The organism is Pseudomonas boreofloridensis (assembly GCF_030580795.1).
Lineage (GTDB): Bacteria > Pseudomonadota > Gammaproteobacteria > Pseudomonadales > Pseudomonadaceae > Aquipseudomonas > Aquipseudomonas boreofloridensis.
Genome location: NZ_JAUQOQ010000014.1, coordinates 57,672 through 111,143, shown reverse-complemented (window position 1 = coordinate 111,143; position 53,472 = coordinate 57,672). Strand labels below are relative to the sequence as shown.

The 53,472-nt window shown below is 65.1% G+C and carries 55 protein-coding genes, 1 other RNA gene and 1 pseudogene (1 of these 57 cut by a window edge); 24 read left to right on the top strand and 33 right to left on the bottom strand.

What is annotated here, in order from left to right; translation table 11 throughout:
* From Q6A47_RS17060 to Q6A47_RS17045, 4 genes are all read right to left on the bottom strand, one after another.
* Positions 1 to 590 carry the 5' portion of a 5-formyltetrahydrofolate cyclo-ligase gene (locus Q6A47_RS17060; RefSeq protein ID WP_116887339.1) on the bottom strand. The gene continues 19 nt to the left of window position 1, outside the view, so the window shows 590 of its 609 coding nt (coding positions 1–590); the start codon lies at positions 588 to 590; the stop codon falls past the left edge of the window.
* Between the two features lie 80 nt (positions 591 to 670).
* Positions 671 to 849: non-coding RNA, 6S RNA (ssrS, locus tag Q6A47_RS17055), on the bottom strand.
* A gap of 17 nt (positions 850 to 866) precedes the next feature.
* On the bottom strand, positions 867 to 1,184 hold the full coding sequence (locus Q6A47_RS17050; protein WP_029614654.1) for a cell division protein ZapA: 318 nt from the start codon (positions 1,182 to 1,184) through the stop codon (positions 867 to 869).
* Complete coding sequence (locus Q6A47_RS17045; protein WP_037028563.1) at positions 1,181 to 1,363, bottom strand: TIGR02449 family protein; 183 nt, start codon at positions 1,361 to 1,363, stop codon at positions 1,181 to 1,183. The genes Q6A47_RS17050 and Q6A47_RS17045 overlap by 4 nt, the downstream gene beginning before the upstream one ends.
* Before the next feature lie 181 nt (positions 1,364 to 1,544).
* Between Q6A47_RS17045 and Q6A47_RS17040 the strand changes: the two genes are divergently transcribed.
* From Q6A47_RS17040 to gcvH, 9 genes are all read left to right on the top strand, one after another.
* Positions 1,545 to 2,099: a YecA/YgfB family protein gene (locus Q6A47_RS17040; RefSeq protein ID WP_304484877.1), complete on the top strand. Its 555-nt coding sequence runs from the start codon at positions 1,545 to 1,547 to the stop codon at positions 2,097 to 2,099.
* Positions 2,100 to 2,121: 22 nt separating this feature from the next.
* The gene (pepP, locus tag Q6A47_RS17035) at positions 2,122 to 3,456 is read left to right on the top strand and encodes a Xaa-Pro aminopeptidase (protein WP_039582507.1); all 1,335 of its coding nucleotides are present in this window, start codon (positions 2,122 to 2,124) and stop codon (positions 3,454 to 3,456) included.
* Entirely contained in the window at positions 3,453 to 4,652 is a 1,200-nt protein-coding gene (gene ubiH / locus Q6A47_RS17030; protein ID WP_304484876.1) for a 2-octaprenyl-6-methoxyphenyl hydroxylase, read from the top strand. The genes pepP and ubiH overlap by 4 nt, the downstream gene beginning before the upstream one ends.
* Positions 4,649 to 5,131 (top strand): DUF4442 domain-containing protein, encoded by a 483-nt coding sequence (locus Q6A47_RS17025; protein ID WP_039582510.1) that lies wholly within the window; start codon positions 4,649 to 4,651, stop codon positions 5,129 to 5,131. The genes ubiH and Q6A47_RS17025 overlap by 4 nt, the downstream gene beginning before the upstream one ends.
* A gap of 9 nt (positions 5,132 to 5,140) precedes the next feature.
* Positions 5,141 to 6,358: a 2-octaprenyl-3-methyl-6-methoxy-1,4-benzoquinol hydroxylase gene (locus Q6A47_RS17020; protein ID WP_304484888.1), complete on the top strand. Its 1,218-nt coding sequence runs from the start codon at positions 5,141 to 5,143 to the stop codon at positions 6,356 to 6,358.
* 102 nt (positions 6,359 to 6,460) lie between these two features.
* Complete coding sequence (locus Q6A47_RS17015; RefSeq protein WP_039582514.1) at positions 6,461 to 7,465, top strand: extracellular solute-binding protein; 1,005 nt, start codon at positions 6,461 to 6,463, stop codon at positions 7,463 to 7,465.
* 73 nt (positions 7,466 to 7,538) lie between these two features.
* Entirely contained in the window at positions 7,539 to 9,161 is a 1,623-nt protein-coding gene (locus Q6A47_RS17010; RefSeq protein WP_304484875.1) for an ABC transporter permease, read from the top strand.
* A 124-nt stretch (positions 9,162 to 9,285) separates the two neighbouring features.
* Entirely contained in the window at positions 9,286 to 10,368 is a 1,083-nt protein-coding gene (gene gcvT / locus Q6A47_RS17005; protein WP_304484874.1) for a glycine cleavage system aminomethyltransferase GcvT, read from the top strand.
* Positions 10,369 to 10,414: 46 nt separating this feature from the next.
* Positions 10,415 to 10,798 (top strand): glycine cleavage system protein GcvH, encoded by a 384-nt coding sequence (gcvH, locus tag Q6A47_RS17000; protein WP_304484873.1) that lies wholly within the window; start codon positions 10,415 to 10,417, stop codon positions 10,796 to 10,798.
* A 46-nt stretch (positions 10,799 to 10,844) separates the two neighbouring features.
* On the opposite strand, the gene Q6A47_RS16995 is transcribed toward gcvH, so the two are convergent.
* The 3 genes from Q6A47_RS16995 to Q6A47_RS16985 form a co-directional block, all read right to left on the bottom strand.
* Positions 10,845 to 11,153, bottom strand: coding sequence for a DUF2388 domain-containing protein (locus Q6A47_RS16995; protein ID WP_304484872.1), 309 nt, complete (start codon positions 11,151 to 11,153; stop codon positions 10,845 to 10,847).
* A gap of 92 nt (positions 11,154 to 11,245) precedes the next feature.
* On the bottom strand, positions 11,246 to 12,922 hold the full coding sequence (locus Q6A47_RS16990) for a GspE/PulE family protein (protein WP_304484871.1): 1,677 nt from the start codon (positions 12,920 to 12,922) through the stop codon (positions 11,246 to 11,248).
* Between the two features lie 114 nt (positions 12,923 to 13,036).
* Positions 13,037 to 13,363, bottom strand: coding sequence for an ACT-like domain-containing protein (locus Q6A47_RS16985; protein ID WP_304484870.1), 327 nt, complete (start codon positions 13,361 to 13,363; stop codon positions 13,037 to 13,039).
* A 126-nt stretch (positions 13,364 to 13,489) separates the two neighbouring features.
* Between Q6A47_RS16985 and Q6A47_RS16980 the strand changes: the two genes are divergently transcribed.
* Complete coding sequence (locus tag Q6A47_RS16980) at positions 13,490 to 13,954, top strand: Lrp/AsnC family transcriptional regulator (RefSeq protein ID WP_039582527.1); 465 nt, start codon at positions 13,490 to 13,492, stop codon at positions 13,952 to 13,954.
* A gap of 63 nt (positions 13,955 to 14,017) precedes the next feature.
* Here Q6A47_RS16980 and ilvD read toward each other — a convergent pair whose 3' ends face one another.
* Positions 14,018 to 15,859 (bottom strand): dihydroxy-acid dehydratase, encoded by a 1,842-nt coding sequence (gene ilvD / locus Q6A47_RS16975; protein WP_029612398.1) that lies wholly within the window; start codon positions 15,857 to 15,859, stop codon positions 14,018 to 14,020.
* Positions 15,860 to 16,339: 480 nt separating this feature from the next.
* Between ilvD and mgtE the strand changes: the two genes are divergently transcribed.
* On the top strand, positions 16,340 to 17,386 hold the full coding sequence (gene mgtE, locus Q6A47_RS16970; RefSeq protein ID WP_304484869.1) for a magnesium transporter: 1,047 nt from the start codon (positions 16,340 to 16,342) through the stop codon (positions 17,384 to 17,386).
* A gap of 110 nt (positions 17,387 to 17,496) precedes the next feature.
* On the opposite strand, the gene Q6A47_RS16965 is transcribed toward mgtE, so the two are convergent.
* The 3 genes from Q6A47_RS16965 to Q6A47_RS16955 all read right to left on the bottom strand — a co-directional run bounded on the left by Q6A47_RS16965 (position 17,497) and on the right by Q6A47_RS16955 (position 20,157).
* On the bottom strand, positions 17,497 to 18,102 hold the full coding sequence (locus tag Q6A47_RS16965) for an MFS transporter (protein ID WP_304484868.1): 606 nt from the start codon (positions 18,100 to 18,102) through the stop codon (positions 17,497 to 17,499).
* Between the two features lie 206 nt (positions 18,103 to 18,308).
* Positions 18,309 to 19,505, bottom strand: a complete 1,197-nt coding sequence (locus Q6A47_RS16960) for a class I SAM-dependent rRNA methyltransferase (protein WP_039582530.1) — start codon at positions 19,503 to 19,505, stop codon at positions 18,309 to 18,311.
* Between the two features lie 115 nt (positions 19,506 to 19,620).
* Positions 19,621 to 20,157 (bottom strand): type 1 glutamine amidotransferase domain-containing protein, encoded by a 537-nt coding sequence (locus tag Q6A47_RS16955; RefSeq protein ID WP_029612394.1) that lies wholly within the window; start codon positions 20,155 to 20,157, stop codon positions 19,621 to 19,623.
* 194 nt (positions 20,158 to 20,351) lie between these two features.
* Here Q6A47_RS16955 and Q6A47_RS16950 point away from each other — a divergent pair, with 194 nt between their 5' ends.
* Together Q6A47_RS16950 and mutM are read left to right on the top strand one after the other, a co-directional pair.
* The gene (locus Q6A47_RS16950; RefSeq protein ID WP_205419315.1) at positions 20,352 to 21,170 is read left to right on the top strand and encodes an HDOD domain-containing protein; all 819 of its coding nucleotides are present in this window, start codon (positions 20,352 to 20,354) and stop codon (positions 21,168 to 21,170) included.
* A gap of 3 nt (positions 21,171 to 21,173) precedes the next feature.
* Positions 21,174 to 21,986, top strand: a complete 813-nt coding sequence (gene mutM / locus Q6A47_RS16945; RefSeq protein WP_304484867.1) for a bifunctional DNA-formamidopyrimidine glycosylase/DNA-(apurinic or apyrimidinic site) lyase — start codon at positions 21,174 to 21,176, stop codon at positions 21,984 to 21,986.
* Positions 21,987 to 21,993: 7 nt separating this feature from the next.
* Here the strand turns inward: mutM and ggt are convergent, their stop codons facing one another.
* The 4 genes from ggt to Q6A47_RS16925 all read right to left on the bottom strand — a co-directional run bounded on the left by ggt (position 21,994) and on the right by Q6A47_RS16925 (position 26,128).
* Positions 21,994 to 23,688, bottom strand: coding sequence for a gamma-glutamyltransferase (gene ggt / locus Q6A47_RS16940; RefSeq protein WP_304484866.1), 1,695 nt, complete (start codon positions 23,686 to 23,688; stop codon positions 21,994 to 21,996).
* The gene (locus Q6A47_RS16935) at positions 23,688 to 23,939 is read right to left on the bottom strand and encodes a YfhL family 4Fe-4S dicluster ferredoxin (protein ID WP_039582535.1); all 252 of its coding nucleotides are present in this window, start codon (positions 23,937 to 23,939) and stop codon (positions 23,688 to 23,690) included. Before Q6A47_RS16935 ends, ggt begins: the two co-directional genes overlap by 1 nt.
* Before the next feature lie 125 nt (positions 23,940 to 24,064).
* Positions 24,065 to 24,544, bottom strand: coding sequence for a pantetheine-phosphate adenylyltransferase (gene coaD / locus Q6A47_RS16930; protein WP_029612389.1), 480 nt, complete (start codon positions 24,542 to 24,544; stop codon positions 24,065 to 24,067).
* A 129-nt stretch (positions 24,545 to 24,673) separates the two neighbouring features.
* The gene (locus tag Q6A47_RS16925; protein WP_369811534.1) at positions 24,674 to 26,128 is read right to left on the bottom strand and encodes a coniferyl aldehyde dehydrogenase; all 1,455 of its coding nucleotides are present in this window, start codon (positions 26,126 to 26,128) and stop codon (positions 24,674 to 24,676) included.
* A gap of 134 nt (positions 26,129 to 26,262) precedes the next feature.
* Here Q6A47_RS16925 and Q6A47_RS16920 point away from each other — a divergent pair, with 134 nt between their 5' ends.
* Positions 26,263 to 27,117 carry a sulfurtransferase gene (locus Q6A47_RS16920; protein WP_304484864.1) on the top strand — a complete coding sequence of 285 codons (855 nt, stop codon included), beginning with the start codon at positions 26,263 to 26,265 and terminating at the stop codon, positions 27,115 to 27,117.
* 12 nt (positions 27,118 to 27,129) lie between these two features.
* Here the strand turns inward: Q6A47_RS16920 and Q6A47_RS16915 are convergent, their stop codons facing one another.
* From Q6A47_RS16915 to Q6A47_RS16895, 5 genes and pseudogenes are all read right to left on the bottom strand, one after another.
* The gene (locus tag Q6A47_RS16915) at positions 27,130 to 28,122 is read right to left on the bottom strand and encodes a hydrolase (RefSeq protein WP_304484863.1); all 993 of its coding nucleotides are present in this window, start codon (positions 28,120 to 28,122) and stop codon (positions 27,130 to 27,132) included.
* A gap of 60 nt (positions 28,123 to 28,182) precedes the next feature.
* Entirely contained in the window at positions 28,183 to 30,903 is a 2,721-nt protein-coding gene (locus Q6A47_RS16910; RefSeq protein ID WP_304484862.1) for a M16 family metallopeptidase, read from the bottom strand.
* A gap of 69 nt (positions 30,904 to 30,972) precedes the next feature.
* Positions 30,973 to 31,590, bottom strand: a complete 618-nt coding sequence (gene rsmD, locus Q6A47_RS16905; RefSeq protein ID WP_304484861.1) for a 16S rRNA (guanine(966)-N(2))-methyltransferase RsmD — start codon at positions 31,588 to 31,590, stop codon at positions 30,973 to 30,975.
* Positions 31,590 to 32,942 (bottom strand): annotated as a pseudogene (locus Q6A47_RS16900) (M16 family metallopeptidase); the annotation flags it as partial. The gene rsmD and the pseudogene Q6A47_RS16900, both read right to left, overlap by 1 nt.
* 139 nt (positions 32,943 to 33,081) lie before the next feature.
* Positions 33,082 to 34,437 carry a M16 family metallopeptidase gene (locus Q6A47_RS16895; protein ID WP_304484859.1) on the bottom strand — a complete coding sequence of 452 codons (1,356 nt, stop codon included), beginning with the start codon at positions 34,435 to 34,437 and terminating at the stop codon, positions 33,082 to 33,084.
* Between the two features lie 230 nt (positions 34,438 to 34,667).
* Between Q6A47_RS16895 and ftsY the strand changes: the two genes are divergently transcribed.
* From ftsY to rpoH, 4 genes are all read left to right on the top strand, one after another.
* On the top strand, positions 34,668 to 36,164 hold the full coding sequence (gene ftsY / locus Q6A47_RS16890) for a signal recognition particle-docking protein FtsY (protein WP_304484858.1): 1,497 nt from the start codon (positions 34,668 to 34,670) through the stop codon (positions 36,162 to 36,164).
* Positions 36,161 to 36,832, top strand: coding sequence for a cell division ATP-binding protein FtsE (ftsE, locus tag Q6A47_RS16885; protein WP_029612380.1), 672 nt, complete (start codon positions 36,161 to 36,163; stop codon positions 36,830 to 36,832). The genes ftsY and ftsE overlap by 4 nt, the downstream gene beginning before the upstream one ends.
* The gene (ftsX, locus tag Q6A47_RS16880) at positions 36,829 to 37,854 is read left to right on the top strand and encodes a permease-like cell division protein FtsX (RefSeq protein WP_029612379.1); all 1,026 of its coding nucleotides are present in this window, start codon (positions 36,829 to 36,831) and stop codon (positions 37,852 to 37,854) included. Before ftsE ends, ftsX begins: the two co-directional genes overlap by 4 nt.
* A 109-nt stretch (positions 37,855 to 37,963) precedes the next feature.
* Positions 37,964 to 38,818 carry an RNA polymerase sigma factor RpoH gene (rpoH, locus tag Q6A47_RS16875; RefSeq protein ID WP_295486213.1) on the top strand — a complete coding sequence of 285 codons (855 nt, stop codon included), beginning with the start codon at positions 37,964 to 37,966 and terminating at the stop codon, positions 38,816 to 38,818.
* A 99-nt stretch (positions 38,819 to 38,917) separates the two neighbouring features.
* Here rpoH and mtgA read toward each other — a convergent pair whose 3' ends face one another.
* Positions 38,918 to 39,628 (bottom strand): monofunctional biosynthetic peptidoglycan transglycosylase, encoded by a 711-nt coding sequence (mtgA, locus tag Q6A47_RS16870; protein ID WP_304484857.1) that lies wholly within the window; start codon positions 39,626 to 39,628, stop codon positions 38,918 to 38,920.
* Between the two features lie 64 nt (positions 39,629 to 39,692).
* Here mtgA and Q6A47_RS16865 point away from each other — a divergent pair, with 64 nt between their 5' ends.
* The 4 genes from Q6A47_RS16865 (at position 39,693) to trmB (ending at position 41,946) form a co-directional block, all read left to right on the top strand.
* A complete protein-coding gene (locus tag Q6A47_RS16865; protein WP_304484856.1) occupies positions 39,693 to 40,064 on the top strand; it encodes a DUF423 domain-containing protein in 372 nt (123 codons plus the stop codon).
* A gap of 102 nt (positions 40,065 to 40,166) precedes the next feature.
* Entirely contained in the window at positions 40,167 to 40,367 is a 201-nt protein-coding gene (gene thiS, locus Q6A47_RS16860; RefSeq protein WP_029612374.1) for a sulfur carrier protein ThiS, read from the top strand.
* A gap of 52 nt (positions 40,368 to 40,419) precedes the next feature.
* Positions 40,420 to 41,214 (top strand): thiazole synthase, encoded by a 795-nt coding sequence (locus Q6A47_RS16855; protein ID WP_304484855.1) that lies wholly within the window; start codon positions 40,420 to 40,422, stop codon positions 41,212 to 41,214.
* Positions 41,215 to 41,223: 9 nt separating this feature from the next.
* A complete protein-coding gene (gene trmB, locus Q6A47_RS16850; protein ID WP_039582554.1) occupies positions 41,224 to 41,946 on the top strand; it encodes a tRNA (guanosine(46)-N7)-methyltransferase TrmB in 723 nt (240 codons plus the stop codon).
* Between the two features lie 53 nt (positions 41,947 to 41,999).
* Here trmB and Q6A47_RS16845 read toward each other — a convergent pair whose 3' ends face one another.
* The 9 genes from Q6A47_RS16845 to Q6A47_RS16805 form a co-directional block, all read right to left on the bottom strand.
* On the bottom strand, positions 42,000 to 42,326 hold the full coding sequence (locus tag Q6A47_RS16845; RefSeq protein WP_029612373.1) for a DUF3392 family protein: 327 nt from the start codon (positions 42,324 to 42,326) through the stop codon (positions 42,000 to 42,002).
* Between the two features lie 9 nt (positions 42,327 to 42,335).
* Positions 42,336 to 43,514, bottom strand: a complete 1,179-nt coding sequence (hemW, locus tag Q6A47_RS16840; RefSeq protein ID WP_304484854.1) for a radical SAM family heme chaperone HemW — start codon at positions 43,512 to 43,514, stop codon at positions 42,336 to 42,338.
* Entirely contained in the window at positions 43,511 to 44,107 is a 597-nt protein-coding gene (gene rdgB, locus Q6A47_RS16835) for an RdgB/HAM1 family non-canonical purine NTP pyrophosphatase (RefSeq protein WP_167335976.1), read from the bottom strand. The genes hemW and rdgB overlap by 4 nt, the downstream gene beginning before the upstream one ends.
* Entirely contained in the window at positions 44,104 to 44,538 is a 435-nt protein-coding gene (locus Q6A47_RS16830) for a DUF4426 domain-containing protein (RefSeq protein ID WP_039582558.1), read from the bottom strand. Before Q6A47_RS16830 ends, rdgB begins: the two co-directional genes overlap by 4 nt.
* Positions 44,539 to 44,561: 23 nt before the next feature.
* Positions 44,562 to 45,182, bottom strand: coding sequence for a methionine biosynthesis protein MetW (gene metW, locus Q6A47_RS16825; RefSeq protein ID WP_029612369.1), 621 nt, complete (start codon positions 45,180 to 45,182; stop codon positions 44,562 to 44,564).
* Positions 45,183 to 45,189: 7 nt separating this feature from the next.
* A complete protein-coding gene (metX, locus tag Q6A47_RS16820; protein WP_039582559.1) occupies positions 45,190 to 46,329 on the bottom strand; it encodes a homoserine O-succinyltransferase MetX in 1,140 nt (379 codons plus the stop codon).
* An 88-nt stretch (positions 46,330 to 46,417) separates the two neighbouring features.
* A complete protein-coding gene (locus Q6A47_RS16815) occupies positions 46,418 to 47,008 on the bottom strand; it encodes a YggT family protein (protein ID WP_039582561.1) in 591 nt (196 codons plus the stop codon).
* 10 nt (positions 47,009 to 47,018) lie between these two features.
* Positions 47,019 to 47,837: a pyrroline-5-carboxylate reductase gene (proC, locus tag Q6A47_RS16810; protein ID WP_304484853.1), complete on the bottom strand. Its 819-nt coding sequence runs from the start codon at positions 47,835 to 47,837 to the stop codon at positions 47,019 to 47,021.
* A 38-nt stretch (positions 47,838 to 47,875) separates the two neighbouring features.
* Positions 47,876 to 48,562, bottom strand: coding sequence for a YggS family pyridoxal phosphate-dependent enzyme (locus Q6A47_RS16805; protein WP_304484852.1), 687 nt, complete (start codon positions 48,560 to 48,562; stop codon positions 47,876 to 47,878).
* A 65-nt stretch (positions 48,563 to 48,627) separates the two neighbouring features.
* On the opposite strand from Q6A47_RS16805, the gene Q6A47_RS16800 reads away from it, so the two are divergent.
* Positions 48,628 to 49,629 (top strand): type IV pilus twitching motility protein PilT, encoded by a 1,002-nt coding sequence (locus tag Q6A47_RS16800; protein WP_304484851.1) that lies wholly within the window; start codon positions 48,628 to 48,630, stop codon positions 49,627 to 49,629.
* A gap of 46 nt (positions 49,630 to 49,675) precedes the next feature.
* Here the strand turns inward: Q6A47_RS16800 and Q6A47_RS16795 are convergent, their stop codons facing one another.
* On the bottom strand, positions 49,676 to 50,308 hold the full coding sequence (locus Q6A47_RS16795) for a C40 family peptidase (RefSeq protein WP_304484850.1): 633 nt from the start codon (positions 50,306 to 50,308) through the stop codon (positions 49,676 to 49,678).
* 167 nt (positions 50,309 to 50,475) lie between these two features.
* Here Q6A47_RS16795 and Q6A47_RS16790 point away from each other — a divergent pair, with 167 nt between their 5' ends.
* Positions 50,476 to 50,895 (top strand): NINE protein, encoded by a 420-nt coding sequence (locus tag Q6A47_RS16790; RefSeq protein ID WP_039582570.1) that lies wholly within the window; start codon positions 50,476 to 50,478, stop codon positions 50,893 to 50,895.
* A 52-nt stretch (positions 50,896 to 50,947) separates the two neighbouring features.
* Here the strand turns inward: Q6A47_RS16790 and Q6A47_RS16785 are convergent, their stop codons facing one another.
* Positions 50,948 to 51,646 (bottom strand): SPOR domain-containing protein, encoded by a 699-nt coding sequence (locus Q6A47_RS16785; protein WP_039582571.1) that lies wholly within the window; start codon positions 51,644 to 51,646, stop codon positions 50,948 to 50,950.
* A gap of 1 nt (position 51,647) precedes the next feature.
* On the bottom strand, positions 51,648 to 53,384 hold the full coding sequence (argS, locus tag Q6A47_RS16780) for an arginine--tRNA ligase (RefSeq protein WP_039582572.1): 1,737 nt from the start codon (positions 53,382 to 53,384) through the stop codon (positions 51,648 to 51,650).
* Positions 53,385 to 53,472: the final 88 nt, after the last annotated feature.

The window sequence follows — 53,472 nt, the reverse complement described above, 5'->3', positions numbered from 1 at the left end:
CAGTTGCGGTCCGAGACGGTTCCGCGCAACGGTACATCCCAACTGGCCTGAGCCAGGCGCTCCACCTTCTGGCATTCATGGGCCAGACCCAGCAGCAGCGGTTTCTTCCAGTGTTGGCGCCGGCCTTGATAGGCCAGGCTGCGATCATAGAAGCCTCCGCCCATCCCCAGGCGTCCGCCTGCCTCGTCGAAGCCCACCAGTGGCAGCAGAATCAGGTCCAGTGCCCACACCGGCCGCTGACGCTTGCGCTCGATCACCGGCTCGGCAATACGGAAACGGTTGCGCCGCAGTGGCTCGCCGCGTTCGAAGCGCTGGAACACCATGCGCGTGCGCGGCCAGGCGTGCAGGACCGGCAAGTAAGTGCGCTTGCCACGGCGCTGCGCTTCACGCAGCAACAGGCGCGGGTCGATCTCACCGTCGTTGGGCAAATACAGGGCGATGTGCCGGGCACGTCGAAACAGCGGATGCTGCGCCAACTGGCGGTACAGGCCCAGGGCGGCCTGGCGCTGCTGAGCTGGGGTGAGTGCACGGCGGGCGTTGCGCAACACGCGACGCAGTTGTGGGCGGGTGAGCGGCGCGGTGTCGGTCATGGCACAGGCGATCCCGGAAGCGGGCCGTGGCAGGCGGCCTAAGCGAAAATGCCCGCCGAAGGGGCGGGCATCGAATATTCAGGCTCCCCGATAAGACCGCTATCGGTGTAGCCCTTGAACCCGAAAGTTCAAGGTGGAGATTGCAGGAGGCTTTAAGGCTTTCCGTCGAGCGGACATGCACACCGGCCCCACGTGCAAGCCCCGTGGTTGTGCGTATCGGCTCAGGGACATAACCGACTGGCGCATCCACCAGGGAGTGGCGCCAGTATACCTATCTTAATCCTTTTTGCTAACCGGGTCGTCGGACAGCGCCTGATCGACCCGCTCGAGCAGGTCACGCACCTGCTCGCGGGTGGTGCCCGCGCTGGCGCCCTCGGGACGCTCCTGGCGGTGCAGCAATTCGTGGGTGATGTTCAGGGCGGCCATGACCGCGATGCGATCGGCGCCGATCACCTTGCCGCTGCTGCGGATCTCGCGCATCTTGCCGTCCAGGTAGCGCGCCGCGCCGACCAGATTGCTGCGCTCTTCCGGCGGGCAGATGATCGAGTACTCCTTGTCCAGGATGTGCACGGTGACGCTATTGCTTGAACTCATGAGTCTTGCTCCAGGGCCTTCAGACGCAAGATCATCGACTCGATCTTGTGCCGGGCGATCTCGTTCTTTTCGATGAGGTGGGCGCGCTCTTCGCGCCAGGACCGTTCCTGCGCTACTAGGAGTGCATTTTGCCGTTTTAGTTGCTCGACGCGTGCAATCAGCAGCTCGAAACGGCTCATCAGCGCCTGCAGGTCATTGTCTTGCGTGGGTTGCACTCGATCCGCTCCTTCGTCGATCGCCTGGCGATCTTGCGTCTGCCCGAGCCGGGGCGGGCGGCGCAGATGGTCTTGGCGCGCCTGCCGGTGCTAGGATACAAGGCCTTCATTCTAGTCATATGCGCCGTCTGGCGCCTAGCCGCCCATGCCCAATACCCAATCGCCTTACACCGCCTTCGCCTCGTTGCTGTCGAGCAACGGTCATCCTGTCTCTCCGGCTGAGTTGCATGGTCTGCTGATCGGCCGCAGCTGCGCCGGTGCCGGCTTCGATGCCGAGTCCTGGCTGGCCGACGCCGCCGCTGCGCTGGAGAGCGAGCCGCAAGACAACGTCCGCGCGGCCCTGATCGGCCTGCAGGAGATGGTCAAGGCCGAACTCACCGGCGAAGACGTCGCCATCGTCCTGCTGCTGCCGGGCGATGAAACCTCGCTGACCGAACGGGCCACTGCCCTGGGCCAGTGGTGCCAGGGCTTCATTGCTGGCTTCGGCCTGAACGCCGGCGGCAAGGACCTGTCCACCGATGCCAAGGACGTGCTGCAGGACCTGGTGGCCATTTCCCAGGTCCAGGAAGCACTGGAAGAATCCGAGGACGGCGAGAACGACTACATGGAAGTCATGGAGTACCTGCGCGTCGCCCCGCTGCTGCTGTACACGGAGCTGGCCGCACCCGTCGCGCCAGCGCCCAAGCCATCGCTGCATTGATCGTTCCGGGGGTCGTTTGCCCATGAGCCACATACCCAAGGCGGAGTACGCCCGTCGGCGCAAGGCGCTGATGGCGCAGATGGTCCCCAACAGCATCGCCATCCTGCCAGCGGCAGCGGTGGCGATTCGCAACCGCGACGTCGAGCACGTCTATCGCCAGGACAGCGATTTCCAGTACCTGAGCGGCTTCCCCGAGCCCGAGGCGGTGATCGCCCTGATTCCCGGGCGCGAGCACGGCGAGTACGTGCTGTTCTGTCGCGAGCGCAACCCCGAGCGCGAGCTCTGGGACGGCCTGCGCGCAGGTCAGGAAGGGGCGATTCGCGACTACGGCGCCGACGATGCCTTCCCCATCACCGACATCGACGAGATCCTGCCGGGACTGATCGAGGGGCGCGAGCGGGTCTACAGCGCCATGGGCAGCAACCCCGAATTCGACCGACGGCTGATGGACTGGATCAACGTGATTCGCTCCAAGGCCCGTCTCGGCGCCCAGCCACCGAATGAATTCGTTGCCCTGGATCATCTGCTGCACGACATGCGCCTGTATAAATCGGCGGCGGAAGTGAAGGTGATGCGCGAGGCCGCGGCGATTTCCGCGCGTGCCCATGTGCGGGCCATGCAGGCTTGCCGCGCCGGACTGCATGAATTCAGCCTGGAGGCCGAACTGGACTACGTGTTCCGTCAGGGTGGCGCGAAGATGCCGGCCTACGGCTCGATCGTCGCCGCTGGGCGCAACGCTTGCATCCTGCATTACCAGCAGAACGATGCACCGCTCAAGGACGGCGACCTGGTGCTGATCGACGCGGGCTGCGAAATCGACTGCTATGCCAGCGACATCACCCGCACCTTCCCGGTCAGCGGGCGCTTCTCGCCTGAGCAGAAGGCGATCTACGAGCTGGTGCTGGAGTCCCAACACGCCGCCTTCGCCGAGATCGCGCCCGGCAAGCACTGGAATCACGCCCACGAGGCGACGGTGCGGGTCATCACCGAAGGGCTGGTCAGGCTGGGGCTGCTGCAGGGCGAGGTCCAGGCGCTGATCGACAGCGAGGCCTACCGCGCCTTCTACATGCATCGCGCCGGACACTGGCTGGGCATGGACGTGCACGACGTGGGCGAATACAAGGTCGGTGGTCAGTGGCGCGTGCTCGAACCGGGCATGGCGCTGACCGTCGAGCCGGGCATCTACATCGCCCCGGACAACACGCGCGTGGCGAAGAAATGGCGTGGTATCGGGGTTCGAATCGAGGACGACGTGGTGGTCACCAGAAAAGGCTGTGAAATCCTCACCTCAGGCGTGCCGAAGACGGTCGCCGAGATCGAGGCCTTGATGGCCGACGCGCGCAAGGACGTGGCATGAATCGGGTCAATCTGGCGATCATCGGCGGTGGTCTGGTCGGTGCCAGCCTGGCGCTGGCCTTGCAGGCCGGGGCCAAGGCGCGTGGTTGGCGCATTCTGCTGATCGAGCCGTTCGCCCCCGGTGACAGCTTCCAGCCCAGCTACGATGCGCGCTCTTCAGCGCTGTCCTTCGGCACGCGGCAGATCTACGACCAACTGGGCCTGTGGCACGGTATCGAGCGTCGTGCCGAGCCGATCCGCCAGATCCAGGTGTCCGATCGCGGCCGCTTCGGCGCAACGCGCCTGGATGCCCAGGAGGAGGGCGTGCCGGCGTTGGGCTACGTGGTGGAGAACGCCTGGCTCGGCCAATGCCTGTGGCAGGGCCTGGACAGCGAAGTGGTGAGCTGGCGCTGCCCGGCCGAGGTCAAGGCCTTGCAGCCGATCGCCGGCGGCTACCGCCTGCAACTGGACGACGACACCCACGTGGAGTGCGACCTGGCGATTCTGGCCGACGGCGGCCGCTCCGGCCTGCGCGAGCAGTTGGGTATCCATGTGCGGCGCATCCCCTATGAGCAGAGTGCGCTGATCGCCAACATCACCCCTGGCCAGGCCCATCGTGGCCAGGCCTTCGAACGCTTCACCGAACAAGGCCCCATGGCCTTGCTGCCGCTGCCGGAGAATCGCTGCGCGCTGGTCTGGACCCGACAGGGCATGGACGCGCGGCGCCTGGCCGACCTCGACGAGCGCGCATTCCTCGGCGAGTTGCAAGAGGCCTTCGGTTATCGCCTGGGAGCCTTGCGCCAGGTCGGCGCACGGCATCTGTATCCGCTGGCGCTGGTCGAGGCCCAAGAGCAGGTGCGTCCGCACCTGGTGGTGCTGGGCAATGCCGCGCACAGCCTGCACCCGATTGCCGGCCAAGGCTTCAACCTGTCGCTGCGCGATGTGCAAGCCCTGGCCGAGGCCTTGCTCGCCGGTCCGCAACAGCCGGGCGACCTCGCCACGTTGCAGGCCTACCGTGAACGTCAGCGCCTCGATCAAGCCTTGACCATTGGCTTTTCCGACCAGGTCACACGCCTGTTCGGCACGGCTCAGCCGCTGTTGGCCGGCGGTCGCAACCTCGGCCTGCTGGGCCTGGACCTGCTGCCCCCGGCGAAACGTTGGTTCGCCCGCCAGGCCATGGGCCTGGGCACTCGCGCCGATCTGCGAGGCCAGGCATGAGCGATGCGCGCAAGCTCGCCCGTCGCGCCCGCCTGCTGCGCTGGCTGCTGAATCTCTACCCGCCCTACCTGGGCGCCGGCATCCGCGTGCAACGCATCAGCCCGGACATGCGCAGCGTCAAGGTGCGCATGAGCCTGACGCGCTGGAACCGCAACTACGTCGGCACCCAGTTCGGCGGCAGCCTGTATTCGATGGTCGACCCCTTCTACATGCTGTTGCTGATCGAGCAGCTGGGCAGCGAGTACATCGTCTGGGACAAGGCTGCCAGCATCGACTTCATCGCACCGGGCAAAGGTCCGGTGTTCGCCGAACTGCACATCGACGATGCCCTGCTGGACGACATCCGTCAGCAGACGGCCAGTGGCAAGAAATGCCTGCCGCGTCTGCAGGTGGACATCCGTGACGGCGCTGGCGAGCTGGTGGCCCGCGTCGACAAAACCCTATATGTGCGGCTCAAGCCGCAAGCGAGGCAGGCGTAAGGCATGGACATGCGCGCGGATCTGTTGATTGTCGGAGCCGGTATGGTCGGCAGCGCCCTGGCGCTCGCCTTGCGCCACAGCGGGCTGCAGGTGCTGCTGGTCGATGGCGGGCCTCTGTCGGTCAAGCCGTTCGAGGCGGCGGCGCCCTTCGAGCCGCGGGTCAGTGCCCTGTCGGCCGCTAGCCAGCGCATCCTTGAGCGCCTCGGCGCCTGGGAAGGCATCGCCGGGCGACGCGTGTGTCCATATTCGGACATGCAGGTGTGGGACGGCAGCGGCACCGGGCAGATCCACTTCTCGGCGGCCAGCGTGCATGCCCAGGTGCTGGGCCACATCGTCGAGAACCGCGTGGTCCAGGACGGCCTGCTCGAGCGCCTGCACGACAGCGATGTCGGCCTCGTGCCCAATGCCCGTCTGGAACAGCTGCGTCGCTCCGGTGACGAGTGGCTGGTCACCCTGGCCGACGGTCGACGCGTGCGCGCACCGTTGGTGGTGGCGGCCGACGGCGCCCACTCGGCGGTGCGTCGCCTGGCCGGTTGCGCCACCCGCGAATGGGATTACCTGCATCACGCCATCGTCACCAGCGTGCGTTGCAGTGCGCCGCACCAGGCCACGGCCTGGCAGCGCTTCACAGACGAGGGGCCGCTGGCGTTCCTGCCGCTGGCGCGCGATGGCGGGCAACACTGGTGCTCGATCGTCTGGTCCACCACGCCGGAGCAGGCCGAGCAGGCCATGGCGCTGGACGACGCGGCATTCTGCCGGGCGCTGGAGCGCGCCTTCGAGGGGCGCCTGGGCGAGGTCGAGCATGCCGATCCGCGCCTGTGCGTGCCGCTGCGTCAGCGCCATGCCAAGCGCTATGTGGACGAAGGCCTGGTGCTGATTGGCGATGCCGCCCATACCATCCACCCACTGGCGGGTCAGGGGGTCAACCTGGGGTTGCTCGACGCTGCCGTGCTGGCCGAGGAACTGATGCGTGCCAGCGAGCGTGGCGAGTGCCTGGCGGACGTCAAGGTGTTGAGCCGCTACGAGCGCCGACGCATGCCGCACAACCTGGCGTTGATGGCGGCCATGGAGGGCTTCGAGCGCCTGTTCCAGGCCAATCCGCTGCCGCTGCGCTGGCTGCGCAACACGGGGCTGAAAGTGGTGCAGGACTTGCCCGAGGCCAAGGCGCTGTTCGTGCGTCAGGCGCTGGGCTTGAGCGGCGATCTGCCGGCGCTGGCAAAAGCCTGAGGGTCAGCCGTTCCTTTGCAACATCTGGTAACGGCTCAGTGGGTGAGTAGGCAAATGAGATTCACTACCCTTTGCGCCTCACTTACCCCTGGAGCCCTCGCCATGTCGCCCCGCAAGCCTCTGTTCGCCGCCCTGGCGCTGACCCTGTTCGCTGGCACTGCCCAGGCGGCGGACGACGAAGTGGTGGTGTATTCCTCGCGCATCGACGAGTTGATCAAGCCAGTGTTCGACGCCTACACCGCCGAAACAGGGGTGAAGATCAAGTTCATCACCGACAAGGAAGCGCCGTTGATGCAGCGCATCAAGGCCGAGGGCCAGAACGGCGTGGCCGACCTGCTGCTCACCGTCGATGCCGGCAACTTGTGGCAGGCCGAGCAGATGGGCATCCTGCAGCCGATCAAGTCGGACATCATCGACCGCAACATTCCGCCCCAGTACCGCGCCGCTTCCCATGACTGGACGGGCCTGAGCCTGCGGGCGCGGACTATCGTCTACGCCAGTGACCGGGTCAAGCCCGCTGAACTGAGCACCTACGAAGCCCTGGCCGACAAGCAGTGGGAAGGCCGTCTGTGCCTGCGCACGGCGAAGAAGGTCTACAACCAGTCGCTCACCGCCACGCTGATCGAGGCGCATGGCGAGGCCGAGACCGAGAAGCTGGTCAAAGGCTGGGTCAACAACTTGTCCACCGATGTGTTCTCCGACGACAACGCCGTGATTCAAGCCGTGGCGGCCGGTCAGTGCGATGTCGGCGTGGTCAATACGTACTATTACGGCCGCCTGCACAAGATCGATCCGAACCTGCCGGTGAAGATCTTCTGGCCTAACCAGGGCGACCGTGGCGTGCACGTTAACCTGTCGGGCATCGGCCTGACCCAGCACGCGCCTCACCCCGAGGCGGCGAAGAAGCTGGTGGAGTGGATGACCGGTGAGCAGGCGCAGAAGCTGTTCGCCGACATCAACCAGGAGTTTCCGGCCAATCCCAAGGTCAAGCCGTCGGACGAGGTCGCGGCCTGGGGCAGCTTCAAGGCTGACAGCCTGCCGGTGGAGGTGGCTGGCAAGCGTCAGGCCCAAGCCATTCGCTTGATGGACCGGGCTGGCTGGAACTGAGTCATGAACCTGATCGCGGGTTCACCCCGCGATCGCCGCAACGCAACCACCCCAGCCACTGGACTCATCCACTTTGCCCCACACTCCCCAACGCCGCTGGTATGTTCCGGTCTCGCTCATCGCTGCCCTGGTGCTGCTGCCCCTGAGCGTGCTGGTGCTGTCCTGGCAGTCGATCGATGTTCAGATCTGGTCGCACCTGCTCGACACCCAGATGAGTCGTCTGCTGGGCAATACCTTGACGCTGGTGGTGGGCGTCGGCCTGGGCGTCACCCTGCTCGGCGTCAGCCTGGCGTGGCTCACCAGCCTCTGCGAATTCCCCGGCAGGCGCTGGCTGGACTGGGCGCTGATGCTGCCCTTCGCCATTCCGGCCTACGTGCTGGCGTTCGTCTTCGTCGGCCTGCTGGATTTCGCCGGTCCCGTGCAAAGCGCGTTGCGTGAACTGTTCGGTCCTCTGCGCCTGCCCCGTGTGCGCTCCACCGGCGGTGTGATCGTGGTGCTGGTGCTGGTGTTCTATCCCTACGTCTACCTGCTGGCTCGCAGTGCGTTTCTGGCCCAGGGCCGGGGGCTGATGGAGGCGGCGCGGATACTGGGCCTCTCACCGCTGCAGGCCTTCTGGCGGGTGGCGTTGCCCATGGCGCGGCCAGCCATCGGCGCCGGGGTCGCCCTGGCACTGATGGAAACCCTGGCCGATTTCGGCGCGGTGGCGGTGTTCAACTTCGATACCTTCACCACGGCCATCTACAAGACTTGGTACGGCTTCTTCAGCCTGTCCAGCGCCGCGCAGTTGGCCAGCCTGCTGCTGTTGGCGGTCATGCTGGTGCTGTACGGCGAGCGCCGCGTCCGTGGCGCGACGCGCAGCGCCAACGAGCGTGCGCGTGGCCAGGCCCTGTATCACCTGCGTGGACTCAAGGCCCTGGCCGCCAGTGGCTGGTGCCTGCTGGTCTTCGCCTGCGCGTTCGTGATTCCGCTGCTGCAACTGCTGGCGTGGTTCTGGCAGCGTGGCCGCCATGACCTGGATGAGCGCTATGCCGGGTTGATCCTGCATACCCTCTCTCTCGGTGGCATGGCGGCGCTGATCACCGTGTGCGTGGCGCTGGTGCTGGCCTTCGCCCGACGCCAGGCGCCCAGTGCCTCGATCCGCGCCGGCGTCGGGCTGGCCAATCTGGGCTATGCCTTGCCGGGATCGGTGCTGGCGGTGTCGATCATGTTGGCCTTCAGCTACTTGGATAACCACGTGGTGATCCCGCTGTCCAGTTGGCTCGGTGGCGCGGCCAAGCCATTGCTATTGGGGAGCGTATCCGCCCTATTGCTGGCGTATCTGGTGCGGTTCATCGCCGTAGCCTATGGGCCGCTGGAGAGCAGCCTGGCGCGGGTCAGGCCCTCGCTGCCGGAGGCTTCGCGCAGCCTGGGCGTGGCCGGGCCGCGATTGTTTTTCAGGGTGTATCTGCCGTTGCTGGTGCCGGGCGTGTTGAGCGCTGCATTGCTGGTCTTCGTCGATGTGCTGAAGGAAATGCCGGCGACCTTGCTCATGCGTCCGTTCGGCTGGGACACCCTGGCCGTGCGCGTCTTCGAGATGACCAGCGAAGGGGAGTGGGCGCGCGCCTCGCTGCCGGCCCTGACCCTGGTGCTGGTCGGGCTGCTGCCGGTCATCCTGCTGATTCGCCGCTCGGCGCGCGGCCCTGGGCAAGCGTGCTGAGGGTGTCAGCCCTGGCCCTTGCCGCTACAATGCGCGGCATTCGCCGAGGCCGGTCCTGCAATAGCCCGCGCTGATCGAACAGCGCCGACCGCCTCTGCCTCGCCACGCCCGGAAGGAGAAACCCATGGGACAGCGCACGCCCCTGTACGACCTGCACCTGGCGCTTGGCGCCAAGACGGTCGACTTCGGTGGTTGGGACATGCCCCTGCATTACGGCTCGCAGGTCGAAGAACATCATCAGGTGCGCCGCGATTGCGGCGTTTTCGATGTTTCCCACATGAGTGTGATCGACCTTGACGGTGCAGATGCCATGCCCTGGCTGCGCCGTCTGCTGGCCAACGATGTGATCCGCCTCGACCGCACCGGCAAGGCGCTCTACAGCCCGTTGCTCAACGAGCAGGGCGGGGTCATCGATGACCTCATCGCCTACCGAACCGAGGCGGGCTACCGACTGGTGGCCAATGCCGCCACCCGCGAAAAGGTGCTGGCCTGGTTGAATGCCTGCTGCGCAGGCCATGCCGTAAACCTGGTCCCGCGCACGGATCTGGCCATTCTGGCCATCCAGGGCCCGCAGGCGCGCGAGAAGGTCGCAGCGCTGCTGAGTGCCGCGCGGGCGGTGCTGATCCGCACGCTACAGCCGTTCGAGGGGGTGACCGACGGGGACTGGTTCATCGCCCGCACTGGCTATACCGGGGAGGACGGTCTGGAAATCATCCTGCCGGCCGATCAGGCGGCCACCTTTTTCTACGATCTGGTCGGCGCCGGCATCGCGCCCAGCGGCCTCGGCGCGCGCGATACCTTGCGTCTGGAAGCCGGTATGAACCTGTACGGCCAGGATATCGACGAACGCCATACGCCGCTCACGTCCAACCTGGGCTGGAGCATCGCCTGGGAGCCGGCGGAGCGCGATTTCATCGGGCGCGGCGGTCTGCTCGCGGAAATCGAGCGTGGGGTTGAAGAGAAATTGGTCGGCCTGGTATTGGAAGAACGCGGTGTCCTGCGCGCTCATCAGACCGTTCGCGTCGCCGGGATTGGCGAAGGAGAGATTACCAGTGGTAGTTTCTCCCCTACGCTGATCAAGTCCATCGCCTTGGCGCGTGTACCCATGGCCACGGGTGAGCGTGCCGAGGTGGAGATTCGCGGCAAGTGGTATCCGGTGCGCGTGGTCAAACCCACCTTCGTGCGCCACGGCAAGATTCTGATCTGAACCATTACCGGCGGTACGCCGCTGAGCCAATCGAGGAAAACGACACATGAGCAATATCCCCGCCGACCTGCGTTTCGCTGAAAGTCACGAGTGGGCTCGCCTGGAGGCTGACGGTAGCGTCACCGTGGGCATCAGCGACCATGCCCAGGAAGCTCTGGGCGATGTGGTCTTCGTCGAACTGGCCGAAGTCGGCAAGGTGTTCGCGGCGGGTGATGCCGCAGGTGTGGTCGAATCGGTCAAGGCCGCGTCGGATATCTATGCACCGGTCGGCGGTGAAGTCATCGCCGTCAACGAAGCACTGGCCGACAGCCCGGAGCAGCTCAACGAAGCACCTTACGAGGCTTGGATCTTCAAGCTCAAGCCGAACAATGCGGCCGAACTGGACAAGCTGCTGGATGCTGCAGGTTACCAGGCGGCAATCGGGGAATGAGTGACCGGGGCGGCCATCAGGCTGCCCCGCACTGCACGCGAGGTGACTACTTCGCGTCGAGGTTGCTGGCCAGGATGGCGTTGGCCAAGTCCATGTCGGTGGCTTGTACATCGGGGTTCTCAGCCCGTACCTGACGCATCGCGGCTTCCAGGTAAGGACCGCGGATCGCGCCGTCGCTGGCGACGAAGCTGCCAGCGTCATCCTGTGCCGCCGCGACCAGCTTGTGGTCCTTGAAGGTCAGGTACGTGGAGGCGGTGGTCGCGCCGGAAGAGATGATGTCGCGCCAGGATGCCAGGGCGGAGCCCACGGGCAGAGACAGCATGACAGCGGCCGCAATGGCGGATTTGAGACGCATGTTGAATACCTCGGAAGGTTAGGGCGCACAGGTGCCGGATTCGATCGCTTTGCCTGAGGCAAGTTCCTTTGCGCGCAAGATAGGGGCGGTGCTCAGGGGCATACCCGCAGAACCTCCTGCAGGCTGGTCAGCCCCTGTGCAACCTTGTCTTCGCCGCATCGGCGCAAGTCCCGCATACCCCTGGCAAAAGCTTGCTGTCGCAGGCTCGCCAGGTCCATCCGGGCGCCGATTCGCGCTCGCAGAGCTTCGCAGAGCACCAGCAGTTCGAACAGCCCAGTGCGCCCCTTGTAGCCAGTTCCGCGACAGGTCCTACACGACGCATCGTTCTCCCCTGACCTGCCGTGGCAAGCCACGCAAAAGGTCCGGACCAGACGCTGGGCCATGACCGCGATCAGCGTGGCTTTGATCAGGTAGTCGGCAACGCCCAGTTCCTGCAAGCGGGTGATAGCGCTGCAGGCGTCGTTGGTGTGCAGGGTGGAAAGTACCAGGTGACCGGTCAAGGCGGCTTGCACCGCGACCTGCGCCGTTTCCCGGTCACGGATTTCGCCGATCATGATGATGTCAGGGTCCTGGCGCAGCAACGCTCGCACTCCATTGGCGAAGCTCAAGTCGAGCGCCGGCTGGACCTGCAATTGGTTCAGGCCGGGCTCCAGCCGTTCGATGGGATCTTCGATGGTGCACAGGTTGATCTCGGGTGTAGCGAGGTACTTGAGGCTGGCATAGAGCGTGCTGGTCTTGCCGGAGCCGGTGGGGCCGGTCAGCAGGACAATGCCCTGGCGCCGGGCCAGCAGCGTTTGCCACTGCTCGAGCAAGCTGCCTTCCAGCCCCAGGCGCTCGAAGTCTTCATGCAACTGTTCCGGATCGAAAATGCGCAACACCAGCTTTTCGCCGAAGGGAGTCGGCAGGGTGGACAGGCGCAATTCGATTTCGCTGGCGTCGGGCAGACGGCTTTTCAAACGACCATCCTGAGGGCGGCGTTTCTCGGCCACGTCCATTCGCCCCAGATGCTTCAGGCGGCTGACCAGTGCCAAGGTCACGCTGGCTGGAAACACGTACACCGTGTGCAGCAAACCGTCGATGCGATAGCGCAGTTGGCCCTGATCGCCACGTGGCTCCAGGTGGATATCGCTGGCGCGCTGCTCGACGGCGTACTGCAGGAGCCAGTCGGCGATGTGCACGATGTGCGCGTCGTCGGCGTTGTTGGCCGTCGTTCTGCCACTCTGTTCCAGCAGGTGTTCCAGTGCGCCCAGGCTGGCGCGCTGCTGTTGGGCGCCTTGTACCGAGTGCGCCAGGTGCTGGTAGGTGTCCGTGAGTTGGCGCAGTTGCGCCGGATTGGCCAGTACGCGACGGATCGGCTGGCCAAGGCTGCGTCCCAGGTCGGCCTCCCATTCGCGCTGATAGGGCTGGGTACTGGCCACGGTGACCGCGGTGTCGTCCCTGTCCACGGCGAGGATGCCATGACGGCGAGCGAAGGCCGGGGAGATCAGGTCCGCCACCCCGGCCAGGTCGATGGTCAGCGGGTCAAGGCGTACATAGGGCAGGCCGGTCTTGTCTGCCAGCCATTGGCAGAGGGTATCCAGATCCAGTGTATGGCCGGGCCGCAGGCGGTCTTTCAGGGACAGGCTGGCGAGAATCTCCAGGGGATGGCTCGGCGGGTGACTGGTGTGCTCGAGCACGCGAAGCGTATCGGCAGGGTCCAAGCGCTGCTCGGCCAGCAGCGCTTCGAGTAGGCGATTGAGGTCGAGGCTGTGATCGTGTGAGCTGTGCATGGCGGCATCCTTGCCGGGCTGCTGAAGGCCTGGGCAAGCTTAGCCGGGGTTGAAATACGGTCCGGTAAAAATGGGTTTCCGGATCTTGCGCGGTCGCAGCGGCATCGACGCGCCTCAGCCAACGACGACTTCCGACAGCCTGGGTACGTTTTCCAGCAGTACTTCGCCCACGCACACCAGGTTGCGCATTTTCTGTGCGATCACACCGGCACGGTGCCAGCTCAGTCCGGCGATACCGATTTCCACGTGCAGCACGTCATCGTGCTGACAGACCTGCACACTGTGTGGCGTGAGAAATTGCAGAGCGAACAGGTTCAGCACTCGACACAAACTGTCGGGTTCGGCCTCGATATCCAGGCGATAACGCACCTCGGTAAGGTGGACACTGGCCGCCCAGGCATCGCTGCGCGCGGGGGTCTCTTGGCGTTCGAGTGCATTCATGAAGGTCTCCCATTGGATGCAGAGCATTCTCCCAGGTCGAAACAGGCATTTCTTCGTTATTATTCCTCGGTTGAACTGAGCCTGAGACTAGATCAAGTCTCATAACCGTAAATAAAAGGATCAATCATGCACGGCGAACTGGATGCCTATGACCGGCGCATTCTCGAATTGCTCCAAGAAGATGCGTCCTTGTCCAGCGCGCAGATTGCCGAGCGCGTGGGGCTTTCCCAGTCCCCCTGCTGGCGACGGATACAGCGGTTGAAAGACGAAGGGGTCATTCGCGCTCAGGTCACCCTGCTCGATCGCCGTAAAGTGGGTCTGAACACGCAGATTTTCGCGGAGGTCAAGCTCAACGCCCATGGACGCTCCAACTTCACCGAGTTCACCGAGGCGATCCGTGGATTTCCCGAAGTGCTGGAGTGCTACGTGCTGATGGGCTCGGTGGACTTCCTGCTGCGGATCGTCACGGCCGATATCGAGGCTTACGAGCGCTTCTTCTTCGAGAAGCTGTCGAACGTGCCGGGGATCCAGGAAGTGAATTCGATCGTGGCGCTGTCCGAGATCAAGTCGACCACCAGCCTGCCGCTGTAATGCAAACTGCGGGCGCAAAAAAAACCGGCGCTGTGGGCGCCGGTTCGGTCAGGCTCGCAACCTTCAGAGGCCGTCGAGCATGGCTTTGTTGCGTACCGCGCCTTTGTCAGCGCTGGTCGCCAGCAGGGCGTAAGCCTTCAGGGCGGTGGTCACCTTGCGTGGTCGCGCTTCGGCGGGCTTCCAGCCTTTCTTGTCCTGATCGGCACGGCGCGCCGCCAGCTCCTCGTCGCTGACCAACAGGTTGATCGAGCGGTTGGGAATGTCGATCAGCACCTTGTCGCCATCCTTCACCAGACCAATCGCGCCGCCCGACGCCGCTTCCGGCGAGGCATGGCCGATGGACAGACCCGAGGTGCCGCCGGAGAAACGGCCGTCGGTGAGCAAGGCGCAGGCTTTGCCCAGGCCCTTGGACTTCAGGTACGAGGTGGGGTAGAGCATTTCCTGCATGCCCGGACCGCCTTTCGGACCTTCGTAACGGATGATCACGATGTCGCCGGCCTTCACTTCGTCGGCGAGGATGCCGCGCACGGCGCTGTCCTGGCTTTCGAAGATCTTGGCGGTGCCCTCGAACACGTGGATCGACTCGTCCACACCGGCGGTTTTCACGACGCAGCCGTCCAGGGCGATATTGCCGTACAGCACGGCCAGGCCGCCTTCCTGCGAGTAGGCGTGCTCGACGCTGCGGATGCAACCGTTCTCGCGGTCGTCATCGAGCGTGTCCCAGCGAGTCGACTGGCTGAAGGCGGTCTGGGTCGGGATGCCGGCTGGGCCTGCCTTGAAGAAGGTGTGCACGGCGGCGTCATCGGTCTGGGTGATGTCCCACTTGGCGATGGCTTCTTCCATGCTGCGGCTGTGCACGGTCGGCAGGTCCGTGTGCAACAGCCCGCCACGGGCCAGCGAGCCGAGGATGCTGAAGATGCCACCGGCGCGGTGCACGTCTTCCATGTGGTACTTCTGGATGTTCGGCGCCACCTTGCACAGCTGCGGTACCGTGCGTGACAGGCGATCGATGTCGCGCAGGTCGAAGGCCACCTCGGCTTCCTGGGCTGCGGCCAGCAGGTGCAGGATGGTGTTGGTCGAGCCGCCCATGGCGATGTCGAGCATCATGGCGTTCTCGAACGCCTTGAAGTTGGCGATGTTGCGCGGCAGCACCGACTCGTCGTTCTCGCCGTAGTAGCGCTTGCACAGCTCGACGATGGTGCGTCCGGCAGTGAGGAACAACTGCTCGCGGTCGGCGTGAGTGGCGAGGGTCGAACCGTTGCCCGGCAAGGCCAGGCCCAAGGCTTCGGTCAGGCAGTTCATCGAGTTGGCGGTGAACATGCCGGAGCACGAACCACAGGTCGGGCAGGCGCTGCGCTCGTACTCGGCGACTTTTTCGTCGGAGGCCGAGGAATCGGCGGCGATGACCATGGCATCGACCAGGTCCAGGCCGTGGCTGGCCAGCTTGGTCTTGCCGGCTTCCATCGGCCCACCGGAGACGAAGATCACCGGGATGTTCAGGCGCAGGGCGGCCATCAGCATGCCGGGGGTGATCTTGTCGCAGTTGGAGATGCAGACGATGGCGTCGGCGCAGTGGGCGTTGACCATGTACTCGACGGCGTCGGCGATGATCTCGCGGCTGGGCAGCGAGTACAGCATGCCGTCATGGCCCATGGCGATGCCGTCGTCCACGGCGATGGTGTTGAATTCCTTGGCGACGCCACCGGCGCGTTCGATTTCTCGAGCGACCAACTGGCCCAGGTCCTTCAGGTGCACATGACCCGGGACGAACTGGGTGAAGGAGTTGGCGATGGCGATGATCGGCTTCTTGAAGTCATCGTCCTTCATGCCGGTGGCACGCCACAGCGCGCGGGCACCGGCCATGTTGCGGCCGTGGGTGGAGGTCTTGGAACGGTAATCAGGCATGACGCACTCCTGGCGGCTTGATCAGGTCACTGGTAAGGGGAGTGAGCTTCGCTTGTCCTTGGCGCCGCAGACCGGTTGCCGCTGCACGGATGGGGCCGGGACTGCGCGGGATCGCCGCGTGCCTGGCCAGAGCTCATAAACCCGCCTGGGGATGTCTGGCGATGAATAGGCCGATTCTACACCGCTGGGGCGGTGAGGAAATGGCGATGTGTCTGGACGGTGGCTTTCACGACTCGCTGCGGTAGTTGTAGGACTTGTCCCAAACGCGAGTTGGGCGGTGTTCTTCCCTCGCTACGCTCCCTATCATCCCCGCGCCGCATGTGCGGCTTCACGAGCTATTACCTCAATGGACCTTCCCAGTTTCAGTTCATCGCGAACTTGCATTCTGGCACTGAGCGCGCCGTCGCCAGGGCTTGCGAAGGCTTGAGCCCGCGTGGCTGAGGTCAGCAGGCGCCTGTCACGGCGCCTGGAGAATCTCCCATGCACTACACCCCATCCAATCCGCTCGAATTGCGCCAGGCCGCCCAGGCGCAGCGGGACCGGTTTCTGCAGGCCGACACCTATGAGACCGGTACAGCGGGCGCGCTGATGATCAGCCAGTACACGCACCTCGATAGCGGGCTTACGGCCAGTCAGGCCATCGACATGTTGCGCCGCGAGGCAGCAGATGCTGAAACCATCTATCAGTCCTACGTGGTGGATGCCGCGCGGAACCTGCTTGGCACCCTGTCGCTGCGCGAGCTGATCCTGGCGGCGCCCGACCAGCCGATAGACGCCATCATGGTGCGCAAGGTGCTCTGCGTCAGCACCGCCACACGCCAGGAGGAAGTCGCGCGGCTGATCCGCGAGCACGACCTGCTGGCCGTGCCGGTGCTCGACGAACTCGGGCGCCTGGTGGGCATCGTCACCTGCGACGAGGCACTGGACGTGATGGTGGAAGAGGCCACCGAGGACTTTCATAAAGGCGCGTCGATCACCAACCACATCGGCAACCTCAAGGACGCCACCATCGGCCTGATGTACCGCAAGCGCGTGCTCTGGCTGGTGGTGCTGGTGTTCGGCAATCTGTTTTCCGGGGCCGGTATCGCAGCGTTCGAAGACACCATCGCCGCGCACATCGCTTTGGTGTTCTTCCTGCCCCTGCTGGTGGACAGCGGCGGTAATGCCGGTGCCCAGTCCGCGACCTTGATGGTGCGCGGCCTGGCCACGGGCGAAGTGGTGATGCGCGACTGGATGCGAATGCTGGCCCGCGAGTGCGGCGTGGCACTGGCCTTGGGCGGCACCATGGCCGTGGCCGTGGCATCGCTCGGCATATTGCGCGGTGGGCCGGAGATTGCCGTGATCGTGGCCAGCAGCATGCTGGTGATCGTGCTGATCGGCAGCCTCATCGGCATGAGCCTGCCGTTCCTGCTCAGCCGCTTCAAGCTGGACCCGGCCACCGCCAGCGGCCCGTTGGTGACATCGATCGCCGACGCAGTGGGCGTGTTGATCTACTTCGGTATCGCTTCGGTGGTGCTGGAGTTGTGAGGCTGGCGCAGACGTAGTGACAGGGGGTATGCAGACCTGGGCGCTCGTCCTCAGCCGGGCGCGTGCGTCGGGTCGGACGTTGGTCTTCTCGGGCTCGCTGCTCCTGCTGCTCAAGGGCGTGTTGCAGTGGGCTCGGCTGCAACGGACGACAGCCTTTCGAGCACCACCGCGCCGCACAGGCTCACGCCGATGAAACCCAAGCCCAGGCTCATCGGTAGGCTGGCTTGCATCATCGCGATCAGCCCGCTCGCCGCGCCCCCAATCGCGAACAGCAGCGTATTACCGAGCGCCGCTGCGGCGCCTGCGCGTTCAGGATGACGTTCCAGTGCTGCGCAGGTGGCCGCGGGCCTTACGATCGTGGTGCCTGCCGTGCAGACGATCATGGGCACCAAGAGCGCCGTGATGGACAACGCGGTCCATGTGAGCCAGACGACCAGCACCCCACCTGCCAGACCGATGAGCCCAAGGCCGACGCGAATCTGAGTGTGTGTGGATATCCGCCCATTGATCGCACTGGCGATGATGCCGCCGGCCAGGTAGGCACATCCATAGCCAAGAAAAACCATCGAAAAGGCGTACTCGGAAAGTCCCAAGCGGTTCATGAGCAGTAACGGTGATACGACGATGAAGGAAAAATGGCAGGCGAATGCAAAAGCAGAAAGGATCGAGTAGGCCAAGAAGCGAGGGTCGCGAATCAAGATGCTGTAGCTTTTCATCGCACCGGGTATGGGAGGTTTACGGCATCATTGCGACATTTCTTAGGGTAGAAAAAATATCTAGAGAGGCAAGCTTCTATATCGGCTGAAAATTCTCAACAACTCGTAGGAGCTTTCCGCTGTTGCTTCGTAGGTTATCTAACGCGTAAAAAAGCCCGGCATTGGCTATCCAATACCGGGCTTTTTCAAACCGCGCCGAACCGTGGTCAGCTATTAGGCAGCAACCGGCAGGTGATGCTCTTGATGTAGCGCGTTTCGGCGATGGCCGGGTGCACCGGATGGTCCGGGCCCTGACCGCCACGCTCGAGCAGTTGCAGGTTGCGGTCCAGGTGGCGGGCGCTGGTCAGCAGGATGTTGTGCAGATCGTCCTCGGGCAGGTGCATCGAGCACGAGGCGCTGACCAGGATGCCGTCCTTGTTCAGCATGCGCATGGCCTGTTCGTTGAGGCGACGGTAGGCCGCTTCGCCGTTCTTCAGGTCCTTCTTGCGTTTGATGAAGGCGGGTGGGTCGGCGATGATCACGTCGAAGCGCTCTTCGGCGGCCTTGAGTTCGCGCAGCGCTTCGAACACATCGCCTTCGATGCAGGTCAGCTTGTCGGCGATGCCGTTCAGCGCGGCGTTGCGCTCGACGCCATCCAGGGCGAAGCCCGAGGCATCGACGCAGAACACTTCACTGGCGCCGAAAGCACCGGCCTGCACGCCCCAGCCACCGATGTAGCTGAACAGGTCGAGCACGCGCTTGCCTTTGACGTAGGGCGCCAGGCGCGCACGGTTCATGCGGTGGTCGTAGAACCAGCCGGTCTTCTGGCCTTCACGCACCGGGGCTTCGAACTTCACACCGTTCTCTTCCAGGGCGACCCAATCCGGCACGTCGCCGTAGACCGTCTCGACATAGCGCGCGAGGCCTTCGGCGTCGCGCGCGGCGGAGTCGTTCTTGAACAGGATGCCGCTGGGCTTGAGCACCTGCACCAGCGCGGCGATCACTTCGTCCTTGTGCGCTTCCATGGTGGCCGAGGCCAGTTGCACCACCAGAATGTCGTAGAAGCGATCGACCACCAGCCCAGGCAGCAAGTCGGAATCGCCGTAGACCAGGCGATAGCAGGGCTGCTCGAAGAGCCGTTCGCGCAGCGACAAGGCCACGTTCAAACGGTGCACCAGCAGCGACTTGTCCAGCGCCAGCTTGCTGTCGCGCGACAGAAGGCGCGCGCAGATGAGGTTGTTCGGGCTGACGGCGACCACGCCCAGCGGCTTGCCGTTGGCCGCTTCGAGGATCGCCTGCTGCCCGGCCTTCAGGCCCTGCAGCGGGGTCGCAGCCACGTCGATCTCGTTGCTGTAGACCCACAGGTGACCGGCGCGCAAACGGCGGTCGGCATTGGCTTTGAGACGAAGGCTGGGCAGGGACATGACGTCGCTCCGGAAAAAAGAGCGGGAGTATAGCGTGTCGCTGGCTGGATTCGCAGCGCAGCGCGACGAGGCGCAAAGCGACCTCGCCGTGGCTGCGGTTCAGGCCGCGAGAGGCTCAGCTCAGCGCTTTGATCAATTGCGCGTTGAATGCCGGGATATCGTCAGGCTGGCGGCTGCTGATCAGGTTGCCGTCCACCACCACCTCTTCATCCACCCACTGACCGCCTGCATTGCGAATGTCGTCCTGCAAGGTCTTGAAGCTGGTCATGCGCTTGCCTTTGACCAAGTCGCAGGAAATCAGCAACCAGCCGCCGTGGCAGATCACCGCCAGGGGTTTGCCCGCTGCGGCGTGGCTTTTCACCAGTTTCTGCGCGCCCGAAATCAGACGGATGGTGTCGGAGTTCTGCACGCCGCCTGGCAGTACGATGGCGTCGTAGGTCGTGTCCTGGGCGTCATCGAACGTGGCATCGACCTGGAAGGCATCGGCCGGCTTGTCGTGGTTCCAGCCGCGCACGCTGCCGGTCTCCTCGCCGAGCACATCCACTTGGGCGCCGGCCTGGAGCAGCGCATCGCGCGGGCCGGTCAGCTCGACTTGCTCGAAGCCGTCGGTCACCAGAAAGGCCACGCGCTTGCCGTTGAGTTGTGCGGTCATGAGTTGTTACTCCATTTCTTCGATAGGTGTGAGAAAGGAGGCCGCCGGCCCTAAAGTAAAGTTCCCGGCGAACGATTCAGTGGTTGGTGCCCTGCCGGCGTACAGGGTTAGAATTCCCCCTTATCCCCGAGTGCGCAGCCATGTCCCAGGAACTTACCGCCGAACAGATCCAGCAAGCCTTGCAGGGCATCACCATTCCGCCCCAGCCGCAGATCATGGTGGACCTGCAGTTCGAGCAGTACATGCCCGACCCGGACCTGGAAACCATCGCCAAGCTCATCGCCCAAGACCCCGGTCTGTCCGGCGCGTTGCTCAAGTTGGTGAACTCGCCGCATTTCGGCCTGGCCAACAAGATCGGTTCGATCCAGCGCGCGGTGAACCTGCTGGGCAGCCGCTCGATCATCAACTTGATCAACGCCCAGTCGATCAAGGGTGAGATGAGCGACGAGACCATCGTCACCCTCAACCGGTTCTGGGATACCGCCCAGGACGTGGCCATGACCTGCCTGACCCTGGCCAAGCGCACCGGCATCCAGGCGGTGGACGAGGCCTACACGCTCGGCCTGTTCCATGACTGCGGCGTGCCGCTGATGCTCAAGCGTTTCCCCAACTACATGGACGTGCTGGAAGACGCCTACGCCAATGCCAGCGCGGACAACCGCGTGGTCGACACCGAAAACCGCGCCCTCAACACCAACCACTCGGTGGTGGGCTACTTCACGGCCAAGTCGTGGCGCCTGCCCGAGCACATCAGCGGCGCCATCGCCAATCATCACAACGCGCTGTCGATCTTCCGCGACGACACGTCGCGCAATGGCCAGACTCAATTGAAGAACCTGCTGGCGGTGCTGAAGATGGCCGAGCACATCTGCGCGTCCTACCGGGTGCTGGGCAACCAGAGCGAAGATCACGAATGGAACGCGGTCGGCCCGCTGGTACTCGATTACATCGGGCTGTCGGAATACGACTTCGACAGCCTCAAGCAGAACATTCGCGAACTGAGTGGCCGTTGATCCATGCCTGAGTTGCCGGAAGTCGAAACAACCCGACGCGGTATCGCGCCGTACCTTGAAGGACAGCGGGTCAGCCGGGTGGTGGTGCGTGATCGCCGCTTGCGCTGGCCGATCCCTGAAGACCTGGATGTGCGCCTCTCGGGCCAACGCATTCTCAGCGTCGAGCGGCGGGCCAAGTACCTGCTGATCAACGCCGAGGTCGGTACGCTGATCAGTCACTTGGGCATGTCTGGCAACCTGCGCCTGGTCGAGCAGGGCTTGCCGGCGGCCAAGCACGAACACGTGGACATCGAGCTGGAATCCGGGCTGATGCTGCGCTACACGGACCCGCGTCGCTTCGGCGCCATGCTCTGGAGCCATGACCCGCTCGGCCACGAACTGCTGGCGCGCCTGGGGCCGGAGCCGCTGACCGAGCTGTTCGACGGTGAGCGGCTGTTCCAGCTGTCGCGCGGGCGGTCGATGGCGGTCAAGCCGTTCATCATGGACAACGCCGTAGTGGTCGGCGTGGGCAACATCTACGCCACCGAAGCGCTGTTCGCTGCGGGTATCGACCCGCGCCGCTCTGCTGGCGGCATCAGCCGGGCGCGTTATCTGAAGCTGGCGATCGAGATCAAGCGGGTGCTCGCCGCCGCCATCGAGCGCGGCGGCACCACGTTGCGTGATTTCATCGGCGGCGACGGCCAGCCCGGCTATTTCCAGCAGGAGCTGTATGCCTACGGGCGGGGTGGCGAGGCTTGCAAGGTGTGCGGCAGCGAACTGCGCGAGGTCAAGCTCGGCCAGCGCGCCAGCGTGTTCTGCCCACGCTGCCAGCGCTGAGCGCCGCTCACTCCCGGGCAGCCTCCAGCACCGTGGCCTGACCTTCCCCGCGTGGATCGCTGGCCGCTTCCAGCGTGCCCGCGCGCTTGTTCCAATACACCACCTGCTGGTTGCCGTAGCTGCGCTGCAGATCCTTGAGCGTGTAACCACGCGCCCGCAGCGCGGCTTTTTGCGCGTCGTCGAAGGTATCGGGCTCGTGCTCGATCACATCCGGCAGGTACTGATGGTGGTAGCGGGGCGTGGCGGGCCAGTCGCTCACCGGTCGTCCTTCCAGGAAACTCAGCATCGACAGCAGCACCATGCTCGGAATCCGGCTGCCGCCCGGTGTGCCGAAACTGGCGAGCTGTGACGGACTTTCCAGGAAGCTGGGGGTCATGCTCGACAATGGACGCTTGCCCGCGGCCACGGCATTGGCCTGGCTGCCGGCCAGCCCGTAGCTGTTGCTGCCGCTGGGGTCGGCGGCGAAATCGTCCATCTCGTTGTTCAGCACCACGCCGCTGCCGGGCACGGTGAAGGCGGCGCCGAACGGCAGGTTGACCGACAGCGTGGCCGACACGGCATTGCCAGCGGCATCGATCACGGTGAAGTGAGTGGTGTGGTCGCCTTCGCGCCAGGCCGGTGCCGGCGGCAGCGCACTGCTGGGGGTCGCTTGGTGCACATCGATGCTGTCGGCCAGCGAGGTCAGGTACGAACGCGCCAGCAGGCGGTCGATGGGGTTGGCGACGTAGTCTGGATCGCCCAGCAGACCCCGGTCGCGATAGGCGCGGCGCAGCACCTCGACCACGTAGTGGCTGCGTTGCACCGGCCCGGCGCTCTGCCAGGGCAGGCGCTGGAGCATCGCCAGGCTTTGCGCCAGCGCCACGCCACCCGCCGACGGCGGCGGGCTGCTGATCAGTTCGCGCTGATCGGCCAAGGCATAGCGCAGCGGCTGGCGCCAGGCCGTGCGGTAATCAGCGAGGTCGTCGAGCGTCCACAGCCCTCCGGCCTGGCGAACGCCTGCCACCAGTCGCCGCGCGACCGCTCCGCCATAGAAGCCATCGCGGCCGTGGTCGGCCAGCGCCTGCAGGGTGGCAGCGAGTTCGGGCTGGCGGATACGGGTGCCGAGAGCGGGCACCTGCTGGTCGCGCAAGAACAGGCGGGTGCTTTCGGCGTCGGCGCGCAGCGCGTCAAGGCGCATGCTGGCGCGGTCGCGGTAGATGCGGTCGACGGTAAAGCCTTGGTTGGCCAGGCGGATGGCCGGGGCCAGGCTGTCTTTGAGCGGGAGTTTGCCGTGGGTGGCGGCGAGGTCGGCGAGGGCTTGGGGCAAGCCGGGAATGGCGGCGGCCAAGGGGCCATTGACGGACAGCCCCGCACGGACCTTGCCATTTTCCAGGTACATGTCCGGCGACGCCGCCCCTGGCGCGCGTTCGCGGGCATCGAGGAAGGCGTAGCGCGTTGGCTCGCCCTGTTGGCGCAGCAGGAAGAACCCGCCGCCGCCCAGCCCCGAACCGTATGGCTCGACCACGGCCAGTGCGGCGCTGATGGCGATGGCGGCGTCGAAGGCGTTGCCGCCCTGCGCCAGCACCTGTCGCGCGGCGGCCGTGGCGTCGGCGTGTGGGCTGGCGATGGCGGCCCGACCTGGGCCGTCGGCGAGCGCGGCGCTGGCCAGCAGCGCCAGGGCGGCGCCGAGCAGCGCCTGGCGAATCGCGCCGAGCACGGTCATCAGGCCTTGCCGGTGATCCGGCGGTACTTGGCCATCAGCTCGTCTTCGGTTTCCGGGTGCGCGTCATCCAGGGGGATGCAGTCGACCGGGCAGACCTGCTGGCACTGCGGCTCGTCGTAATGGCCCACGCACTGGGTGCACAGGTTCGGATCGATCACGTAGATCTCCTCGCCCTGGGAGATGGCGGCGTTCGGGCACTCGGGTTCGCAGACGTCGCAATTGATGCAATCGTCGGTGATGATCAGGGACATTGGGACTCCGGCCAGGGCTTGCCGCCCAGGCATGTATCAAGGCAATGCGCGCAATTGTGCCGCATTACTGCGCGCAGTGCACGCAGGCGCGGTGGCGCGCCCACGTCAGGTTCAGGCGGGCATGACTACTTCTTGAAGCGTTCGGTCAGTGCGTCGGCCACGCAGGGGTGGACGAACTTGCTGATATCGCCGCCCAGCGCGGCGATCTCCCGCACCAGGGTCGAGGAAATGAACGAATAGCGCTCCGACGGTGTGAGGAACAGGCTCTCCACGTCCGGCGCCAATTGGCGATTCATGTTCGCCAACTGGAATTCGTATTCGAAATCGGACACCGCACGCAGCCCGCGCAGAAACACATTGGCGCCCTGCTCCTTGGCGAATTGCGCCAGCAGGGTGGAGAAGCCGATGACCTCGACATTGGGCAGGTGCTTGGTGACCTCACGAGCCAGCGCCACCCGTTGTTCCAGCGGGAACAGCGGATTCTTCTTGGGGCTGGCGGCCACCGCGATGACCACTTGGTCGAACAGGCGGGACGCGCGCTCGACCAGGTCGCCATGGCCTTTGGTGATGGGGTCGAAAGTACCCGGGTACAACACTCGGTTCATCGCGTCATCCTGGCTGGAGTGCGTTGGGGAGTCGGATGGTAGCGCAGCGACTGCTGCCGGGCCAAGTCATGTGACCGGCTGATGGCACTATAGACAGTGCGTCTATTGGCTGTCATGCCCGCGCTGCCATCAGCGGATGAACAGGCGCTGCACCAAGCGCTGCAGCGCCGTGCCGTAGGGCGGGTAGATCAGCCTGGCCAGGTTCACGCGCTGCTTGACCAGCACGGCCTTGGCCTTGCTGAAGGTCTGGAAACCCGCCTGACCATGGTAATGGCCCATCCCGGAGGGGCCGATCCCGCCGAACGGCAAGTCATCCTGGGCGACATGGAGCAGGGTGTCGTTCAGGCAGACGCCACCGGAGTGGCTGTGCGCCAGCACGCGAGCCTGTTGGCGGCGATCGTAGCCGAAATAGTACAGGGCCAGTGGGCGAGGGCGCTGGGCGATATAGGCCAGGGCGTCGTCCAGATCGTCGTAGGGCACCAGCGGCAGCAGCGGACCGAAGATCTCCTGTTGCATCACCTGCATGTCATCGCTCACCTGCAGCAGCAGGTGCGGTGGCAGTCGCCGGCCCTGGCGCCCTTCCTGCGGATACAGGTCGAGCACCTGGGCGCCTTTGTCGCGGGCGTCCTGCAGCAGGTGTTCGAGGCGCTGCAACTGGCGCGGGTTGATGATGGCGCTGTAGTCGGGGTTGTCGGCGATGTGCGGGTACAGCCGGGTCACGGCCGCCCGATAGGCCTGGGCAAACGCGTCCAGCTGCTGGCGTGGGACCAGCACGTAGTCCGGGGCCACGCAGGTCTGCCCGGCATTGAGCGTCTTGCCGAAGGCGATGCGTTCGGCGGCCATGGCCAACGGCACGTCGGGCGCGACAATGGCGGGCGACTTGCCGCCCAGCTCCAGGGTCACTGGCGTGAGGTTGGCCGCTGCGGCCTGCATGACCTGGCGGCCGATGGCCGTGGCGCCGGTGAACAACAGGTGATCGAACGGCAACCGGGCGAAGGCCTGGGCGACATCGACCTCACCCAGCACCACGCTGACCAGGTCGCTCGGGAACACCTGTTCGAGCAGGTGCTTGAGCAGCGCAGCGGTCTGCGGCGTGGCCTCGCTGAGCTGGAGCATGGCGCGGTTGCCCGCCGCCAGCGCATCGGTAAGCGGACCGATGCTCAGGAACAGCGGGTAATTCCAGGGAACGATGATGCCGACCACGCCCAACGGCTGCCACAGCACGTGGGCGCGGGCCGGTTGAAACGCCAGGCCCACCTTGCGCCGCTGGGGTTTCATCCACCGTCGCACGCGGCGTTCGGCATGCCGCAGCCCGTGCACGGTAGGCAGCAGTTCAGCGAACAGGGTTTCATCGGCGCTGCGTCCACCGAAGTCGGCGTCGATGGCGTCGATCAAACGCTCGCGATTAGCCAGCAGGGTTTCGCGCAGGTGCCTCAGCCATTGCCTACGCTGATCGGCGGGTGGCATCGGGTGGGCGGCAAACGCGCGGCGCTGAGCGTCGAACAAGCGTTGCAGGGCGAGGTCGGATGATTCAACGGGCGGGGGATTGGACGAACTCACGGCAGCTCCGTGCAAAGTGGGCATCTGGCCAGCTTATACTCCCTACGCCTCGGTCCGTGAACCTGTCGCTGGCTGCCATGCGATCAGGTCCATAGCCGCTTCAATCAGGCCCTGGCGCATGACTGCCGGGCCGTTCGTGCCATCGATAGGAGACTGTCATGCCGCTTGCGCAACTGATCACCCCGCCGCAATTGGCCGAGCGCCTGGGTTCGCCAGGACTGGTGATTCTCGACTGCCGTTTCGCCCTCGAAGACCCTGACTACGGCCAGCGCAGCTATGCCGAGGGGCATATCGAAGGGGCGCATTTCGCCGACCTGGAGCGCGACCTCAGCGGACCTGTGATCAAGGGTCGCAGTGGCCGACATCCACTGCCTGATCCGCAGCGGCTGGTCGAGCGCCTACGCGCCTGGGGCGTGGACAACGACAGCCAGGTGGTGCTCTACGACGATGGTCCCGGCGCCTATGCCGCCCGCGCCTGGTGGCTGCTGGCTTGGCTGGGCAAACGTGACGCAGTGTTCCTCCTCGACGGTGGGCTCAAAGCCTGGCATGCCGCGCATTTGCCGCTGAGCCTGGACCCGCCGCCGCAGCGCGAGGGCAGTTTCGCCGGTGAGCCGGACCTTGCGCTGCTGATCGATGCCGAGCAGTTGGCCAAGCGCCTGGACGCGCCTGATTTGACCTTGATCGATGCGCGGGCGCTGCCGCGCTTTCGCGGCGAAGTCGAGCCGATCGACCCGGTGGCCGGACACATCCCTGGCGCACAGTGCGCTGCGTTCACCGACAACCTAAGTGCTGACGGACGCTTCCTGCCTCCCGAGCAATTGCGCCAGCGCTTCGACCAGACGCTCGTGGGCCGCGCACCGCAACAGTTGGTGGCGTATTGCGGTTCGGGCGTCACGGCTTGCCACAACCTGTTCGCCCTGGCGCTAGCGGGCTATCCGCTGGGTCGGCTGTACGCCGGCTCTTGGAGCGAGTGGATCAATGACGCCGACCACGCCATCGAGGTGGGCGACTGAGCGTAGTCCTGCCTAACCCAAGCCGCCCAACCACTGCGGAATGCGCCGTTCCAGGTAGTAGCCCGGAGCGCGTAGGCTGCCTTCGACGAAACCCACATGGCCGCCGTGCCGATGCAGTTCGAATTCGGTCTGCGGCGCCAATTCCTCTGGTGTCGGCAGGCTGTGATCGAACACGAAGGGATCGTCCTGGGACTGGATGATCAGGGTCGGGGTGCGGTTCTCGCCCAGGTAGTAGCGGCTGGAGGCGCGGCGATAATAGTCGTGCGCGTCGCTGAAACCGTGCAGGGGCGCCGTTACCCGGCCATCGAAATCCCAGAAGGTGCGCAGGTTGCGCAGCGGCCCCAGGCCCTCAAGGGCCGCCAGCGCTTCAACGTGCCCCTGCGCCTGGAAATGGCGCTGCTTGACCTGCACGTAGCTCAGCATCTCGCGCATGAAATGCGCCTGATAGATCTTCGAAAAGCCCAGGCCGATGCGGTCGGCGCACTGGTCCAGGCGGAACGGTACCGAAACCGCCACTGCGCCCTGAAGTGCGCTGGCCGCGCCGGTTTCACCCAGGTACTTGAGCAGCACATTGCCGCCCAGCGAATAGCCCACGGCGTACAGCGGCGCCAGCGGACGTCGGGCGCGCAGGTGGCGGACGGTTTCGCCGAGGTCTTCGCTGGCGCCGGAATGGTAGCTGCGCGCAAGCCGATTCGGTTCGCCCGAGCAGCCCCGCCAGTTCAGCGCGACGCTGGCCCAGCCTTGCGCCTCAAGTGCCTGTTGCAGGCCCTTCACGTAGGGCGAGTCGGACGAGCCGGTCAGGCCGTGCAGCACCAGCACCAGCGGCGTCTCGGTCTGGTCAGGGCCGTACCAGTCCAGGTCGAGAAAGTCGCCATCCTCCAGCCACAACCGCTCTCGGGCGCGCCGCAGCGCAGGCAGTTTGCGCCACAGCGGTCCCCAAAGCGTTTGCAGGTGCGGATTCGACAGGCCGCGGGCCGGACGAAAGAGGGCGGTGGGACTGGGCATGCTGGGCAACTCGTGATGGGCCTGTCTAGAGTGCCATGAAACAGCGCGCCTGTACCGCGCCTAGTGGTCGGCGCCGACGAGCGCCGGCAATGGTTTCTGCGCCACGTTCGGACCGACGCTGACCACCACGCAGCGGTTTGGGTCGAAGGCCTGCCGGGCTGCCGCCTGAACCTGCGCCGCGCTGACCTGGGCCAGGCGCGCTGAATAACCGCTGCAATGGTCGGCCGGCAGCCCTTGGGCGTTGATCTCGGCGAGCAGGGTGGCCAGTTCCTCGTCGTCGGCGAAGGTGCGCAACTGCTTGCCGAGCAGTTGGCTGCGCGCCATGTCCAGCTCGACCGGATTCGGGCCTTGCTCGATGAAACAACGCAGCACCAGCCGGACCAGTTCCAGCGAGGCGTCGAGGTACTGAGGCTGGATGTCCCACGACACGATCAACACGCTCGCCGCGCGATAGTGGTGCAGACGGCTATGGATCGCGTAGGTCAGCGCGCGGCGCTCGCGCAGTTCGCTGACCAGCCGCGACTGGAAGCTGCCCCCGACTATCTGGTTGGCCATCAGCAGCGCCGAGTAGTGTGGATCGTTCGGCAGCGTATCCACCGCGAAGGCGAGCTTGAGCGTGACGTTGTCCGTCGTCGTCTCGTTGCCGGGCTCTTCGATACGCAGCGTGCCCGGCTGGCCGATGGCCTGCGCCTTGGCCACGGTCGGGAGGGGTTGTTCGGTTGCCGTGAACGCTTGGCTCAGTGAGGCCAGCAAGGCTTGCGCCTGTTCGTGCGGCAGGTCTGCGACCAGGGTGATCTCCAGGTTCGCAGCGCTGTAGGCGCGCTGGTGGAAGGCGAGGATCTGCTGGCGATCGAGGGTGGCGAGACTGGCGACGGTGCCGTGGTGATCTTGGGTGTAGGGGTGCGCGGCATACAGCAGGCGCAGCGTTTCGACGTTGAGCCGGTTTTGCGCTTTGGCTTCGCGGCGGCGCACATAGTTGAGCACGCGCGTGCGCATCCGTTCGAGGGCCGTGGGCTCGAAGCTCGGGCGTGCGCACACGGCCGTCAGCAGCGCCAGGGCGTCGCTGCGCAGCCCTGCGTGGGCCGGGCAACGCAGGCGCAGGATGGCGTCGTCAGGGGTGACGTTGCGGCTGAAGGTGGCCCCCAGGGCCTTGAATCGCTCGGCGATCTGCGCGGCATCCCATTGCCCGCCGCCTTGGTCGAGCATGTACAGCGTCAGTGCCGCCAGGCCCGGGGTATCGCCGTCATGACACGCGCCGGCCTTGAAGCGCAGTTGCAGATCGAACATCGGCGCGCCCGCGCTGGCGACGAAGCACACCTTGCTGCCCTGCGCCGTGTGCCACTGCTGCAGCGGTCGTTGCGTGCCGTCCAACGCGATCTCCGGCAGACCCTGCGCCGACATCAGCGCGGACATGTCCACGGCGGCGATGCCGGGCGACAGATCGGCGCAGGTCAGCACCGGGTGTTGATCGATGACCGGCGTGACGGCGCACAGGTGGGTGACGGTCGATCGCTCGCGAGTCAGGTAAGTGTCGATAGCGTGCTGGATGTCTTGCTCGGTGATCGAGGCCAATGTGCGCAGGTGTTGTTGGCGCAGGGCGGGCGCGGTGCCGCCGATCACGCTCCAGCCGATGGCATCGGCCTGGCCGGTGAGGCTGGCCTGGGCGGCTGCATGCTGTGCCAGCAAGTGGAATTTGGCGTTCTCGATGTGCTGGGCGCTCACAGGCGCTGTCCGAAGCCCATCGATTACGTCCCACACAGCTTGCTCGGCGGCGGCCGGGCTATGCCCGGGGGCGACGTAACCGGCAAAGTTGAGCAAGGTGTCGCCACGCACCTGATAGTCGTACGAAGGGTCGATGGCGGTCATCACGTGCTGTCCGCGCACCAGTTGGCTATGCAGCAGCGACGAAGCGCCTCTGCCCAGCAGTTCGGCGACGATTCTCAACGCATGCACGCTGCGCGGTTCATCGCAGGTTGCCAGGCTCGGAACATTGAAGGCCATGAGCAAGCCATCGCGCAGGCCGGGCAGGGTCACCGACTGACTGCGCGCGTGCAGGGGCGTTGCGTGACGAGGGACTTCCGGAGGCGGCAGCGGTACGGCCTCGTGAGCGGCAAAATGCCGTTCCACCAGACGCTGAAGAGCGTCGGCCTCGACGTCTCCGACCACCACCAGCGTGGCGTTGTTCGGCGCGTAACGATTCCGGTACCAGGTCCGTATCGCGCTCAGGCTCATGTCCTCCAGATCCCGTGCTTGACCATAGTGGGGGGTGCCATAGGGGCTGGTGCCGTGGGCCAGGGCATGGTGGCGCTCTATGGCCTGTTGCACAGGACGGTTGTCGATTTTCAGGCGACGCTCGTCACGCACGGCGGTCCGGGCTTTCTCGAAGGCCCGTTCACTCAGGCGGGCATTGATCATGGTATCTGCCAGGATCTCCAGCGCCACTTCCAGTCGCGAGGCTGGCAGGACCATAGTGTAGACGGTGGCGTCTTGCAGGGTCTGGGCGTTGTTGCTACCGCCCAGCCACTCGATGACGCGCAGGTACTGACCGGTGGCGAGTTTTTCGCTGCCCTCGAAAATCATGTGCTCCAGTACATGGGACAGGTTGGTATGGCCCGGCGCCTCGTGACTGGAGCCCACATGGTAGTAGAGGTGCACGCACACCAAGGGGCTGCGTCGATCTTGCTGGAAGTGGACAGCGAGGCCGTTGGGCAAGGTGAAGTGCTGTTGAGGCGAGTGGGGCGCGGTGATCAGGTCTTCGAGTGCGAGGGGGGATGCTTGCATGGGGGCGCTGCTCCGAGTGAGGTCACGAGCGGAGCAGCTTCGATCACGGCAGGTATCGGCAGGTATTACCTATGTCTGGCTGTCCTGGCGCACTTCGCCGCGCTGCCACAAGGCGTAATGCACCTGGCCGGTTTTCTTTTCCCGGTGCAAGCGCCAGTTGCCCGGCATCGGCAGGCTCGACGGCGCGGCCTCGCTCTCGGTGTAGATCCACGCCTGGTCGCGCAGCCACTGCTGGCTTTCCAGCAGATTGCACACCTCGGCCAGCAGGTCTTTGTGAAAGGGCGGGTCGAGGAACACCAGGTCGAAGGGTTGCTTGGCCTGCCCGCCGAGGTAGCGCAAGGCGTCGGTTTGCAGGATCTGCCCGCGCGGGCAGCGCAGCAACTCCAGGTTGTGCTTGAGGTTGGCGATGGCTGCCGGATTGCTGTCCAGCGCCACCGCATCGGCCGCGCCGCGCGACAGCGCCTCGAGCACCAGCGCGCCGCTGCCGGTGAAGGCATCGAGCACATGGGCGCCTTCGATGTAGGGCGCCAGCCAGTTGAACAGGGTTTCGCGCACGCGATCAGGCGTCGGACGCAGGCCTTCGCCTTCGGGCACGGCCAGGCGACGGCTGCGCCATTCGCCCGCGATGATGCGCAACTGGCCAGCCCCTTTGCTGTGGGGCTGGGCGGGGGAGGAAGGTCTGGCCATCAGTGCTCCGGTACGCCGAGTGGCTGCTCGGACGGTGTGTCTGTCGGTGGCGGCAGGGGCTTTTGCGGCACGCTCGGGCCGGCGGTGACGATCACCAGCTTGTCCGCCGCCAGATGCTTGTTCAACGCCGCCTTGACTTGCTCGACCGTCAGCGCCTGGGACTGCTGCATGAAGTCTTCGAGCCAGGTCAACGGCAGATTGTAGAAGCCAATGGCGCCGAGTTGCCCGACGATGCTCGCGTTGCTGGCGTTGGACAGCGGGAAGCTGCCGGCCAGCTCGCGCTTGGCGTCGTCCAGTTCCTGCTGGGTCGGGCCGTTCTTCAGGTAGTCGGCCAGGATGTCACGCACCAGTTGCAGGGTGCCTTCGCTGAGTTCGGCACGGGTCTGCAGGTTGATCATGAACGGTCCGCGCACCTGCATCGGGGTGAAGGTGGAGTACACGCCATAGGTGAGGCCGCGTTTCTCGCGCACTTCGCTCATCAGCCGGGTGCCGAAGGCGCCGCCGCCGAGGATCTGGTTGCCCAGCGACAGCGCAGGCCAGTCCGGGTCCTGGCGGGTGATGCCCAGTTCGGCGAGCATCAGGTGGGTCTGCTTGGACGGGAAGTCGATGTGGGTGGCGCCGGGCTTGGGTTCGGTCGGCTCGGCGGGACTGGCCAGTGCCGGGCCCTTTGGCAGGGCGGCGGACACCTGGGCGGCGATGGCTTCGGCGTCGCTGCGGCTGAGGTCGCCCACCAGCGCGATCACCGCGTTGCCGGCTGCATAGGCCTTGGCGTGGAACGCGCGCAACTGCGCCTGGGTGATGCCGGGGATGCTCTGCGCGGTGCCATCGCTGGGGTGGGCATAAGGATGGCTGCCATAGAGGTTGGCGAACAGCGTCTGGCCAGCCAGCTTGCCGGGGTTCTGCTTGTCGTACTCGAAGCCTGCCAGCAACTGGTTCTTGATGCGCTTGAGAGCGTCCTGCGGGAAGCTGGGCTTGCCGACCACGTCGGCGAACAGCTTGAGCGCCGGTTCGCGTTTGTCGGCGGCGCTGAGGCTGCGCAGCGAAGCCACGGCCATGTCGCGATAGGAGCCGTTGCCGAAGTCGGCGCCCAGGCCTTCGAAGCCCTGGGCGATGGCAGTGACGTCCTTGCCGGCCACGCCCTCGTTGAGCATGGCGTTGGTCAGGGTGGCCAGGCCCGGCACCGGGCCGTCCTGGCTGCTGCCGGCAGCGAAGGTCACGCGCAGGTCGAACATCGGCAGTTCGCGGGCCTCGACGAACAGCACGCGGGCGCCTTCGGCCGTGGTCCAGTGCTGGATGTTCAGTTGACGCCGGCTGGGCGCCTTGCCGTCGAGCTCGGCCAGCGACTGCAGGGTATTGGCCGGGCGCGCGCTGGAGCGGTCGATGGTGCCGGTGGCCTCGTCGGCCTGCGCGGGGCCGACGAGCAACAACGCCAGGGTGAGCGCCGAGGCGAACGCACCACGGCCGGGACGCAGAGCGCGGGGGGCGCGACGATCAGTCATGGGCGGACTCCTCGGGCAGAACATGGGCAACGCTCAGGCGTTCGCGGGTGAAGTAGGTGCGTGCGGCTTCCTGGATGTCCTGCGGGGTGACGCGCTTGAGGTCGTCCAGTTCGCTGTCGATCAGCTTCCACGACAGACCCACGGTTTCCAGTTGACCAATGGTGGTGGCCTGGCTGCTGATCGAGTCGCGGTCATAGACCAGTCCGGCGATGACCTGGGCGCGCACGCGCTCGAGCTCTTCGGCGGTCGGCGGAGTGCGTTTGAGTTCGTCGAGCAACTGCCAGACGCCCTTTTCCACATCGGCGAGCGTCTTGTGCTTCTGTACGTTCGGCGTTGCCGAGATCAGGAACAGGCTGTCACCACGGGTGAAGGCGTTGTAGCTGCTGGAGGCACCGGCCACCAGTTCCTGGCCGCGTTCCAGGCGTGCCGGCATGCGCGCGCTGTAGCCGCCGTCGAGCAGGGCCGAGATCAGCCGCAGGGCTTGGGCGCTGCGGGTGTCCTTGGCGGTGGCCAGGCCCGGCACGTTAAAGCCGTAGATCAGGCTGGGCAATTGGGTACGCACATGCAGGGTGAGCTGGCGCTGACCGGGCTCGGCGAGCTCCAGCGGCAGCTTGGCCGGTGGCACGCTGCGCTTGGGGATGGCCGCGAAGTACTTGTTGGCCAGGCCCTTGACCTCATCGGCGGTGACATCGCCGACCACCACCAGGGTGGCATTGTTCGGCGCGTACCAGGATTCGTACCAGTGCCGCAGTTCCTCGACTTTCATCCGCTCCAGGTCGGCCATCCAGCCGATGGTAGGGGTGTGATAGCCGCTGGCGGGGAAGGCCATGGCGCGGAACAGCTCGAAGGCCTTGGCGTTGGGCTGGTCGTCGGTGCGCAGCCGGCGCTCTTCCTTGATCACTTCGATTTCGCGGCTGAACTCGTCGGCCGGCAGGCGCAAGCTGGCCAGGCGATCGGCCTCCAGTTCCAGGGCCACCGGCAGGCGGTCGCGGGCCAGCACCTGGTAATAGGCGGTGTAGTCGTCGCTGGTGAAGGCGTTTTCCTCGGCGCCCAAGTCGCGCAGGATGCGCGAGGCTTCACCGGGGCCGATCTTGGCGCTGCCCTTGAACATCATGTGCTCCAGGGCGTGGGACAGGCCGGTCTGGCCCGGCGTCTCGTAGCTGGAGCCGACTTTGTACCAGATCTGCGAAACCACGACGGGGGCGCGGTGATCTTCGCGCACCACGACCTTCAGGCCGTTGTCGAGGATGAATTCGTGGGTGGGTTGCGTATCGGCGGCCAGTGCCGCCAGGGGCAGGCAGAGCGTGCCGAGCAACAGGCCAGCGGCGCGGCGGGCGAGAGCATTCATACGATGGATAACCTGTACGGCGGCCTGCGGGACTTAGCGTCGGCAGGCCAGGAGGTGCTAGGATACTGATCCGGTTGCCTGGCGACCATGCCTGTCGCCGTTCTGGCCCACAGGACACCAAGACAAAACGTTGCGCGTGAACCAGCCGCCTGCATGAGAGTCTGTTCTGCGTATAAAGCATTCCCGATGCCCAATGATGGTGCATCGCCACCCTGAGATAGCCGTCTTCCATGTTTGGTTCCAACGACGACAAGAAAGCGCCGGCCGAGGCCGGTGAAAAGAAAGGCCTGTTCGGCTGGTTTCGCAAGAAGCCGCAGCAACCTGTCGCCGAGCCGCCGCCAGTACCCGAGCAACCGGCTGCCGAACCGGTAACGCCCGCCACAGCGGCCGAGCCTGCGCCGGTTGAGGTCAGCGAACCGGTCGCCGACGAGCGGCCGCTGGCGCCGAGCGAGGCGCCTGTCCAGGCCGTCAGCCCAACGCCCGTGGTGGTGGCGCCAGTCGCCGAGGCCCCGGTGAGCAATCTGGTACTGCCGGTTGCCGAAGAGCCGGTGGCGCTGGTGCCCGATCTGGAACCGAGCGCGCCGCCGGTCATCCCCGCGCGTCCTGCTGCCATTGCCGAGCCGATCGCCGAGCCGGTGGTTCAGCCCCAGTCCGTCGAACCCGAGTTGGTCGTGGTTGCGCCCGTGGTGGTGGAGCCGGCGCCCGTGAGCGTGCCTGCCCCAGTCGAGCCCGTGCCCGTGCCCGTAGCCGAGCCGGAGCCGGTCGCTGCAGCGGTCGCGGCCACCGAGCAGGCCAAGGTCGGTTTTTTCGCCCGGCTCAAGCAGGGCCTGTCCAAGACCAGCGCCAGCATCGGCGAAGGCATGGCCAGCCTGTTCCTCGGCAAGAAGGTCATCGACGACGACCTGCTCGATGAGATCGAGACACGCCTGCTGACCGCCGACGTCGGTGTCGAAGCCACTTCGCTGATCGTGCAGAACCTCACCCAGAAGGTCGCCCGCAAGCAGTTGGCCGACGCCGATGCGCTGTACAAGTCGCTGCAGGAAGAACTCGCCGCGCTGCTGCGCCCGGTCGAGCAACCCCTGAAGATCGACGCGCAGACCAAGCCCTATGTGATTCTGGTGGTGGGCGTCAACGGCGCCGGCAAGACCACCACCATCGGCAAGCTGGCCAAGAAGCTGCAACTCGAAGGCAAGAAGGTCATGCTCGCCGCCGGTGACACCTTCCGCGCCGCAGCGGTGGAGCAGTTGCAAGTATGGGGCGAGCGCAACCAGATTCCGGTGATCGCCCAGCACACCGGCGCCGATTCGGCTTCGGTGATCTTCGACGCGGTACAGGCGGCCAAGGCCCGTGGCGTCGATGTGTTGATCGCCGACACGGCCGGTCGCCTGCATACCAAAGACAACCTGATGGAAGAGCTGAAGAAGGTCCGTCGGGTCATCGGCAAGCTCGACGCCGAGGCGCCGCACGAGGTGCTGCTGGTGCTCGATGCCGGAACCGGGCAGAACGCCATCAGCCAGGCCAAGTATTTCAACCAGAGCGTCGAACTGACTGGCCTGGCCCTGACCAAGCTGGATGGCACTGCCAAGGGCGGGGTGATCTTCGCCCTGGCCAAGCAGTTCAGCCTGCCGATCCGCTTCATCGGCGTCGGCGAAGGCATCGATGACCTGCGCACCTTCGAAGCCGAGCCTTTCGTCAAAGCCCTGTTTGCCGAGCGTGAGCACCCATGATCCGATTCGAGCAGGTCGCCAAGCGCTACCCCAATGGCCACGTCGGCCTGCATGAACTGAGTTTCCGGGCGCGCCGGGGCGAATTCCTGTTCGTCACCGGGCACTCGGGCGCCGGCAAGAGCACCTTGCTGCGCTTGTTGCTGGCCATGGAGCGCCCCACCAGCGGCAAGCTGCTGCTGGCCGGCCAGGACCTGGGCCAGATCAGCAACGCACAGATTCCGTTCCTGCGCCGCCAGATCGGCGTGGTGTTCCAGAATCACCAACTGCTGTTCGACCGCACCGTATTCAACAACATCGCCCTGCCGCTGCAGATTCTCGGCCTGTCCAAGGCCGAGATCGGCAAGCGCGTGGACTCGGCGCTGGAGCGGGTTTCGCTGTCGGACAAGGGCGAACTGTTCCCCGCCGACCTGTCCACTGGTCAGCAGCAGCGCGTGGGCATCGCCCGCGCCATCGTCCACCAGCCGGCCCTGCTGCTGGCGGACGAGCCCACCGGCAACCTCGACCCGCGCCTGGCGGCCGAGATCATGGGGGTGTTCGAAGACATCAACCGGTTGGGCACCACCGTGCTGATCGCCAGTCACGACCTGGCGCTGATCGCGCGCATGCGCCACCGCATGCTCACCCTGCAACGCGGACGACTGATCGGCGATGGGGAGGCCGGACAATGAGCGACACCCGTACACCCAAGGTCTCCGAGCGCGTCGCGCCCAAGGCGGCAGACCCCAAGTCCGACAAGAAGCGCGGTGGCCACGACGACGATGGCCCTGATTTCCGCACCCTGCTCAACGCCTGGCTGGAAAGCCACCGCGCCAGCTTGGCCGACAGCCTGCGTCGCCTGGGCAAGCAGCCGATCGGCAGCTTCTTCACCTGCCTGGTGATGGCGGTGGCGCTGAGCATGCCGATGGGGCTGTCGCTGCTGTTGAAGAACGTCGAGAAACTGGGCGGCTCATGGCAGCGCGCGGCGCAGATTTCGCTGTACCTCAAGCTCGATGCCGGCACCCAGCAAGGCGAAGCGCTGCGCGACGAGATCAAGGCCATGCCGGGGGTGGCCGAGGCCACCTATGTCAGCCGCGAACAGGCGCTGCAGGAGTTCCAGCAGCAGTCGGGCCTGGGCGAGGCGCTGCGCGAGCTGCCGGAGAACCCGCTGCCCGGCGTGGTGGTGGTGACACCGACCGAAGTCGACAAGCCGGCGCTCGAAGCGCTGCGCCAGCGTTTGTCGGAGCTGCCGCGGGTTGAAGTGGCGCAGTTGGACCTGGTCTGGGTCGAGCGCCTGGCGGCGATCCTCAAGCTGGGCGATCGCTTCGTCTTCGGCCTGGCGGTGATGCTGATTTCCGCACTGCTGCTGGTCATCGGCAACACCATTCGCCTGCACATCGAGAACCGCCGGGTGGAGATCGAGGTGATCAAGCTGGTGGGTGGCACCGACAGCTACGTGCGCCGACCCTTCCTGTACATGGGCGCCTTGTACGGCCTGGGCGCCGGCGTGCTGGCCTGGGGCATCCTGGCGTTTGGCCTGAACTGGCTGAACGATGCGGTGGTCGGGCTTTCCGACCTGTATGGCAGTGACTTCGCCCTGGGGGGCGTACCCGCTGCCGACGGTCTGTCACTCTTGATCGGGGCGGTGCTCTTGGGGTATATCGGTGCATGGATTGCGGTCGCTCGCCACCTGAACGAGCTCGCACCGCGATAATGCTTTCGTGCCAGCATTGACTTTTTTCATCCAGGAACTTGTCTGATGGTTCCGGGTCTATGTTGGCAGTGCCCACAAGGCACGAGTCCAGTGAGTCGGAGGTACTTGAATGACCACTTCGTTGCAACCTGCGTATGCCTTGGTTCCCGGTGCAAACCTGGAAGCCTATGTGCACACGGTCAACAGCATCCCGCTGCTGACGGTCGAGCAGGAGCGTGAACTGGCTGAGCGTCTCTTCTATGAGCAGGATCTTGAGGCCGCTCGGCAAATGGTGATGGCCCACCTGCGTTTCGTCGTCCATATCGCCCGCAGCTACGCCGGTTACGGGCTGGCCCAGGCTGACCTGATCCAGGAAGGCAACGTGGGCCTGATGAAGGCAGTCAAGCGCTTCAACCCGGAAATGGGTGTGCGCCTGGTGTCCTTCGCCGTGCACTGGATCAAGGCGGAGATCCACGAATTCATCCTGCGCAACTGGCGTATCGTCAAAGTGGCCACCACCAAGGCGCAACGCAAGCTGTTCTTCAACCTGCGCAGCCAGAAGAAGCGTCTGGCCTGGCTGAACAACGACGAAGTGCACCGTGTGGCCGAGAGCCTGGGCGTCGAACCGCGTGAAGTGCGTGAGATGGAAAGCCGCCTGAGTGGCCATGACATGGCCTTCGATCCGGCAGCCGATGCCGACGACGACAGCGCCTTCCATTCGCCTGCGCACTACCTGGAAGACCATCGCTACGATCCGGCCATGCAGTTGGAAGATGCCGACTGGAGCGACAACGCCAACAGCAACCTGCATGAAGCGTTGAACGGTCTGGACGAGCGCAGCCGCGACATCCTCTACCAGCGCTGGCTGGCCGAGGAAAAGGCGACCTTGCATGAGTTGGCCGAGAAGTACAGCGTGTCGGCCGAGCGGATTCGTCAGCTCGAGAAGAACGCGATGAGCAAGGTCAAGGCGCTGATCACCGTCTGATCGGCCTTGCGCTCAACGAAAAAGCCGCCTGTTTCCCACGAAACAGGCGGCTTTTTCGTTGCGGGTGCTTGTGATCTTGGCGTTTGCCAGGCGCCTCGCTCAGAGGCGCGCGCTGCCCTGCAGTTGCATCAGGTAGCTGGTACCGCCCAACTGACTCATCTGTCGTTGAATCCAACTGGCCCGGCTTGCCACGTAGGCGCTGGGCCGGCTGGCGCTCCATTTCAGCGGACTGGGTAGCACAGCGGCGAGCTGGCTGGCCTGCTGACGTGTCAGGCGACTGGCATCGACGCCGAAGTGATAGCGCGCGGCAGCCTGGGCACCGAACACCCCCGGCCCCCATTCGGCGCTGTTGAGGTAGACCTCGAGGATGCGCTCCTTCGACCAGAACAGTTCCATCAACGCGGTGAACCAGGCCTCCAAGCCTTTGCGCAGCCAACTGCGCCCAGACCACAGGAACAGGTTCTTGGCCACCTGCTGGGTCAGCGTGCTGGCGCCGCGCAGCTTGCCCCCTTGCTCGTTGTGCACCAGGGCTGCCTGAATCGCCGGGACATCGAATCCCCAATGGCTGGCGAAGTGCTGATCTTCGCCGGCGACCACAGCCACCTTCAGTTCATCGGAGATCTGCTCCCAGGACACCCAGTCGCGCTGCAGGTCGATCGGCTTGCCATCGACCCACGACTGCACCTTGCGCTCGACCATCAAGGCCGTGCCCGGTGGCGGCACCCAGCGCAGCGCCAACACCAGCACGATGCTGCCTGCGGCGAACCAGAGCAGAGCACGAGCAAGACGGCGGATAAGGGATGACAGCATGTCGATAGCTTGGCCGGACCGATGGAACGGGCCATTATACAGACCCCTTTCAAGGAGTCGTCCCATGCTTCGCAGCTTCCTGATGCTCGCGGCCTTCTTCGGCTTCACCGGTGTCGCGCTCGGTGCCTTCGCCGCACACGGCTTGAAGAACCGTCTGAGCGCCGACTACCTGGCGATCTTTCATACCGGTGTCAGCTATCAACTGGTGCATGCGCTGGCGATTCTGGCGGTGGCGATGCTGTCCGTGCATCTACCCGGGCGGCTGATCGGCTGGGCGGGCGGCCTGTTTGCCGTGGGCATTATGCTGTTCTCCGGCAGCCTCTACGCCCTGACCCTCAGCGGCGTGAGCAAGATCGGCATCATCACACCCATCGGTGGCGTGTGCTTCCTGGCGGGCTGGGCCTGTCTGGGCCTGACGGCGTGGCGCCTGGGCTGACCAGTCGGTCGGCAATAGCGACTGATGGCGCCGCTCGCCCTTGGGTTGCACGGCGGATCGGCGCTAGAATGCGGGCCCCAATGAACGATGGTGGCCGTGCGCATGCGCATTCAACTCAACGGTGAACCCTACGAACTGCCTGCAGGCGAGAGCGTGGCGGCCCTGCTGGGGCGTCTGGAGCTGGTCGGGCGTCGTGTGGCGGTGGAACTGAACCTGGACATCGTGCCGCGCAGCCAGCACGACTGCACCCTGTTGAACGAGGGCGACCGGGTCGAGGTGGTCCACGCCATCGGTGGCGGCTGACGGCCGCGCCGTGCCCACCCGCAATTCCCGTAACCTTTGCAGAGGAACCACGATGAGCAACGTTCGCAGCGACAAGCCTTTCACCCTGGCCGGGCGTACTTTCCAGTCGCGCCTGCTGGTCGGCACCGGCAAGTACCGTGACATGGACGAGACCCGCGAGGCCATCGAGGCCTCGGGTGCCGAAATCGTCACCGTCGCCGTGCGCCGCACCAACATCGGCCAGAATCCAGGCGAGCCGAACCTGCTCGATGTGCTGCCTCCGGACCGCTACACCATCCTGCCGAACACCGCCGGGTGCTACGACGCGATCGAAGCCGTGCGCACCTGCCGCCTGGCTCGTGAGCTGCTCGACGGCCACAACCTGGTGAAGCTGGAGGTGCTGGCCGACCAGAAGACGCTGTTCCCCAACGTCATCGAAACCCTCAAGGCCGCCGAAGTCCTGGTCAAGGATGGCTTCGATGTGATGGTCTACACCAGCGACGACCCGATCATCGCGCGTCAACTGGCCGAGGTCGGCTGCATCGCGGTCATGCCGCTGGCGGGTCTGATCGGCACGGGCCTGGGCATCTGCAACCCCTACAACCTGCAGATCATCCTCGAGGAATCCAAGGTGCCGGTGCTGGTCGATGCCGGCGTGGGCACCGCCTCCGATGCCACCATCGCCATGGAAATGGGCTGCGAAGCCGTGCTGATGAACTCCGCCATCGCCCACGCCCAGCAGCCGGTACTGATGGCCGAAGCCATGAAGCATGCCATCGTCGCCGGTCGCATGGCCTATTTGGCCGGGCGTATGGCGAAGAAACTCTATGCCAGCGCGTCTTCGCCGCTGGATGGTCTGATCAAGTAAGAGCACCTGATGACTGAATCGCAAGAAACGCCGATCTCCGCCGACGGCGAAGAGCGCCCGCACCGCCGCATCAAGAGTTTCGTGATGCGTGCAGGCCGCATGACCGAAGGCCAGCAGCGCGGCCTGGAGCAGGGCGGCCCGCTGTTCATCCTGCCCCTGGCCGACAGCCCGGTGGACTACGACCAGGTGTTCGGCCGCTCGGCGCCGCGCACTCTGGAAATCGGTTTCGGCATGGGCCACTCCCTGCTGGAAATGGCCGCTGCCGCACCGGAGCTGGATTTCATCGGTGTCGAAGTGCACCGCCCTGGTGTCGGCGCGCTGCTCAACGGCGTGCTCACCCAGAACCTGAAAAACCTGCGGGTGTACGACTGCGATGCCATCGAAGTGCTCAACCGCTGCGTGGCCGACGGCAGCCTGGACCGGCTGATGCTGTTTTTCCCCGATCCGTGGCACAAGGCCCGTCACCACAAGCGGCGCATCGTCCAGCCGGCGTTCGCCGAACTGGTGCGGCGCAAGCTCAAGGTCGGCGGCGTGTTCCACATGGCCACCGACTGGGAGCCCTACGCTGAGCACATGCTGGAAGTGATGCAGGCCGCGCCGGGTTATCGCAACCAGGCGGCGGACGGCGCCTACGTACCGCGTCCGGACGAGCGCCCGATCACCAAGTTCGAGCGCCGCGGTGAGCGGCTCGGGCATGGGGTGTGGGATCTGAAGTTCGAGAAGGTTGACTGACAGTCAGCGTTGGACCGACCGACAAAGGGCTGCTATGCAGCCCTTTTGCGTTACTAGCCGCGGCGATCCGCCACCACGCCGATCAGCACCAGTACCACCAGCAGTACTGGCGCCAAGGCGTAGTTGTTGAACTGTGCCAGCGCTTTCACCACCCACGGCGTGGCATAGATCAGCGCCGCGCCGCTGCCGATCATCACCAGCAGGGCCATGAACGGCACCCGCAGGGCGCCGGCCAGTCCGCCCAGGCGCTGCTCGACCCAGCCCTTGATGTCGGTGCCGAACAGCACCAGCAGGCAGCCCACCAACGCCAGGGAAATCTCCGAAAGGTTGCTGCGGCTCCAGCGGGAAACGGTCGAGAGCAGGTCAAGCACCAGGTCCATGGGTCATCCTTAATTCAAGAAGTACTGCAGCAGATCGTTGAGAAACAGCTGGCCTTGGGGCGTTGCCGCCAGCCGCTTCGGTTCGACTCGCAAAAGCCCCTTTTGTTCGGCAGCGCGCCGTGCCTCGGCCAACTGCGCCAGCGGCAGCCCTGTGCGTTGGGTGAACAATTCGGCTTCCACGCCCTCGGTCAAGCGCAGAGCGTTCATCAGGAACTCGAAGGGCAGCTCATCGGGCGGCAGCAGCTTCTCGCCCGCCTTGTACGGTTTCTCGGGATTGAGGTAGTCCTTGGGCAGGCGAGTCTTCCAGGTGCGCAGGATGCGGCCGTCGGGGAACGACAGCTTGCCGTGGGCCCCGGCACCGATGCCGATGAAGTCGCCGAAGCGCCAGTAGTTGAGGTTGTGGCGCGCAGCGCGTTCGGCCTGGGCATAGGCCGACACTTCGTATTGGCGATAACCCTGCTCGGCCATCAGCGCCTGTCCGGCCTCCTGGATATCCCAGAGAATGTCGTCTTCGGGCAGCAGCGGCGGCTGGTTCCAGAACACCGTGTTCGGTTCCAGGGTCAGTTGGTACCAGGACAGGTGCGTCGGCCCCAGGTCGATGGCCTGGCGCAGATCGCCCAGCGCTTCGTCCAGCGACTGTTCAGGCAGGCCGTGCATGAGGTCCAGATTGAAGTTGTCGAAGCCTGCCGCACGGGCCATGCCGGCGGCGCGCACGGCCTCGTCGCCATTGTGAATGCGCCCGAGCTTTTCCAGCTTCTGCGCCTGGAAACTCTGCACGCCGATGGACAGGCGGTTGATGCCGGTCTGGCGATAGGCCTTGAACTTGTCCTGCTCGAAGGTGCCGGGGTTGGCCTCCAGGGTGATCTCGATGTCGGCGGCGAAGGGAATGCGCTGCTCGATGCCACGCAGCAGCCGACCCAATGCGGCGGCGCTGAACAAGCTGGGCGTGCCGCCACCGAAGAAGATGCTGCTGATCGACCGGCCTTGCACCGCCGGCATTTCCAGCGCCAGGTCGGCGAGCAGGGCATCGACGTACTGCGCTTCAGGCAGGGTCGGTCCGGCCTGGTGCGAGTTGAAGTCGCAATAAGGGCATTTGCGCACGCACCAAGGAATGTGGATGTACAGCGACAGCGGCGGCAGCACCGCAAGCACCAGGCCCGGCGGTGGCGCAGAGGAGGATTCGGTCATGCCAATCCCAGGCGCTGACGCAGCAGGGCCATGGCCCGGGCGCGGTGACTGAGTTGGTTCTTTTCCAGCGGCGCCAGGTCGGCGCTGGAGCAATTGCGTTCAGGCACCCAGAACAGCGGGTCGTAGCCGAAACCATGCTCGCCACTGGCCGCGAACAGAATCCGCCCGTGCCACAGCCCCTCGCAGAGCACTGGCAGGGGATCGTCGGCATGCCTGACCAGCGCCAGCACGCAGACGAACTGTGCGCCGCGTTCGGCTTCAGGCACGTCCTTGAGCGCCTCGAGCAGTTTGGCGTTGTTCGCCGCATCGCCCTGACCGTCGGCATAGCGGGCCGAGTAGATGCCCGGTGCGCCGCCCAATGCATCCACCGCCAGGCCCGAATCGTCGGCCAGGGCCGGCAGGCCGGAAATGCGCGCGGCATTGCGTGCCTTGAGGATGGCGTTTTCGACGAACGACAGGCCGGTTTCCTCGGGTTCGACCTGGCTGAATTCGCCGATCGAACGCAGCTGCACGGACTCTCCGAGCATGGCCTGGAGTTCCTTGAGTTTGCCGGCGTTGTGGCTGGCCAATACGAGTTGCTGGAAATTCATCATTCGCCTGGGAATACGTCCTGGTTGAATTGAAGGTCGTGGCTGATGCCGCCGGCCTCGATCTGCACGTCGAAGACCAGGGTCTGCGCCTGCTCGGTCTTGAACTGGGCGATGTAGGACACCGCGCCTGCGCTGCTCACCTGGCGGAACGACAGCGCACTGGCGCGGCCGGTAAGGTCTTTGACCTTGCCGCTGACCACCGCGGTCGTGGGCGTGCCACCCTTGAGCAGGGTGATGTTGAGCACGCCCAGGCGCTTGCTGCGTTCGATGCCGCTGGCCTGCGCCACCTCGGGCGTCAGTGCGCCGGAGGCGAAGGCGTTGTAGTACACCGTGACGTCGCCGAAGACCTGCTTGCGGTCCGGTCGGGCTGCATCGGCGGCCCAGCTCGGCAGGGCCAGGCACAGGGTGATCAGCAAAAGGGCGAGACGACGCATGTTGCCATTCCTCCGGTGGTGGGTCACACCGCGACCTGGTGCTCCTGCAACCCAGGGCTGCTGACCCGATAGATACCGATTTCCCCCAACAGATTAGGCCAAAGCCGACCGCCCCACCCGTTGCGGTGACGGTTGTCCACGGCCAGGCGATCGAGCACCTTGGCATCGCGTTCGCGGCACAGGTTCTCGAAGTCCTCGAAGGTGCAGAAGTGGATGTTCGGGGTGTTGTACCAGGTGTAGGGCATGAAGTCCGACACGGGCATGCGGCCCTTGGTCGCCAGGTACCAGCGGCAGCGCCAGTGGCCGAAGTTGGGGAAGGTGATGATGCACTGGCGGCCCACGCGCAGCATCTCGTCGAGGATCCGGTCGGGATACTCCACAGCTTGCAGGGCCTGGGTCATGACCACCACATCGAAGCTGTTGCTGGCGAAGTTGCCCAGGCCCTTGTCCAGGTCCTGCTCGATGACGTTGACGCCGTTGGCCACGCAGGCGGCGATGTTGTCGGCGTCGATCTCCAGGCCGTAGCCGGTGACCTGCTTGCGGTCGCGCAACGAAGCCAGCAGCTCGCCATTACCGCAGCCCAGGTCGAGTACCCGGCTGCCGGCAGGGATCCAGTCGTGGATGATTTCCAGGTCGGCTCTCATGCTGTCCTCAGATGACGATGCGGTTCATGTAGTTCGTGAAGCCCTGGGTGTAGCGCGGTGTGGGGATCAGGAAGGCATCGTGGCCGTAAGGGGCATCGATCTCCAGGTAACACACGTTCTTGCGCGCGGCCATCAGCGCATCGACGATCTCCCGTGAGCGTGCCGGGGAGAAGCGCCAGTCGGTGGTGAACGACATGATGCAGTAGTCGGCCGTGACATGGCCCAGGCTGGCGGCCAGGTCACCGCCGTGGGCGGCGGCTGGGTCGAAATAGTCCAGCGCCTTGGTCATCAGCAGGTAGGTGTTGGCGTCGAAGCGGCCGGAAAATTCCTCGCCCTGATAGCGCAGGTAGCTCTCCACCTGGAACTCGACGCTGTGGAAGTCGTAGTTGAGCTTGTCGCTCTTGAGTTCGCGGCCGAATTTCTCGCCCATCGAGTCGTCGGACAGGTAGGTGATATGGCCGACCATACGCGCCAGCATCAGCCCGCGCTTGGGAATCACGCCCTGGTCCTGGAACGAGCCACCGTGGAATTCGGGGTCGGTGAGGATGGCCTGGCGCGCGACTTCGTTGAAGGCGATGTTCTGCGCCGACAGCTTGGGCGCCGAGGCGATGTCCACGCAATGACGCACGCGCTGCGGGTAGGTGATGGTCCACTGCAAGGCCTGCATGCCGCCCAGGCTGCCGCCGACCACGGCGGCCCATTGGCTGACGCCGAGGCGATCGGCCAGGCGTGCCTGGCTGTGCACCCAGTCCTCGACGGTGAGCACCGGAAAGTCCGCACCATAGGCTTTGCCGGTGGCCGGGTTGATGCTGCTCGGACCGGTGCTGCCATTGCAGCCGCCGAGGTTGTTCAGGCTGACCACGAAGAAGCGGTTGGTGTCGATGGGCTTGCCCGGGCCGATGCAACTGTCCCACCAGCCCGGCTTGCGGTCTTCGACGCTGTGGTAGCCGGCCGCATGGTGATGGCCGGACAGCGCGTGGCAGATCAGCACCGCATTGCTGGCACTGGCATTGAGCGTGCCATAGGTTTCATAGACCAGCTCGTAGCCGGCCAGCGAGCGGCCACCGGCCAGCGTCAACGGTTCATCGAACCGGGCGATCTGGGGGGTTACCAGACCGACGGAATCTTCGGGAAAGACAGTGGACATCGGCCCTGCTCACGCTTGACGGAGGCGTAAGTCTAAAGAGCGCTACCCCCAGCGGCAAGCAATGGCTGCCGCTGGGGGCCGGGCTGGATCAGATCAGGCGCCACAGCACATCCGGCATGCCGGCGTAGTTGGCCAGTTGCGGCATCAGGAACGACTGCACCACCTGAATGGCGATGAAGGCGAAGATCGGCGAGATATCCAGACCACCGAGGTTGGGCACCAGGCGGCGGAACGGCGCCAGCACCGGCTCGCTGATCTGGTAGGCCAGTTCGGCGGCGGGGTTATGGCTGTTGGGCGCGATCCAGGACACGATCACCATGACGATCATCGCCACCCAGAAGATCTTTAGGAACAGCGAGGTGATCCCCAGGATGGCCCAGATCAGCAGGTGCGGCAGGTCGCCGATGGTGCCGTAGGTGAGCATCAGCACGAAGGCCATCAGCAGCGCCTGAATCACGATCGCCAACAGCAGCGACGAGGTATCCAGCCCGGCGATGCTCGGCACGATACGGCGAATCGGCTTGAGCAGCGGCTGGGTGGCGCGCACCGTGAACTGGCTCAGCGGGTTGTAGAAATTGGCCTTGACCAGTTGCAGCACGAAGCGCAGCAGGACGATCACCAGGTACAGGCTGACCAGGGTTTGCACCACGAAGATCGCGGCGCCGGACAGTGCATTCATCGACAACTCCTCATTTGCCCAATTGTTCGGCCAGCTCGGCCGAGCGTGTGGCGGCCGCTTGCAGCGCCTGCTCGACCACGGCCTCGAAGCCGTTGGCCTGGAACGATTTGATCGCCGCTTCGGTGGTCCCGGCTGGCGAGGTGACGCGGCGACGCAGCTCGGCGGCGTCGACGTCGCTGGAAACGGCCATGTGCGCGGCGCCCAGTGCGGTCTGCAGGGTCAGCTGCGAGGCGATGTCGCGCGGCAGGCCGAGCTTCTCGCCGGCGGCGGTCATGGCTTCGATCAGCAGGAAGAAATAGGCCGGGCCGCTGCCGGAGACGGCGGTGACCGCATCCAGTTGCTGCTCCTGCTCCAGCCACAGGGCGGTGCCCACGGCGCTGAGCAACTGTTCGGCCTGCTCGCGCTGGCCGGCCGACACCTGTGCGGTGGCGTACAGGCCGCTGGCGCCCTGGCGCAGCAGGGACGGGGTATTGGGCATGCAGCGCACCACCGGGACCTGGCCCAGCCAGTTCTGGAGGCTGTCGCAGGTGATACCGGCGGCGATCGAAACGACCAATTGCCCGGCCTTCAGCTCAGGTTTGAGGGTTTCGCACACGCTCTTCATGACCTGTGGCTTGACTGCCAGCACGATCACGTCGGCGCCATCGATGGCCTGGGCGTTGCTCTCGAAGGTCGCGATGCCGTGTTCGGCCTGGATCCGGGTGCGGGTGTCGGCGCCAGGATCGCTGGCGCGGATCTGCGAAGCGTCCAGGCCCTGGGCCCGCAGGCCGCCGATCAGGCTGGCCGCCATGTTGCCCGCGCCGATGAAGGCGATACGCGTCTTGCTCATGTCAGGTCCTTGAAGGAAAGAGTGAGTAAAGCATGGATTCAGGCGTGCCCGTAGTCGCGCACGCCGAACAGGGCGGTGCCGATACGCACCCAGGTCGCGCCTTGGGCGATGGCCGCTTCCAAGTCATGGCTCATGCCCATGGACAGACTGTCCAGGCCAAGGCCGAGGGCCTCCTGCAACTGGCGCAGCCGGGCGAACGCAGCGTGCTGGGCGGCAGGGTCGTCGGTGGGTTCAGGGATCGCCATCAGCCCGCGCAAGCGCAGGTTGGGCAACGCGGCCACGGCCTGGGCCAGTGCTGGAAGCTGCTCTGGCGTGCAGCCAGACTTGCTGTCCTCGCCACTGACATTCACCTGCAGGCAGATATTCAGTGGTGGCAGGTCGGTCGGGCGTTGGTCGCTCAGGCGTTGGGCGATCTTCAGGCGGTCCACGCTATGTACCCAGTCGAAATGTTCGGCAATGGCCTTGGTCTTGTTCGACTGGATGGGGCCGATGAAATGCCAGATCAAGGGCAGGTCGGACAATTCCGTCTGTTTGGTCAGCGCTTCCTGAAGATAGTTCTCGCCGAAATCGCGCACGCCCGCCCGGTGAAGTTCGGCGATGGCGCTGGCGGGCTTGGTCTTGCTCACGGCCAGCAACTGCACGCTGGCCGGGTCGCGGTGGCTGGCCTTGGCCGCGCCGTCGATGCGGGTACGAATGGCGTGAAGGTTGTCTGCTAGGGTGGACATGGATCGATGCCGGCAGCTCAGTGGTGTGCGGCATTCTACCTGCTTGATGGCCTTTGGGGAGTCTCATGGACGTGACCGACCTGCTGGCCCGCGCCGTGAAGGCGGGGGCCTCGGACCTGCACTTGGCGGCGGGCGAATTGCCGGCGTGGCGCCTGGATGGCGTATTGCAGCGCGTGGCGCTGCCGACGTTGTGCAGCGACACGCTGGAGCAGGGGCTTGCGCCCTGGCTCGATGCGGATCAGCGCCAGCGCTGGCGGACGGGCGACGAGGTGGACCTGGCCGTGGAGCCGCCTGGGCTTGGACGCGTTCGCCTGAGCCTGTTCAGGCAGTATCACGGCCTGGCCGCCAGCCTGCGGCTGATCGGGCAGCAGGCGCCGACGGTCGAGGCGTTGGAATTGACTGGGGTGTATCAGGCGCTTGCCCGCTGCCGCGATGGCCTGGTGCTGGTGGGTGGGGCGACCGGCAGTGGCAAGTCCAGCACGCTCGCCGCGCTGGTCGCGCAACTGGGATGCGACCGCGCAGGCCATATCCTGACCCTGGAAGACCCGGTTGAGTTCGTACACGGCGGTGGCCGGGCGTTGATCAACCAGCGCGAGATCGGCCGTCACAGCCGAGACTTCGCCCAAGGCCTGCGCAGCGCACTGCGCCAGGATCCGGATGTGATCATGATCGGCGAACTGCGCGACCTGGACAGCATCCGCCTGGCCTTGCGCGCAGCGCAGACCGGTCACCTGGTACTGGCCACCGTGCACACGCGCAGCGCTGCCAGCAGCATCGATCGGCTGGTGGAGGTGTTCTCCGCCGAAGAGAAGTCGCTGATCCGCGCCATGCTAGCCGAATCACTGCAATTGGTGGTGGCGCAGGCGTTGGTGAGGCGTGTGGGCGGCGGTCGGGTGGCGGCGCGCGAGGTGCTGGTGGCCACCGCTGCGGTACGCAATTTGATCCGCGAAGGGCGCGTGGCGCAGTTGCAGTCGGCCATGCAGACCGGTGCGGCGCAGGGCATGGTGACGATGGAGGCGGCGCTGGGCAGGTTGAGGGCGCGGGGGCTGATCGACAACCTGGAGTAGGAGCGGCGATCTCGACGCGGAGTACCCGGGCCGAGTCGAACGCGGGTTAACGCTTGGCCAGTCTCAAGGCCTGCTGCTCTTTGGGCAGCACGCGTTTGGCGACGACGTAGTGCTTCTGCCAGTAAGGCTTGTCCAGACTGTCGATGCTCACCCGCTTGCCGGTGCGCGGTGCGTGGATGAAGCGCTCGTTGCCCAGGTAGATGGCCACGTGGTTGACGCGACGACTCTTGATGTTGAAGAAGATCAGGTCGCCAGGCTTGAGGTCCTTGCGCGCCACTTTCACGCCGTGGCCCTGGGCCATGGCATTGGAGCTACGCGGCAGATCCAGGTCGGCGACGTCGTTGAAGGCATATTTGACCAGACCGCTGCAATCGAACCCTTTGCCGGGTGTGCTGCCGCCCCAGCGGTAGGGCGTGCCGAGCGCATTGACGGCGCGGCTGAGCACTTGGCTGCTTTGCTTGGGCGTGGCAGCGGCCACTTTCAGTGCGGGGTTCTTGGCCTCATTGCCTGGCCGTGCACGCAGATTGACGTGCTTGGCGGGGGAACGTTTGATGGTCGCATCGGCATTGGTGGTATAGCCGCTGAAGCCATTGGGAAGTCGTTGCTCACGATTGGTGGCGTGGGCGGCCAGGGGCAATAAAAGGCAGAGGGTCAGCCATGTCTTGAAGAAGGGCGGCATAGATGAAGCTCTTATGAACGGTTATGGAGATTGGCGCGCAACTTTATAACAGCTTTTCGATCAAAAACTGATCCGTTGGTCGTGTGGGCGATTACCATACGTCGGCGCAAAACGGAAAAGTCACATTTTTTCTTAGAAAATTTTCGGCTATCCCACGAGGACAATGCATGAATACGTATCAACAGGGTGCGCCGCTGCACGACACGCACAGCAAGGTGATTGGCTATCTGCTGTGGATTTTCGGCTTCACCGGCTCGCACCGCTTCTATTACGGCAAGCCCATCACCGGCACGATCTGGTTCCTGACCCTCGGTCTGCTGGGCATCGGTTGGCTGATCGACCTGTTCCTGATTCCGTCGATGGACCGCGAAGCCGACATGCGCTTCCAGTCGGGCCGGGTGAACTACACGGTGGCCTGGGTGCTGCTGACCTTCCTGGGCATCTTCGGTATCCATCGGCTGTACCAGGGCAAATGGATCAGCGCGATCATCTACTTCTTCACCGGGGGCCTGTTCCTGGTCGGTGTGCTGTATGACTTCTGGACGCTGAACACCCAGATATCCACGGTCAACCGCGAACGTCCCTGAAAGGCGCGCTTTAGAAAAAAAGGCCTTGTCGCAGTGCGGCAAGGCCTTTTCTTTACTGGCGTGTCTGGCGCTGCTGCAACAGCAGGTTGCTGAAGCCGGCGCCGGCCAATTGTTTCTGTGCAACGGTCAGCTGTTCGCGGTTGCTGAACGGTCCGACCAGTACCCGGTACCAGGTCTCGTCTTTCACCGTACCGGACTCCACTTTCACCACCTGCCCCAGCAGGATGATCTGCGCCCGTACCTTGTCGGCGTCGGCCTCCTTGCGGAACGAGCCCGCCTGCAGGAAGTACAGGGTGGTCGCTGCCGGCTTGATCACCGGTGGTGCGGGCGGCGGCGTCTGACCCAGCAGCGCGGCCTGGGCACGGGCGGTGTCGATCTTCGCCGCTTCTGCCGGGGTGACCGGCGTGGTGGGCTGCGCCGGCACTGGCGGCGTCTTCTCCGGCACCGCTTCAGGCGGCACGATCACTTCCGATTCCGGCAGCAGGGTGTAGAAATCGTACTTCGGCTTGATCGGCTGAGGCGTGGTGGGAGTGGTGCCCTTGGCGGCTTCGGCGACCTTGGCCGGCTTCTGCTGTTCAGGCTTGGCACGCTTGATGTCGTCGCCGCCCGGCTCGAGTTTCATCAGGAACACCACGAACGCACCCACGGTGAGGCCGATCGCCAGCCACACCCAGCCCGGAATCGGCTGTTTCGCAGGTGGCTGATGGCGACTGGCGCCGCGCTTGGGCGCAGGTTTCTTCTTGGCAGCCAACTTACATACGCTCCAGGGTTTCCAGGCCAAGCAGTTCCAGGCCCTGTTTGAGGGTACGGCCGGTCAGCGCCGCAAGCCGCAAGCGGCTTTGTTGCTGCTCGGCGGTGTCGGCGGCGAGGATCGGGCAGTTCTCGTAGAAACTGGAGAACAGACCCGCCAGGTCGTAGAGGTAGCTACACAGCACGTGTGGCGTGCCTTTGTCGGCGACGTTGTTGAGCACTTCGCCGAATTGCGCCAGGCGCGCGGCCAGGTCCTGCTCGTGAGCCGCCTGCAGCACGATATCGCCTTCGACCTGCTCGAAGCCCTTGCCCAGCTTGCGGAACACACCGGCCACGCGGGTGTAGGCGTACAGCAGGTAAGGCGCGGTATTGCCTTCGAAGTTGAGCATCAGTTCGAAGTTGAAGCTGTAGTCACTGGTACGGTGCTTGGACAGGTCCGCGTACTTCACTGCGCCGATGCCGACCACTTCGGCGATGCGCCGCAGTTCGTCTTCGGCCAGGCTCGGGTTCTTTTCCTTGACCAGGGCGTAGGCGCGGTCCTTGGCTTCGCTCAGCAGGTCGATCAGCTTCACGGTGCCGCCGTCGCGGGTCTTGAACGGACGGCCATCGGCGCCGTTCATGGTGCCGAAGCCCATGTGCTCCATTTTCATCGGGTGGCCGACGAAGCCGGCGCGGCGGGCGACCTCGAACACTTGGTTGAAGTGCAGCGCCTGGCGTTGGTCGACGAAGTACAGCGCGCGATCGGCGTGCAGCACGTTGCTGCGGTAGCGTACCGCCGCCAGGTCGGTGGTGGCGTAGAGGTAGCCGCCATCGGCCTTCTGCACGATCACCGGCAGCGGCTCGCCTTCGGTGTTCTTGAACTCTTCGAGGAACACGCACTGGGCGCCCTGGCTCTCGACCAGCAGGCCCGAGGCCTTGAGGTCGGCCACGACCGGTGCCAGGTCGTCGTTGTAGGCACTTTCGCCCATCACGTCGGCCATGGTCAGTTTGACGTTGAGCAGCTCGTAGGTTTTCTGGCAGTGCGACAGCGAGATGTCCTTGAAGCGCGTCCACAGCGCCAGGCACTCAGGATCGCCGGCCTGCAGCTTGACCACCAGGCCCCGGGCGCGGGTGGCGAATTCCTCGGACTCGTCGAAGCGTTTCTTCGCGGCGCGGTAGAAGTTTTCCAGGTCCGACAGCGCTTCGCTGGTGATCGGGTTTTCCTGCAGGTAGGCCAGCAGCATGCCGAACTGGGTGCCCCAGTCGCCCACGTGGTTCTGGCGGATCACCGTGTCGCCGAGGAACTCGAGCACGCGGGCGACGCTGTCACCGATGATGGTCGAGCGCAGGTGGCCGACGTGCATCTCTTTGGCCAGGTTGGGCGCCGACAGGTCGACGACCACCTTTTCGGCGGTGCCGGCTTTGCGTACGCCCAAGTGGTCGTCGGCCAGCGCCGCGTCCAGGCGCTGGGCCAGGGCGTCAGTGTTCTGGAAGAAGTTGAGGAACCCGGGACCGGCGATCTCGACCTTGCTGATGTCGGCGCTGGCCGGCAGCGCCGCGATCAGCTTGTCGGCGAGGTCGCGAGGCTTCATGCCCGCAGGCTTGGCCAGCATCATGGCGATGTTGCTGGCGAAGTCGCCATGGGTCTTGTCGCGGGCGTTCTCCACCTGAATCGATGGCGACAACCCTTCAGGCAGCACACCGTCGGTGACGAGTTGGGCGAGAGCTTGCTGGATCAGCTGGCGAATGGTGTCTTTCATCGGGTTCTCGTTTCGACCGCAAACGCGGCGAGCGCTTCGATGCGCAGGTGGAAAAACTGGACATTATCCGTGCTTGAGCCTTAAGGCT

What these genes read in the sequence shown, in the direction of transcription:
- Q6A47_RS17050 (WP_029614654.1), bottom strand. Translation starts at nt 1,184, where the DNA reads ATGAGTTCAAGCAATAGCGTCACCGTGCACATCCTGGACAAGGAGTAC.
- Q6A47_RS17045 (WP_037028563.1), bottom strand. Translation starts at nt 1,363, where the DNA reads ATGAGCCGTTTCGAGCTGCTGATTGCACGCGTCGAGCAACTAAAACGG.
- Q6A47_RS17040 (WP_304484877.1), top strand. Translation starts at nt 1,545, where the DNA reads ATGCCCAATACCCAATCGCCTTACACCGCCTTCGCCTCGTTGCTGTCG.
- pepP (WP_039582507.1), top strand. Translation starts at nt 2,122, where the DNA reads ATGAGCCACATACCCAAGGCGGAGTACGCCCGTCGGCGCAAGGCGCTG.
- ubiH (WP_304484876.1), top strand. Translation starts at nt 3,453, where the DNA reads ATGAATCGGGTCAATCTGGCGATCATCGGCGGTGGTCTGGTCGGTGCC.
- Q6A47_RS17025 (WP_039582510.1), top strand. Translation starts at nt 4,649, where the DNA reads ATGAGCGATGCGCGCAAGCTCGCCCGTCGCGCCCGCCTGCTGCGCTGG.
- Q6A47_RS17020 (WP_304484888.1), top strand. Translation starts at nt 5,141, where the DNA reads ATGCGCGCGGATCTGTTGATTGTCGGAGCCGGTATGGTCGGCAGCGCC.
- Q6A47_RS17015 (WP_039582514.1), top strand. Translation starts at nt 6,461, where the DNA reads ATGTCGCCCCGCAAGCCTCTGTTCGCCGCCCTGGCGCTGACCCTGTTC.
- gcvT (WP_304484874.1), top strand. Translation starts at nt 9,286, where the DNA reads ATGGGACAGCGCACGCCCCTGTACGACCTGCACCTGGCGCTTGGCGCC.
- gcvH (WP_304484873.1), top strand. Translation starts at nt 10,415, where the DNA reads ATGAGCAATATCCCCGCCGACCTGCGTTTCGCTGAAAGTCACGAGTGG.
- Q6A47_RS16995 (WP_304484872.1), bottom strand. Translation starts at nt 11,153, where the DNA reads ATGCGTCTCAAATCCGCCATTGCGGCCGCTGTCATGCTGTCTCTGCCC.
- Q6A47_RS16990 (WP_304484871.1), bottom strand. Translation starts at nt 12,922, where the DNA reads ATGCACAGCTCACACGATCACAGCCTCGACCTCAATCGCCTACTCGAA.
- Q6A47_RS16985 (WP_304484870.1), bottom strand. Translation starts at nt 13,363, where the DNA reads ATGAATGCACTCGAACGCCAAGAGACCCCCGCGCGCAGCGATGCCTGG.
- Q6A47_RS16980 (WP_039582527.1), top strand. Translation starts at nt 13,490, where the DNA reads ATGCACGGCGAACTGGATGCCTATGACCGGCGCATTCTCGAATTGCTC.
- ilvD (WP_029612398.1), bottom strand. Translation starts at nt 15,859, where the DNA reads ATGCCTGATTACCGTTCCAAGACCTCCACCCACGGCCGCAACATGGCC.
- mgtE (WP_304484869.1), top strand. Translation starts at nt 16,340, where the DNA reads ATGCACTACACCCCATCCAATCCGCTCGAATTGCGCCAGGCCGCCCAG.
- Q6A47_RS16965 (WP_304484868.1), bottom strand. Translation starts at nt 18,102, where the DNA reads ATGAAAAGCTACAGCATCTTGATTCGCGACCCTCGCTTCTTGGCCTAC.
- Q6A47_RS16960 (WP_039582530.1), bottom strand. Translation starts at nt 19,505, where the DNA reads ATGTCCCTGCCCAGCCTTCGTCTCAAAGCCAATGCCGACCGCCGTTTG.
- Q6A47_RS16955 (WP_029612394.1), bottom strand. Translation starts at nt 20,157, where the DNA reads ATGACCGCACAACTCAACGGCAAGCGCGTGGCCTTTCTGGTGACCGAC.
- mutM (WP_304484867.1), top strand. Translation starts at nt 21,174, where the DNA reads ATGCCTGAGTTGCCGGAAGTCGAAACAACCCGACGCGGTATCGCGCCG.
- ggt (WP_304484866.1), bottom strand. Translation starts at nt 23,688, where the DNA reads ATGACCGTGCTCGGCGCGATTCGCCAGGCGCTGCTCGGCGCCGCCCTG.
- Q6A47_RS16935 (WP_039582535.1), bottom strand. Translation starts at nt 23,939, where the DNA reads ATGTCCCTGATCATCACCGACGATTGCATCAATTGCGACGTCTGCGAA.
- coaD (WP_029612389.1), bottom strand. Translation starts at nt 24,544, where the DNA reads ATGAACCGAGTGTTGTACCCGGGTACTTTCGACCCCATCACCAAAGGC.
- Q6A47_RS16925 (WP_369811534.1), bottom strand. Translation starts at nt 26,128, where the DNA reads ATGCCCACTTTGCACGGAGCTGCCGTGAGTTCGTCCAATCCCCCGCCC.
- Q6A47_RS16920 (WP_304484864.1), top strand. Translation starts at nt 26,263, where the DNA reads ATGCCGCTTGCGCAACTGATCACCCCGCCGCAATTGGCCGAGCGCCTG.
- Q6A47_RS16915 (WP_304484863.1), bottom strand. Translation starts at nt 28,122, where the DNA reads ATGCCCAGTCCCACCGCCCTCTTTCGTCCGGCCCGCGGCCTGTCGAAT.
- Q6A47_RS16910 (WP_304484862.1), bottom strand. Translation starts at nt 30,903, where the DNA reads ATGCAAGCATCCCCCCTCGCACTCGAAGACCTGATCACCGCGCCCCAC.
- rsmD (WP_304484861.1), bottom strand. Translation starts at nt 31,590, where the DNA reads ATGGCCAGACCTTCCTCCCCCGCCCAGCCCCACAGCAAAGGGGCTGGC.
- Q6A47_RS16895 (WP_304484859.1), bottom strand. Translation starts at nt 34,437, where the DNA reads ATGAATGCTCTCGCCCGCCGCGCCGCTGGCCTGTTGCTCGGCACGCTC.
- ftsY (WP_304484858.1), top strand. Translation starts at nt 34,668, where the DNA reads ATGTTTGGTTCCAACGACGACAAGAAAGCGCCGGCCGAGGCCGGTGAA.
- ftsE (WP_029612380.1), top strand. Translation starts at nt 36,161, where the DNA reads ATGATCCGATTCGAGCAGGTCGCCAAGCGCTACCCCAATGGCCACGTC.
- ftsX (WP_029612379.1), top strand. Translation starts at nt 36,829, where the DNA reads ATGAGCGACACCCGTACACCCAAGGTCTCCGAGCGCGTCGCGCCCAAG.
- rpoH (WP_295486213.1), top strand. Translation starts at nt 37,964, where the DNA reads ATGACCACTTCGTTGCAACCTGCGTATGCCTTGGTTCCCGGTGCAAAC.
- mtgA (WP_304484857.1), bottom strand. Translation starts at nt 39,628, where the DNA reads ATGCTGTCATCCCTTATCCGCCGTCTTGCTCGTGCTCTGCTCTGGTTC.
- Q6A47_RS16865 (WP_304484856.1), top strand. Translation starts at nt 39,693, where the DNA reads ATGCTTCGCAGCTTCCTGATGCTCGCGGCCTTCTTCGGCTTCACCGGT.
- thiS (WP_029612374.1), top strand. Translation starts at nt 40,167, where the DNA reads ATGCGCATTCAACTCAACGGTGAACCCTACGAACTGCCTGCAGGCGAG.
- Q6A47_RS16855 (WP_304484855.1), top strand. Translation starts at nt 40,420, where the DNA reads ATGAGCAACGTTCGCAGCGACAAGCCTTTCACCCTGGCCGGGCGTACT.
- trmB (WP_039582554.1), top strand. Translation starts at nt 41,224, where the DNA reads ATGACTGAATCGCAAGAAACGCCGATCTCCGCCGACGGCGAAGAGCGC.
- Q6A47_RS16845 (WP_029612373.1), bottom strand. Translation starts at nt 42,326, where the DNA reads ATGGACCTGGTGCTTGACCTGCTCTCGACCGTTTCCCGCTGGAGCCGC.
- hemW (WP_304484854.1), bottom strand. Translation starts at nt 43,514, where the DNA reads ATGACCGAATCCTCCTCTGCGCCACCGCCGGGCCTGGTGCTTGCGGTG.
- rdgB (WP_167335976.1), bottom strand. Translation starts at nt 44,107, where the DNA reads ATGATGAATTTCCAGCAACTCGTATTGGCCAGCCACAACGCCGGCAAA.
- Q6A47_RS16830 (WP_039582558.1), bottom strand. Translation starts at nt 44,538, where the DNA reads ATGCGTCGTCTCGCCCTTTTGCTGATCACCCTGTGCCTGGCCCTGCCG.
- metW (WP_029612369.1), bottom strand. Translation starts at nt 45,182, where the DNA reads ATGAGAGCCGACCTGGAAATCATCCACGACTGGATCCCTGCCGGCAGC.
- metX (WP_039582559.1), bottom strand. Translation starts at nt 46,329, where the DNA reads ATGTCCACTGTCTTTCCCGAAGATTCCGTCGGTCTGGTAACCCCCCAG.
- Q6A47_RS16815 (WP_039582561.1), bottom strand. Translation starts at nt 47,008, where the DNA reads ATGAATGCACTGTCCGGCGCCGCGATCTTCGTGGTGCAAACCCTGGTC.
- proC (WP_304484853.1), bottom strand. Translation starts at nt 47,837, where the DNA reads ATGAGCAAGACGCGTATCGCCTTCATCGGCGCGGGCAACATGGCGGCC.
- Q6A47_RS16805 (WP_304484852.1), bottom strand. Translation starts at nt 48,562, where the DNA reads ATGTCCACCCTAGCAGACAACCTTCACGCCATTCGTACCCGCATCGAC.
- Q6A47_RS16800 (WP_304484851.1), top strand. Translation starts at nt 48,628, where the DNA reads ATGGACGTGACCGACCTGCTGGCCCGCGCCGTGAAGGCGGGGGCCTCG.
- Q6A47_RS16795 (WP_304484850.1), bottom strand. Translation starts at nt 50,308, where the DNA reads ATGCCGCCCTTCTTCAAGACATGGCTGACCCTCTGCCTTTTATTGCCC.
- Q6A47_RS16790 (WP_039582570.1), top strand. Translation starts at nt 50,476, where the DNA reads ATGAATACGTATCAACAGGGTGCGCCGCTGCACGACACGCACAGCAAG.
- argS (WP_039582572.1), bottom strand. Translation starts at nt 53,384, where the DNA reads ATGAAAGACACCATTCGCCAGCTGATCCAGCAAGCTCTCGCCCAACTC.